The sequence below is a fragment of the Teichococcus coralli genome (assembly GCF_009829925.1).
Lineage (GTDB): Bacteria > Pseudomonadota > Alphaproteobacteria > Acetobacterales > Acetobacteraceae > Pseudoroseomonas > Pseudoroseomonas coralli.
The window spans coordinates 1-43,624 of sequence record NZ_SNVJ01000030.1; the positions used below are offsets into that span (position 1 = coordinate 1).

Below are 43,624 nucleotides of genomic sequence, written 5' to 3' on the forward strand. Positions count from 1 at the left end.
GATGCAGACTGATCGGAAACCGCTCTAGCTTTCGCACAAGCGCAGACGACGCCGTAGCAGGGCACTACCCGGCATAGAGCTCATCGATGTAGGCAGATGCCTGGTCGCCGAGTTGCTGGATGACGGACGCACGAACTTTGGCATACTCGAGGGGAGAGAGGACCAAGTCATCGGAGATCTGAAACATTTCCGTGCCGCTTCTCGAGAAGCTGAATGACAGCGCGCGCGGAACGCTTTCGCCGGTCGTGAAGAAGGTCACGACCAACGTCATTCGAAGGAAAAGCTCCTGCCCGCAGGAAACCGAAACGATCTGAAAGTTACCCCGCTGCGAGCTGTGGCTGCTGCTCTCGAAAATCACCACCCGACGGTCTCGGTCGCCTAAGCCTCTGAGCACATCGAGTGCAGTCTGTGTGGCTACGAGCGCATCCTGGTTCACGCTTCTTCGGAGGGCATCCACGATGGCCGCGCTGGCAGTGAACCGAGGACCCTCAGCAGCAACACGGTTAAGCCGAAGCTCAGGCAAGTTCGGCGCGATATCCGGCGGCTCCGGCAGAACGGGTCGCGCTCGATGAGGCGAGGGAGTAAGGGAGGCGGGCCGGAGGCGCACCATGGGCGCAGCGGCCGCCCGCAGTACTATGGCGGGACCTGCGGCTCCTACCGGCCGGCGGTCAGGCAAGCGCTTCTCCCTCCTCCATCCGAGGCGCTCAAGCACACCGCGGTAGGTTCGGTACCAGTTGAGAGTGTCCTTCTCCCGGTCGCGCTGCCGGTTTGCAGCAAGCTGTGCCAAGAGCGTCGAGTTCAGCAGATCCTCCTTCTGCTGCTTTGGAACACCGTCGACAAAGGTAACGATGCTGGCAGCCACGACATAGGCACTGCGTGGCTGAGGCTGGTCATCGGCGAGGGCTGCCTCATCACTCGGGCGCCATATCCGGCCGCTTCCGAGTACTTCGATCTCGAGACTCTCCACAAACTTCTCCGGCGACGCAGCGAACTGCGTCGCCCTTGATGCCTGTCCAGTGCCAGCCAGTTCGCTGCGTGAAGCCGGCATAGTCGCCTCCCCCTACTCAATCCGCCGCCGGAATCCGATACTCCGGCGGCGGATCATGCTGAACATCAAGCGGGGAGCTGAATCAGTGCGACCGCTCCCGGCATTCGGCCCTCAAGCTTGCTGGCGATGCTGCTGCGCAGGCGGGCATAGACATCCTCGTTGAGGTTCAGAGCGAGGAAGGCGGTCCGGAACTGTGCGGCCTTCGCGAACTGCTCCAGCATCAGCCGGATGACGTGCTGTGGTGTGTTGAAGCTTATCTGAGCAAGACGCAGGCTGAGAGTCCCGCCTTCCTCGGCGGCCAGGGCAACCTGGAAGTTCCCGATGCCGCCGGAGTGGCTGGGACATTCGAAGACGAGTTGCGCGGTACCGTTGGTATCGGACCTGAAGGCATTGAGGATCGTGGCAATAAAGGCGAGTTCTTCGGCCAGTAGCTTGGGGCGGAGGACGTCGTCCACGACGGTGGAAACGGAGAAGGTGGAGACCTGAGGCAGATATCGCGTCGCCGCGGAACTCGCCTCGATGACCCAAGCCGCCTGCTCGAGAACTCCTCGATAGGCCTGGAACCAGGCAACGGGATCCTTCTGCCGCTCCGCCTTGGCATTGGCTGCGAGTTGGGCAAGCAGCAGGGATTGCATGACATCCTGCCGATGCTGCTCGCTGACCCCCGGAGCAAATGCGACGATACTTCCGGCAACCACCGCACCGGAGAGCTGCTCGTCCAGGGCCTCGTCCCTCAGTAGCGAGAGCGAGCTCACGGGCTGCGGGCCAAGATCAAGAGCGTAGATGGCAGGAGCGGTGGTGGCTGACACGATGGCTCTCCTACCCCTCGGCGAGTTCCAGGCCGCCGATGTAATCGACGCCGCGGTTGCCGAGCTTGTTCACAATCGGATCGCGGAGCCTCGCATAGACCTGCTCATTCAGGACGAAAGTGGACTGCGATACCTTCAGGCTCGTGCTGTTTCCGGAGAAGGAGAACCAGAGGATGTTGGTCACCTCGGTATTGGTGTCGAACGCATAGGCATTGAACTTCATCGAGAGGGTTCCACCTGCCGACGCGCCCACCGAGTTGATCTGGAAGTTACCGTCGCTCTGCTTCTTTGCATTGCGTTCGAAAATAACAAAGCGACGGTCGTTAGACTCCAGTGCCTTCATCGCCTCCATGGTGGCGGTGAGCTTTGAAATCTGATCCGGGTTGAGGAAGCCTTGCACCAGCTTTAGGATCACCTGGTCTATGGTGAAGCGCTGTGCCGATGTCCGTAGATTTCGGAAGGAGAAGGTCGGAACCACCCAGGCGAGGTTCATCAGAATGGTGCCATAGGCGTTGCTCCACTCGACCGGCTGCTCGACCCGCTTGAACTTGGCATTCGCTGCGAGTTGGGCAAGAAGGCAGGAGTTCAGCACGTCGATCTTCTGCTGCCCAGTGACTCCATCGACAAAGGATTCGACCATATTGCCATCGACCGCACCGGTCGCGGGCTGCTCCTCCTCCAGCGGAAGATCCGGAAACGGATCATCTTCCAGTCCCCGCAAGCCACTCTCCCGCGCGAGCTGCTCTGTGATAATCCGGTAGCCCGGAATCCAGAGATCGCGCGCATCGGGAAGCCTGAGGTTCTCGACGAACTGCTCGCCGGCGTCCGCACGGAGATTCATGATTCGGTCGCTGGACAGCTCATCCTGGAGCTGCTGTTCGGGCTCCGCGAACCCCTCCATCAGCGACGGCCCCTTGGGCGAGGCGCCGCGGGTCGTCGCATAGGCGGTGGTCTTTGTGAGCGATGGACGCTTCAGGGTTGTGACTTCGTCCATAATACAAATCCTCCCTTATTTTAGACTGATTGGTAAAAGCAGAGGCTTTGATCAGACTTCCTGATACTGGAAACTGTTCAGAGGCGGCCCATACAGCTGCTGGGCGCCGCTGCGGTCGATCTCGGTGATTGTCAGGCTCCGCGATCCCACGCCACCACAGAAGTAATGCATTACGGAGCGCGGGTCGTAGGCTGTGAGGTCGATCGTCCCGGTCGTGTCTTCATGAGGACACACCGGCGGGGCGCCGGAGCGAATATGCTCATGCCGGAAGCCCAAGATATGCCCTAACTCGTGCCGCAACACTCCGACATGGTCAAAGGTGGTCGTGAAGTAAGAGGGATCGATCAAGACCCTCCTTCGGCTAACCGGATCATTCGGGAAGAAGGAAGCTGCAATGAAAGCTCCACCTGCGCTGATGTATCGTACGGGAAACACAACACCTGAGGGCCGCACGGATGCGCTGGAGTCGATGTCAGGGGCATAGCGGAATTGGACTCCGCAAACGGCCTCCCACGCCTCTGTCGCCAGCTGCATGTTGGCAACGACCTCCTCGTACCACTCCAGCCTGGGAAAGGTGTTCTTGAGAACGCAGTAGGAGAGCACCGTACCTGGACTCCAACGCACGAGCTTGCCATCTTGAATGATGCCAACCAGCGCGCTCGATGCGACGCCCCGCTCGCTAATGGCAACTTCCCCAAGCCCGACGGCCTCGGCTCTGAGGCGAGACCTGAACTGCGACTGACGGGCATTTATCGCCTCCTGCCAGAGCCCCTTCTGGTCGATGTCAAGGACCAGATCGCCTTCGACAACGGTAAAGATCTCATCGTCTATCAGGACCATACGGTGACCATCGTCGTCGAGTTCCGGCGTAGCAGCCCTACCGGTACTCCGGTCGAGCTTCTCAGCGGATGGCTGCACTTTTGGTGACACCTCCTCCGCCGAATTGACTGCGGGCTCCGGGGGCTCCCCTTCCGTAATTTCATGAAGGTCCAGTTCTGACGTTCCGCTCATATCCCTAATCTCCGGAACTATTACTCAATAGACTCGGACGGAACTGATTGATCCAAGCCACTATGATCTGATCTTGGTCCTTGAGCTGATCGCCGCCGATAACAAAGAAGGTTTCTTCGTCGATCTCGACGACTGGAAGCTTGCTGCGCCAAGCGGCAAAATCCGGGCGTGAGACGACCCTCTCCCGCAAACCGGGATTTCGGTTGAGAAGCACCGTTTCGGGCGTCAACTCTTCCACTACAGCTCCTTGCCTTGAAAGGGGCCAAGCGTCGTGCCAGGCCACTCAGCACTGTTGTGTTTAGCCGCTGTTCTTGATGAGCCTGCTTCAGCCACCTTACGCTCTTGCGCAAGATTCCATTCGGATTTGCAAAATGCGACTGGTAGTGCGCAACAGGTGCAGTCGGGGGTGAAGCGGCGGCAATCGCCGTTAGATGTAAAGAAGCTCCATGGCGCTTCCTTCCCTGGCAGAATCCGCGTGACCCAGCTGTAGGGGAAAACGTGGCGGCCAATCGGGCTTTCCACTTAGGTGAGAATTACACCTCCCCGCAGTCAGCTTCCACATTACCGAAATGCGCTCATAGGAAAGTGACGGCTTCTACAGGAGACTGCCTAAATCAACCCTGCCGGATTTGTGGCCGCTCGGACTGCAAATCTTTCGTGGCGGATTGGAGATCCGGCCGGCAGTTCCGCGTCGTCGCCTGAGGCAGGCTCGCACTGCCGAGCTGCTTCCTGCCTCTGCTGCATCCTTGTTGATCTTCGGTGCCATAGCCGCCGCGAGATCGGCCAAGTGCTTCGCGCAGATCTCGCTCTCTGCCATAGGCCCCCTTTTCCCGCACCCGCCGCCTTGTGGGCGCGAATAATGGGGCCGTCGAGAAAGGCCATGCCGAGCGCCATGCCACGCTGCTGAACCGGATCCAACAGGCGCTCCCAAACGCCTGCCTTGGCTCAGCGGACGAAGAGTTGGACCGCCAGCCACCAGGGCCCCAGTTCGGCTGGAATGCTGCGCCGCTTGGCGCCGTTCGGGTGCCGCCAGAGAATAGCGGAGATCATCTGGCGCAGAGCCTTCGGCGGTGTTTTGCCGTGAGGCCTGACCTCCTCAATCAATGGCTCCCACACCGCCGAGGTCGCACCCGTGAGAACCTGATCGTTCCCACCCTCTGCCATGCAGAGAACATGGGAACAGCATCCAAGCTCAAACTGGGCCTAAGAGGCTGGCTGGAAACGGGAACGGAATAAGGGTTGGCTGGCCGGGGCAGGCGCGATTCCAACAGGTTGTCGAGACCGAGTTGGAGTGCCTGATGTGGAGCCTGACCAGCCGGGAGCAGCATAGCCGGGCCGGGCTGCGCATCGCCAGCGACCTGACGGATGCGGAATGGGCGGTGCTGGAACCGATGATGCCGCAAGCCCGGCGGAGGGGGCGGCGACGGACTTGGTCGTCTCGGTTGGTGCTGGAGGCGATCTTCTTTGCCCTGCGCAGCGGCTGCCCGTGGCGCATGCTGGCGGAGCGGGACACTTCGAAGAACCTCGCGGCTAACCCGCCATCGCCACCGCCTCCGCTGATCGAGGTCAGTGAATCAGCTCAGCGCGTCAGCCGCGAGGTTTTTCGAAGTGTCCATTCGCTCGAAGGCACCGCTGCGGGCGAGGCGGAGAAACCAGCGCGGGACCGTCTGCCAGGGCGGAAAGTCGCGCGGCAGGAGCCGCCAGGCGCAGCCGGTCCGCAGCACGTAGAGCACGCCGTCGAGCAGGGCGCGCATCGGCCAGCGCCTGGGCCTGCCGCAGGATGCCGGGGCAGGCAGGAACGCCTGCGCGATCCGCCACTCGGCGTCGGTCAGGCACGTTGCATAGGGCTGGGCCGGGCGCGCAAGCTTGGCCCGGGCGGCGGTGGGCCACATCGGCTGCCTCGAATGACGTCAGACACCCCTCGAACGCCGCAGAGCGCCGCCGCTCACCCCGTCACAGATCTACCCGCCTCCGTTCCGAAGCGGGTTCTCAGGCAATCGTCGCCGCATTCTGGGCGGGCACGTAGAAGGCGATGCCCTCGTAGGTCCAGGCCGGCGCATGCGCCAGGATGCCGTCCCGCTCGGCCGGATCGGCCGTGAAGAAATGCGTGCGCGAGCCGGCGTCGAAGAAGCGATGGACCGCCTCCAGACCCGCGCCGCCCGTGATGCTGGCCAGGAAGACGTTGCCCTCGTCCTGCCAGCCCGGAGTGTTGAGGAGGGCGAAGGCCTCCTCGCCGCTGATGGTGTAGTGGTGGTCGCCCGAGATGGGCTCGTAGAAGCGATGCACCAGGGCGACGCCCGGCGCGGACGGGTCCAGGGGGACGGAGAAGCCCACCCCCTCGTAGCGCATGATCGTTGGGGCGCTCATCGCCATGTCCCGCTCGGCCGCGTCCGTGGTGTAGAGGTGCCCACCCGCGCTGAGGTTGTAGAAGCGGTACACGGCCTGGGTGGCGACAGGCTCCGGACGCAGCAGGGTATCGAGCGTCATCACGCCGTCGGCGAAGGCGAAGAGCTCGACCGCCGAGACCCGGTCGGTTCCATCCTCCGCCGGGCGGCGGTCCGCGATGGTGAGGACGCTGCCCTCCGCGGAGACGGCGTAGTCGCCGCGCAGGCCGCTGAACGCGGCCGTGTCGGTGCCGGGGCCGCCGTGGATCCAGTCGGCGCCGGGGCCGCCAGACAGCCAGTCGTCGCCCTCCCCGCCCCACAGCCGGTCGGCATCCGGCCCACCCTCCAGCCTGTCGGCGCCAGCCATGCCGAAAAGCGTGTCCGCGCCCTCCGCCCCCAGGAGCCGGTCGGCGCCCGCTCCGGCGAAAAGGCGGTCATCGCCGGCGCCGCCGTCCAGAAGATCGGCCCCGTCGGCGGGCACTCCTGGAAGGCCACGCGGCGTCAGGCGGAACACCTCGCCGTCGAGGTCCACCACGTAGAGCCGTCCCTCGGCATCCTCTCCAAAGGAGACGGGGCTGCTCAGCGCCCCGGCATCAGGGACCAGCTTGCCCGTCAGTTCGGTGACCACGGGCGGCACGCCGGATGCCGCCGCACCGTGCTCCAGCGCCCAGACCCGGCCCGAGCCGGAATCGGCGAAGAGATAGGCCCCCTGCAACACCTCCTCGGGCCCGCGGTACACATAGCCGCCGGTCACGGCGGAACCGAGATCGTGGCCATAGGCAAAGAGCGGGGCGGTCAGTCCCTCCGGTGTGGCGCCGGGCGTATAGGGGTCCGGCCCCTCGAAGCGATTCCAGCCGAAATTGGCCCCGGCCACGCCCAGGTTGATCTCCTCCCAGCGGTCCTGGCCGACATCACCGATCCAGAGCTCGCCCGTCGCGCGGTCGAAGGAATCGCGCCAGGGATTGCGGAGGCCATAAGCCCAGATCTCGGGCGCCGCGCCCGTGCCGGCCGCCGCGAAGGGATTGTCAGCGGGAATGCCGTAGTTGCGCTCGGGGTCCGCCGGGAAGTCGTCGCGCCCCGGGTCCAGGCGCAGTATCGCGCCCAGCGGGGTGGCGAGGTTCTGGCCGTTGCCGAAGGGGTCGCCGCCGCCACCCCCATCACCCAGTGCCACATGGAGCTGCCCGTCCGGGTCAAAGCCGATCCAGCCGGCCTTGTGGTTGGAGAAGTCTGGCGGCTGGTCCACGCGCAGCACCAGCCGGGCGCTGTCCGGATCGGCCCGGAGGGCGGAATTGCCGGAGAGGGCGAGGTATTCGCGGACCTCGCTGTCGCCCGCCGGGTTCGAGAGATACACGTAGAAGCGGCGGTTGTCGGCGAAGCCCGGGTCGAAGGCGAGCCCCAGCAGCCCCTCCTCCCCCGTCGTCGCCACCTGGCCGGAGAGGTCCAGGAACGGCTCGGGCGCGATGGCGCCGCTGGCGAGGTCCAGCACCACAACGCGACCCGCCCGCTCGACAATGAACAGATGGTCGGGATCGAGAGGCGGCGCCGTAACGAAGACGGGGCTGGAAAGGCCGGAGGCAACGCGGCTGGCTTCGAGGGTGGCAAGCTGGCCGGCCGCGGCCGTGACGTTCTGGTCGAACCCCAAAATGGCATCTGGTCCGGCCGTGCCTCCCAGCAAGGTATCAGCGCCGGACGTGCCCAGGATCAGGTTGGCCATTTCCCTCCCTCCCGCAGCCGGTTACCGAACGGAGATGGGAGCCGCCGGTCCAACGACCAGAGCCATGCCGCAATGGTGACGCCAGGAGCGACCCCGCCCCGGTGCCATGTCGGCTTCCTGTTGCGGTGGCCGGCGCTTCGCCCCCGCCATCCCGCCTTCCCTGTGCTCGGCGGGGTTCCTGGCCTCCCTCCCAACATCAGGCGCCTTCTGTCGGCATGGCGAAATGCGGCAATCCGCGCCGTGCGTCGCCACACCCGCTAAGCCGGGGCTCTTATGTCCGATGAATGGCTGAACACCGGTTGCCACAATGCCGGTATGACCGGGCTTGGCCGGAAGCTGACTGTCAGCTTTGGAGAGGCAGGAAGAGCGAAGCCGGCATTGCGGCGGTCACCGCAGGCGTCCGCAAGCTGGCTTTCAAGCAGGATTGCTATCAGGCGGGCGGCAGAACACCCACAGGTTCGTCGAGCCGCGCAAGAATGCCACCGATGGCTAACAGGCCATTCGAAAGCTCGGCCGAGGGCGTCGCGCCGATGCAGAGCCGCAGGCCTGACGCCGGACGCTATGGTCTCTGGATCGGCTACGGTCGCCGCCGGCGGGGTGACCAGGACGCCCGATGAGCGTGCGGCGAGTTCGCTCCGCCCGGCATCCTGGCAAGACATTGATAGACGCACGCGACGCCCGTCTTGACGGGCAGGCATGGTGGCCGCGCCCAGCATCGACGGCGCCAGAGTGGTTCGCTGCCTGGCCTCATCGTTCACCGCCCGCCCATTGGCTTCTGCCGTTCTATCCAGCAGCCACTGCTCCATCACCGCGCAACTCATCGAGGAGGCCGTCAGCGAGGTGACGCCGAGCACGGCACGCGCCTTCTCCAGCAGCCGGCCAGGGCACACCGCGGCGTCCACCTGGGGCTCACCCGAGGCGATGAAGCGCGGGATCTAGCGTAACCACCCGTTCATGGAGAAGGCGAAGCTCGTTGAGACCCTGCTCAGCCGTGGCGTCCTGGACCTGGGACATCGCGTCTCCAAACTGCCCGGGCGCTGCTGCGCCACTGGCTGCGAGGTCCCGACCGGGTCCAAGATGTCCAAGGCGGTCCCGTCGGGCCTACCGCCCGCCGCCGAGTAACGGCCGCCGTTGTCGCCGCCCCGCGGCGGCAGCCCTCGAAGCCGACAGTGACGCCACAACGGCGCAGGGAGGAGACATGCGCAAGGGCTATCAGGCCACCTATGACCACTGGCGCCGGGACCCTGGCGCCTTCTGGATGGATGCCGCCGCCGCCCTCGACTGGTTCGAGCCGCCGACCGTCGCCTTCGACCCGAAGCCCGGCGTCTACGGCCGCTGGTTCCCGGACGCGGTGTGCAACACCTGCCACAACGCCCTCGATCGTCACGTCACAGAGGGCCGCGCGGCTCAGCCCGCCTTGATCCACGACAGCCCCGTGACCGGGGAGACGAAGACGTTCAGCTACGCCGCGCTGCTCCGCGAGGTGCAGGCTTTCGCGCTGGTGCTGCGGGACCTGGGCGTCAAGGCCGGGGACCGCGTTATCCTCTACATGCCGATGGTGCCTGAGGCGGTGATCGGCATGCTGGCCTGCGCGCGCGTCGGCGCCGTGCACTCGGTCGTCTTCGGCGGCTTCGCCGCCCGCGAGCTCGCCGCACGAATCGACGACGCGGCGCCGAAAGTCGTCCTGGCGGCCTCCTGCGGCATCGAGGTCAACCGGGTGGTCGCGTACAAGCCCCTGCTCGACGACGCGCTCTCGCTCGCGCAGCACCGCCCTCAGGCTTGCGTGATCCTCGGCCGCGAGCGGCTCGCGGCCGGGCTGACGCCGGACCGTGACCAGGACTGGGGCGTCCTACGGGAGAGGGCTCTGTCCGCGCTCGACGGCGGGCGGCCGAGCCCTTGCGCCCGTCTGGCGGCAACCGACCCGCTCTACATCCTCTACACCTCCGGGACGACCGGGAGGCCGAAGGGCATCGTGCGTGACAACGGCGGCCACATGGTCGCCCTGCGCTGGACCATGGAGGCGATCTACGGCGTGGCTCCCGGCGAGACATTTTGGGCGGCCTCTGACGTCGGGTGGGTAGTGGGCCATTCCTACATCGTCTACGGGCCATTGCTCCAGGGCTGCACGACCGTGCTCTACGAGGGCAAGCCCGTCGGAACACCCGATGCCGGGGCATTCTGGCGCGTCGCCGCGGAGCACGGGGTCAGGGTCCTGTTCACCGCGCCGACCGCGATCCGGGCGATCCGCAAGGAGGACCCGGAAGGCCGACTGCTCGCGCACCACGACCTCTCAGGCCTCCGCGCCCTGTTCATTGCCGGTGAGCGAGCCGACCCCGAGACGATCCGGTGGGCGGAGCGCTTGCTGGGCGTGCCCGTCATTGACCATTGGTGGCAGACGGAGACCGGCTGGGCAGTGGCAGCCAACCCCCTCGGCCTTGAACGGCTGCCCGTGAAGTACGGCTCCTCCGCGGTGCCGATGCCGGGCTACGTCGTTCAGATCCTCGGCGGAGACGGGCGGCCGGTTGAGCGAGGCGCAATGGGCAGCATCGCGCTGGAAATGCCCCTGCCGCCTGGTGCGGCGGTCACGCTCTGGAATGCGGACGACCGCTTCCGGGAAAGCTATCTCGCGGCGTATCCCGGCTTCTACAACACCGGCGACGCAGGCTCATTGGACGAGGACGGCTATGTCTGGGTGATGGGCCGAACGGATGACGTGATCAACGTCGCGGGCCATCGCCTCTCGACCGCTCTGATGGAGGAGGCCGTAGCCTCGCATCCGGCGGTTGCCGAATGCGCGGTCGTCGGGTGCCAGGACGCGTTGAAGGGCGAGGTGCCCTGCGGCCTCATCGTCCTCAAGACCGGGGTGAGCGCATCGCCGGGGACCGTTGCCGAGGAGGTCGTCACGCTCGTCCGGGATCGCATCGGGCCGGTTGCCGCCCTGAAGCGCGTGGTCGTGGTCGAGCGGCTCCCAAAGACGCGCTCCGGCAAGATCCTGCGCTCGACCATCAAGCGGATCGCGGATGGCGAGACCTACACTGCGCCCGCCACGATTGAAGACAGTTCCGTCTTGGCCGAGATTGAACGCGTGCTCGGGCCGTTGCCACCACAACCTTGATGTTGCCGCCGAGGAGCAGCACGGCGTTCCGCTCAGCCATCCGCCGCGCTGCTCCGACAATGCCTCGTGGAAACCGATAGGTCTCCTCGAATAGGGAGGGGTCGCTTTCGGGCCATCAATTAGGACAAATGAATGGCCGGGTTGGGAGCGAAGCGGACCCTGATACTGGGCGGCACTTGCGTAGTCCCAGATCAGCCGTCGGGCCAGACCTGAAGCTACCGCCCCAGGATCCAGCCCTCCCAGGCAGCGGTGCCGTCATGTCGCTCCGTCGCTTCCGCTCGGCGCCCCTCGGCGACCTCGATCATCTTCAGCAGACCCAGCAGGGCGTCGAACTGGTCCTCACCACTGGCGGAGGATCCGAATCCCGCAGCCAGAGCGTCCGCTGCGGGCGCTGCGAACACCACGCCATGACCCTCCGCCCAGGCCGAAATGGCCGCGGCCTTCTCTTGCCGGTCCGCTTGGCGCCGCTTGCACTGCCCAGGGAGAAAGCCTGCCCTCAGCAGCGGCAGCAGCTCCCGGAAGCTGCGCAGACCGGTCCGGGCGCCATAGGCCGCTGGCACGCCGATCGGAAAGTCAAAACCAAGCAGCACGCGCTGTCGCGCCGCGGCGGCAAAGGCGCGGTCGAGAAAGGCCTCGGCCGGTCCAACCAGAGCCGGCGCCTTGACCACCCAGTGGCCAGCCTGGCGCACGGCAGTGGCGGCCCAGCGCTTGCGTGGGCTCACGCTCCAATCCGCATGGATCAGCTGGTCGAACACCGGCGTCCCTCCACGGACGGATCATGAGGCACGGTCGAGCCTCGGTCTGCCGTAGACCGAATAAGCTGCGGCGGCAGGCCGATGAACTCGATCACCCCACCCGCGTTGATGCGCCATGGACCTCGCTGATCAGGGAGACTGCCGGAATGCCAGCCGATGACCAAGTTCTGACGGAGGAGGAGTTGCACGCGCTGGAGACGATCCTGACAAAGTTGCGCGGCCAGGGCGGTGATCTGCCCGCGCCGCTGTTTCGCTTCATCACCGAGACGACGCCGACACCGAACGTCGATCTGCTGGTTCGGGACGAGGCGAAGGGCACCTTGCTGGCCTGGCGCGACGACGCCTTCGGGAGCGGCTGGCACGTTCCGGGCAGCATCATCCGTCACCGGGAGGAGGTCGCCCATCGCATCGCGGCCTGCGCCCGTGACGAGTTCGGCTGCGCGGTGGAGGTCGCCGACCGGCCCGTGGCGCTGACCGAGATCTTCGACGACCGCGGCCACACGCTCGGGCTGTGCTACCGAACCACCTTGCGCGGCATCCCTGGCAAGCGCGTCGTTGGGCAGGACGAACGCCCGGAGGTTGGCGATCTTCGCTGGTTTCTGACGCTGCCTGCCGAGCTCTATCCAAGTCACTTCGTTTACCGAGACCTTCTGGATGCGCTCGACAACGGTTGGCGGGGTCAGGGCGTCCGTCTGTTCACACACAAGGCCGGCAGCCGCGACAGCGCACAGCCCTCGCCAGGCGGCAGCATCCGCTCGGACGTACCGCTCACCGGGCCAACTCGGTCCAGTCGCACGTCCACGAGATAGCCGCCGGCAAGTGCTACGCCCCATCCGGCACAATCAATGCGACCGTGGGGAAGTCGCTGCGGTAGCGCGCCGCATCCCGCGTCAGCAGCGGCAGCCTCATCACCGCGGCCTGCGCCCCGATCAGGAAGTTGGGCAGGACCCCGGTGCGGGAGCCCCCTCGCCCGCGGTAGGCCTTGAAGACCTTGCCGGCGAGGAACAAGGCTGGGCGGGTAAGCGGCTCCAACTGGAGGCCAGCCTCCGCCACGAAGGCGTCCACCTGTTCGATCCCGGGAAAGCGGACCGACAGCTCAGCATAGATAACGTCATTGATCAGCAGCGGTCCCTGTGCCGCGGCCGCCTCCAGCTGCCGCAGGGACCAGTCCGCCCAGCGCGGGTCGTCCGTGGCGAGGTCCAGCAGGATGTTGGTATCGACCAGCGTCGCCAAGGGCCGCTCAGTTCTCGCCGCGGGTCAGCGCCATGATCTCGTCCGTGGTCATGCCAGGGCCTGCCGCCCCGCGCAGCCGCACAAAGCGGCTCTGCGGGCGCGCTGCGGCGTCAGCCCGGGTGAGCAGGACCTGACCCTCAGGCGTCAGACGGAACTCGACTGCGCTGCCGGTGGTGATGCCCAGGAGATCACGCACAGGCTTGGGAATGGTGACCTGACCCTTGCTGGTCACGGTGGTGGCCATAGCTGCCTCCGGTAATACTCTTCATCTGGGAGGTATTACTTAGAGATTTCCGAGGCCGCTGCCAAGCGGGCTCGGGCACAGGTGGAGGGCGTCGCGGCGGCCAAGCGCCATAGCGGCGTCGATTTGCCTCCATCTTCCCCATCTTCGATCGGGCGCTGCGCAACCCGGGCTCGCCGAGCATCGTGTCGCTGACTCAACCCGGGCGCCGCACCGGAGGCTGCCCTGCGGGAGGATGTTCAGCCCGCCTCCCTGCGCAACTGCTGCTCGCGCAGGAAAATGAAGAGGCCGGCGCCGATGATGACGGCAGCTCCGGTGAGGGTCAGTGGCCCAAGCACCTCACCGAAGAAAAGGTAGCCGAAGAGCATGCCCCAGAGGATCAGCGTGTACTGATAGGGCACGACCGCGGAAGCCGGTGCGATCCGCAGGGCTTGGTTCACGCAGAGATTGCCACTGAGCGAGCCAATGCCAAGAAAGAGCATGAGCGCAAGGTCTAGGACGCCAGGCGACGTCCAGCCTTGAACCAGCACCAGCGCCCCGCCGAAGGCCAGGGCGGCCAGGAGTTGCGCCGTCATCAGCACCGTTCCAGGCGTGCTTGCCAGCTTGCGAGTTGCAAGCATGAAGCAGGCATAGCTGAAGCTGCCCACCAGGGCACAAACCGCGCCGAACGAAAGCGAGTCCGGCGAGGGGTGCAGAGCCAGCACCACGCCACCGAAGCCAGCGGCCACGGCCGTCCAGCGGCGCCAGCCCACCCGCTCGCCCAGCAGGAAGGGAGAAAGGGCGGTCACATAGATCGGGCCGGCCATGTAGTAAGTGATGACTTCCGCCAGCGGCAGCTCGGTGAGGGCCCAGAAGAAGAGCGAGGTCTCCAGCGTGGAGAAGACCACGCGGAGCAGCTGCAGTGCGGGGCGCGGCGGCCGAAGAAAGGCATAGGGGCCGGTGCGGCGGATAAAGGGCGCCAGGACACAGAGCCCGGCAATGCTGCGCACCAGCACGAGTTGCCCGACCGTGTAGGCACCCACCAACCATTTGCCGAGCGTGTCGTTGACGGCGAAGAGCAGCACACCCAGCAGCATCATGGCGATGCCACCTGCGGTCCCCGCAGGAGTCACGCCCCGGTGCAGGATTGCGGACACAGCGATTCCACCCTTTGCGGCCCTTCTTGCCCGGAATGGGGGAGCCGCCCCGCAGCAGTAGCCAGAAGGCGCCCTGCTGCAAAGCCCGTGGTGAGGTGACGGGTGCCCCGACCCGCTTGTGCCCTGCCGCCGTGACCAGCCAGCACCGCGCCGGCACAGCGGAGGCTCTCCGCCGAACCAGTGTGGGCAGCGGACCACCGGCCAGAGCTGATGCCTCAGTTCGGGTCGCAGCGAGGGGGAGGCTTCGTCCGCTTCCGAGGGGCCGAGCTTCCACCCACTGCGGTCCCAGTGCGGAGCGGGAGGGACAAAGCGCGCCGCGGTTTGAGCTTACCACCCTGCGTGCCAGCCTCATGATCGGCGGCGGTACTGAACCCCTTTGCTCGGCGCGGCCCCTCGTCCTCGGTATCGGTTTCTTATTCGGCTGCAGCCTTGGTGGCAGCTTGGTCCTGCGGCAGGCTGTAGCGGGTAAAGCGCTGGCCCTGCGCGGGCAACGGCGCCACTTCCATGATGCCCGCGGCGGGCTGCATCACAACCGTCGCCACCGTGGCGGAAAGGTTGTCGTCCGTATTCCGCCGGATTGGCCTGCACACGGAGAAGGGCGTCTGGAAGTCGTCGGCAAGCGCGGCCTTGACGTGGTCGACCGTGACGGCGCCCAGGTGCGGCAACAGCAGGTCACGCACCCGGAGGTCGCGGTACAGGGTGTCACCGTTCAGCACCATCCCGGCGTCTTTCAGCTTGGCCAGGGCCACCGGGCTGACGAAATGGTTCGCATGCACCAGCAGGCCGCGATCCGGATGCACCTGGAAGGTCTCGTCGGGCGCACACTCGAAGTCGATGCAGATGCCGCCAGCCTGGCTGATCATCATGTTGTTGGACGCCGACTTGGGAGTCGAGTAGACCGCCTTCATGGCGTTGGCGACGTAGGCTTGCTGCAGGACTTTGCGGCGGATCAGGGCCAACGGCACGCCGACGTCGCGGTAGTCACGGTCCGACTGCAGGTAGTTGGCGGTGATGGCGATTCCGGCCGAGTTCATGCCGGACCGGGCGAGGCCACCGGCCTCGGTAAAGGTCAGGATGTCCGGCCCGTCCTCCCGCCGGATGCGCAGCACCACCGCGGTCTCGGCGCACTCCGCCTTCCAGTCCCAGTTCTGCGCGTGGATAAGTTCTCCGCCCGCCGTGGCGCCCGGCATGGTGGCGACGGCGGTGCAGCCCTCCGTCTCCGCGGCGAGCCGTGCCCGCAGCTGCGGCTTCTCGGCGAGCTTAAGGATCTCGGTGCGGGCATTGAGCAGCACGATATCCTCAAAGGCAACCTCCGCACCCTCGGCGATGCCGCGCATCTCGGGCACGTAGGTGTCCTCGAACCCCTCGATGATGGGCAGGTAGAGCCTGACCAAGTCTCCGATCTGCGTGTTATCCAGCCCCAGGCGCCGCAGCTGGCTGCCGTAGTGGCCGATGCCCCTGTGGATGCGCTCACGTGCCTGCTGCCCATATTGCCGACCACGTTCCGCCGGTGGTCCGGATACCTCGATCAGGGGGAAAGCGTCAGGCATCCGCGGACCTCCGATGGAATAGAAAATTTCGATCCTAGAATGCACTTTCCCTCGGAAGGAGCAACTGGAGGCGTGCGTTGTCAGGGGCCAATGGAAGGCTGGTGGATGAGGGCCGCCGCCTCGCGATCGTCCTGCTCCAGAGCCCCAGGATGACAAGATGATCGGCTGCGGAGGCGAGGACCTGGGCTACGCCACGAGACCAGTCGTCCCTCCAGAACCAACACCGGCGGCTTTTGCTGCTCCTCGGTTTGCCTGAGGAACCGATTGCCGGACACGTCGTCCAGCTCCTGGTGAAAGGCTGCGCGGAGTTCGGAGAAATCAATGGCATCAAACTCCTCTCACCTGCGCGTCAGATAGGATTGATGCTTGGCTTTCATCCATAACACTACGTGGCGTATTGTGAGGCGAAGGGTCAGGTCCGCTTTGCGGAAAGGTGTCGAGCCATCTGATCGTCGAATGTGGACACAAGGCTACGGAGGCGGCGCAGCGATGCACCATCTTTCAGCCTCGCATTGAGAACCGCTCATAGGCGGTGAACCTCCGCATCAGCGGCTCAACTGGGCGCCCATAGATGCTCTCGCACAGGAAGGCGCACTCCGCCTCCTGCGCCTCCTCGGCCACGTCGATGTACCAAGCCTTGGGGTGCCCGTTGGCCTCGCCGTTCCACCGGTAGCCCCGCGCCTTCAGGGTATCCTTGTGGTGGAAGGCTGCCTCCACCGCCCAGATGCGCCAACTCGGGCGCCGGGCGTCCTCCAGCAGCCGCGCCAAGCCGGTGACGCCGGATCGAAGCAGCGGCCGCGCGAGGATCTGCAATGTCGCCTGGCAGTCGTGCACGGCCCGGTGGCCGTCGAAGAACAGGCCGTGCTTCATGGCCAGGTAGCCGGGCTTGCTGCCTTCGAAGCCCTCCGCCGCCCAGTCAACGCCCTGGAGCGAGCAGGCCCAGGGTTTCGCCACGAAGATGTCGCAGAAGGCCTCCGCGAACGGGCGGTCGAAGCTGGCGTTGTGGGCGATCACCAGGGCGGCGGGCGCGACGAAACGCGCCACCTCCGCCGGGTCGATGCGGTGCCCGGCCACCGCCTCGTCGGTCAGGCCGGTCAAGGGCCGTGATGGCGGGCGGAACCGGCCTGGAGGGCTGCCGAAGCTGGCTGAACGCCTCCCCCACTGAGTAGACCGTGCCGTCCAGCCCATAGGTGAAGGGCAGCATGGCGAACTCGATGATCTCGTCCTTCTGCAGGTCGAGTCCGGTGGTCTCAAGGTCCAAGAGGACGCCGATGCGAGTGCGGACCCCCGCGGGGACATCGACGGGCGGATGCGTTCCGATCCGGCGCAGCACGCGATACTGCCCGCTGGCCTCCAGCAGGGCGGCCACCTCTTCAAGCTGTGCGAGACCGGTCCTGGGCATGGCGTTGTCGGGCATGCCGCCTCCCATGCCTCTCGCGGCCTCCGCCTGCCAGTGGACCAGACCGTGAACATGCTGCAGGCCCGCCAGCCAATCACCGGGTCTCGTCGGCAGAATGGCTCCTCCAGCGCCTGTCAGCCGTGAAGTCCTCGGACGATCCCGGACGACGATCGCGAGCCTGCACCAAGGAGCGCGGCTTCGGCGGCCGACAGGCAACAATCCGCCGCGCCGCCGCCACTCTTCAGCCCGACCTCTGCCAAGTTCCTCCCGAGAATAGAAAACCTGAGGAGCACCGCAGGGAGGTTCCTATGCGTCCGACTGGCATGACGATGATCGCCGCTGCCGCACTGGGCTCGGTCATCCTGGCCCCGCTCGCGACTTCCGCAGCCCTGGCCAGCGTTAAGGGGCCTGCCCCGGCCCCCGCCGTGCAAATGGTCCAGTACTGGACCCCGGCCCCGTATGATGGTGGCTGGGAGCGGCGCCCAGCGTGGCGGGAGTGGCGCCGGGAGCGTGACGAGGCCCGCATCGCGGAAGCCGCACGGCGCGAGGCGTGGCGGATTGAGCAGGAGCGCGAGCAGCGCCGGGCGTGGCGCGAGCAGCAGTATGGTTATGGCCGGCGCCACGGCCGCGGCTGGTGAGGGGAGAACGGCGATGCGCCACCTTGCCGCGGCTCTTCTTCTGATCGGGGCGGCCCTTGCCCTTGGCGGCTGCGTCATCGCGCCGCCGCCAGGCTACTACGATCGCCCTTACGGGTACGGGCCGCCCCACCACCACCGTCCTCCCCCCGGCTACTACCGGCCTTACTGGTAGAGGGAGGGCTCGGCGAAGGGGTGGTCGTCGACCGAACGGTCTTGTCGGCGGCCACCTGGCACGCTGACGCGCGGCGGCGCTCTGCTGGCGCTGAGCGGCTCGCCAACCGCGCTAACCTACAAGAACAGCGGCTCCGCCAGGAACCCGCCGAGCTCGGCCTCGTTCCCGGCGTCGCTCGTCGCCCGCCCCAGCGCCATGATCAGCGCCTTCGCCGCGTCGATCTTCTGCTCCGGCCGGGCCTTGCGCGGGTCGATGTTCGCTCCTGCATCGTAGTGCCCGACCACGTTCCCGATGCACCACTCCAGCACCGGGTTGCCGTCGTGCCGCAACCGCCCGGCCAGCATCGCCGCGCCCAGTTCCTTGGTCGGCTCCGACAGGTTGCCGGTGCGCATGGGGAACTCCACCACCGGCAGCCCGTCGGCCGCCAGCGACTGCCGCATCTGCCGCGCCTGCCAGGGGTCGAAGGCCAGGCTCCGCACCCGAAACCGCGCGGCCAAGCTGCGGAGATCCGCCTCGACGGCCTGCATGTCGGTCTCGTTGCCCGAGGTGACGCTGAGCCAGCCTTCCGCCGCCCAGCTCGGATAGGAGGGGTTGCGCGCCTCCAGCACCGCTGCCTCGTTCAGGTAACAGCGGACGAGGACATCGTAGTGCAGCTTGCCGTTCGGCCAGGAAGCGCGCGGCCGCCTGCTGGACATAGCGGCAAGCGGGAATGGTCCCCTCCCTCACCGCCTCAGCATAGGCCATCGCCTCGACCACGCCGGGGCAGGGCTCAGGCGCGGTCTTGCCGGCCATGGATCACCTGTAGGCGGGTCCAGGGGCTCTCGGGAGCCGGCGCCTCGGTCTGTCCCGGTGCCAGGCGCGGCCGCGCGGCCGGCGTGAACCCCACACCGTTTCGCTGTTCGACGGCCCGGTGCCGGTGATCGGGCTGTTCCGGAACGAGGCGGAGGAGGCCGCTGCCGTCGGTGCCTGGATCGCCGAGCGGCTGCGGGAGGGATGCGCCCCGGATGAGGTCGGCATCCTGGTTCGCCCGCAGGGCGAGGTCGCCCGCCCCCGGGCGGCGGTTAAGGCGGCCGGCGCGAAGGGTACGGAGTTCGACGAGAAGGTGGAGGTGGTGCCGGGCGCCGTCTCGATCAGCCAGATGCACTTGGCGAAGGGGCTGGAGTTCCGCGCGGTGGCCGTCATGGCCTGTGACGACGAGGTGCTGCCCCTCCAGGAGCGCGTCGAGAGCGTGACGGACGAGGCGGACCTCGAGGAGGTCTACGAGACGGAACGGCACCTGCTCTACGTCGCCTGTACCCGGGCACGGGATAATTTGTGGGTGTCCGGCGCGGGGGCGGGATCGGAGTTCCTGCGCGACGTCACTGGCTGACTGAGGAGCATTGGGGCGCAGAATGCCGGCAATGGAGATCGAGTTGGGGGCAGTCTCGCACCAACCTCCCAACCGAGATTCGAAACGTCCGGCCCGGTCTGCCCTGGTAAGCCGCTGTTCTGCATAGCTTTTGAAGCTTGGGACTAAATCGGCCAAGTCCCAAGGTCCGGAGAAATTCCGCCGTTCAGAGAGAGAATTCTGCCTCTCTCTGCTCCCGGCACTCCCAAGGTCCTCGCGCAATCCCAGGCGGAACCCGGGCTTCCAGGCGCCCTCGGCCCGACCAGAGAGCGAGTTCTCAAGAAGGAAATGGTGTCCGCGGCGGGATTCGAACCCACGGCCCCAGGATTCATCCCACTTCGGCTTTCGCCGCCGCCTGGAGAAAAATCTCCGGAGCGTTCGTGGTCTGGACTGTCCCTTCACCTTAGACCGAAGTCCTTAGGTGCCGCCCGTCCAGTCTCTACACCTTCCCCGACTTTCGCCGGGGCTTGGCTCGGGATCGGCAAGGCGGCTTATGCCGCCGAAGCGTTCCCCGACTTTGAGCGGATCCGTTGCGCCGTTTCCGGGCGCAACGCCCAATTCAATAGGAATCCTGTGCTCTATCCAGCTGAGCTACGCGGACATCGCAAGTCGCGGGCCCTTATAACCCAGGCCACGGCATTCGGGAACCTCTCTCCACACGATCTGGGGGAAGGGAGAGCGCCCTTGTCACCCCTTTCGGCGGAACCGCTCCACCGCCGCCACCAGGGCCGTGCGCACGCCAGGCTCGAGTGCTGAATGCCCGGCATCCGGCACCAGCGTCAGGCGGGCGCGTGGCCAGGCAGCGGTCAGGTCGAAGGCGCTCTCCGCCGGGCAAACCATATCATAGCGCCCCTGCACGATTTCCGCGGGCAGGTGGGCGATGCGCTCCATCCGGCCGAGCAGCCCTTCCGGCGGCAAGAAAAGGTTGTGGGCGAAGTAGTGCGCCTCGATACGCGCCAGCCCCAGCGCCGTCCGGTCCTGCGCGAAGCTCGCCACCGTTTCCGGGCTGGGCATCAGCGTGCTGCACAGCCCCTCATACTGGCTCCAGGCCCGGGCCGCCGCGAAATGGACCTGTGGGTCGGGGTCGGTCAGGCGCTTGAGATAGCCGGCCAGGAGGTCGTCGCGCTCCGCCTCGGGCAGGTGCTCGGCGAACTGCGCCCAGGCATCGGGAAAGACGCGGCGCATGCCGTAGAGGAACCAGTCCACTTCGCGTGGCCGGCCGAGGAACACACCGCGCAACACGCAGCCCATGACCCGTCCCGGATGTGCCTGGGCATAGGCGAGGGCCAGCGTGGACCCCCAGGATCCGCCGAACAGCAGCCATTGCTCGATGCCGAGGAAACGGCGCAGCGTCTCGATGTCGGCCACCAGATCCGGCGTGGTGTTCCCCGCCAGTTCACCGAGCGGGCGGGAGCGGCCGGCACCCCGCTGGTCGAAGATGACGATGCGCCAGAACTGCGGATCAAAGAAGCGGCGGTGCACCGCCCCTGCCCCGGCCCCTGGGCCGCCATGCAGGAACAGCACCGGCTGCCCCCGCGGGTTGCCGACCTGTTCCCAATACATCACATGCCCTCCCGATAGCGGCAGCAGGCCGGTCTCGTAGGGTGCGATATCAGGGAAGAGGTCGCCGCGGGGCATGGCCGATGTTTGGCGCGACAGCGGCGCCGGCGCAACATCGGCGCAGCACTTCCATCATCTTCCGGCAAGCTGCCCCTTCGCGCGAGGCCGCTTCATGCCTAGTTTGGAGAACGATGGCGACTTCCTCACCCTCTGCCGGCTCCCCTTCCGCCGGCTCCCGGATTGCCGGCGCGGCAGGCGCCCTGCGTTGCGCGGTGTGCGGCAGCGAAAGCCGGCAGACCCAATTCCGCCCCGCACCGCCGGAACAGGCACCGGACCTCGATCTGCGCCCGGGCGAGCCCCTGCGCGGCACCATGGCGCGCTGGCTGCAGCAATGCCCGCATTGCGGCTATGCCGCGCCGGATATCGGCCGCGCCCACCCGGCTGCGGCGGAAACCGTGGCCGCCGCGCCGTTCCGCGCGCTGATCGCCGATACCAGCCACCCGCCCCTGGCCCGGCGTTTCCTGGCCTGGGCCTATGTGCTGGAGGAGACGGGCGCGCTGCACGCCGCGGCTGAGGCCACGCTGCATGCCGCCTGGGTGGCCGATGACATGAACCGCCAGGACCTAGCCACCGCCTGGCGCCGCGATGCGGTGGCGCTGTGGCGCGCCGGTCCGGCGTTGGATGCCGAGCAGACGGTGCGTGTGATTGACGCCTTGCGCCGTACCGAGGACTGGCCGGATGCCGCCGCCACCGCCGAGGCACTGGCCGCCAGCGCGCCGGAAGAGGCGGTGGCGCAGGTGGTCGCCCTGGAGCGGCGGCTGATCGGCGAGCGGGATGCGGGACGCCACACCCTGGCCAGCGCCCTGCCGCCGCCGGCGCGCCGGCCCCATGTCGCGCACCAGAAGATCCGCCGCAGCCGGAGCGAAGGCCTGTGGTCGCGGCTACGCCGGATGTTTCGGAAGGATTGAAGACCGGCAGGCCGCTTGCGGAGAAGTCCGTCAGGCAGCAATGATACATTATAACGTATCTGGAGCTGCCGATGCACCGCCGCACCCTGCTCGCCCTGGCGCTCGCGACGCCCGCCCTGGCCAATGCCCAGGCCGCGCCTCCCGTGTCTGTTGTCGCCTCCTTCTCGATCCTGGGCGACATGGTCCGGCAGATCGGCGGCGATCAAATCGCCGTTCATGTCATCGCCGGGCCGGATGTGGACGCGCATGCCTTCCAGCCGCGTCCGTCCGATGCCCAGGCGCTTCGCGGCGCGGCGCTCGCGGTGCGCAACGGCCTGGGCTTCGACGCCTGGATGGACCGCCTGCTGCAGGCCGCAGGCGCCACCACCACCGTGACGGCGACCGAAGGCATTTCGCCGCGCCGCCCCTCCGGAGGCGAGGGGCATGACCATGGGCATGGCCGCGCGCACGGGGCGGATGCAGCGGACCCGCATGCCTGGCAGGATCTGCGGCGCGGCGCGGCCTATGTGCGCAACATCGCCGCCGCGTTGCAGGCCGCCGATCCCGCTCGCGCCGAAGACTACCGGCGCCGGGCGGAGGCGTATCTGCGCCGCCTGGACGAGCTCGACGCCTGGGTGCGGAGGCAGGTCGGCACCGTCCCTGAGGCACGACGCAAGGTGGTCACCAGCCATGACGCCTTCGGCTACTTCGGCGAGGCCTATGGCGTGCGCTTCCTCGCGCCCCAGGGGGTGAGCACCGACAGCGAGCCCTCCGCGGCCGAGGTGGCCCGGTTGATCCGCACGCTGAAGCGGGAGGGAATCACCGCCGTCTTTCTGGAGAACATGGCCAGCCCGGCAACGCTGCGGCGGCTGGCCGCGGAAGCGGACGTCAAGGTGCGCGGCCGGCTCTACGCCGATGCGCTTTCGCCTGCGGATGGCCCGGCACCGACCTATGAGGCCATGTTCCGGCACAATGTCGGCCTGCTGGTCCCCGCGATGCGCGCGGAGGGCTGAGGCAACCGCCGCCCGGTTCTCAGGCGGTCCGCGGGGTTGCCGCGCGCCAGGGGAGTTCCCTCCCCCGGCGTTCCGGACATGGCCGCCTCAGTATTTCGGGCCGCCATAGTTGGCGCCGCCGTAAGCCGCGCCATAAGCCGGCGCGGCGGCGGCGGGCGGCGCATAGGCGCCGGGCGGCGGGCCGCCGGCGGCGCGGCTGATGCGGGTGCGGTCACCCCGCGAGATAACCACGCGGTCGCCAGCCTGCAGGCCTTCCTCGTTGGTCTGCACCACCGAAATGTCGCCGCCCTGGTCCTCGCGGATGAAGAACTCGACAGCCTGCCCTCCGCTCGCGCCGCGCCCGATGGCGTTGCCGGCGAGGCCGCCGAGCACCGCGCCGCCCAGGCCGGCCAGCGCGTTGGAGCGCCAGTCGCCGCCGATGAAGCTGCCGGCAACGCCGCCGGCCACGGCGCCGGCGGCGGTGCCCACGCCCGAGCCGCCACCCTGAAGCTGCACCGGACGAGTGCCGACGATGGTGCCGTAAGAGACGGAGGCGGCGCGGCCCAATGTGGCGGAGCTATAGGTGGTGCCGGTCTGTTGCGGGGCGCAGGCGGCCACCGTTCCGCTCAGCAGCAGCACGCTGAGAGCGACGCGGCCCAGCCTGCCGGCGGTCCTATGCGAAGCCATGATGTACTCCTGATCCTTCTTCCGGCCGCGGCTTCCAGGCAGATCTTGCCCTGCGGCCGTGAGGCTAGAGGTGGCGGCCATGGGCATTCCTGTCCAGCCCCGAGACCCCGCCGCGAGGGCCGGAAGCACTTCGCCCGGCGCGGCAAAGCCCGTCACAAGCGCGGGAGAAAGCCGTCCAGGGGCGTTCTCCCCTGAGTGGGCGCCTTCGGCAGGACGCACAGACGAGGCTTGCGCTAATCCTCTGTCTCCTTTAGCGATTTGCGGGCAGATGTTCTGCTGAAACCTTAGCCCGGAACTGCTTCCGGATTCGCAGGCGTGGGGGCGCCGGCGGTCCACCCAAAGGAAGCAGCCCGCCGGGCCCTGACGGAGAACCGGGGATGACTCCGTTCCTGAACGCTCGGATGGCGCCGGGGGGGCGCGTCCGAATGCTGGCCACGCTTTCCTTGGTCGGCCTTCTCGCCGCCTGCGGCAGCAGCCAGCAGGCGCGCCTGAGCACGGGCGCCGCCGCCGAGGCCGCCGCCTGGCCACAGCCGACAAGCTATGAGCCTCCCGGGCCGTCCAGCGACCCGTGGGGACCCTATGTCAAGGAGGCTTCCCGCCGCTTCGACGTTCCGGAGCGCTGGATCCGCGAGGTGATGCGGCAGGAGAGCGCCGGGCGCGTCTCCGCCACCAGCCCCGTCGGTGCCATGGGCCTGATGCAGGTCATGCCGGGCACCTATGCGGAACTGCGCGCGCGCTACGGCCTCGGGGATGATCCCTATCATCCCTGGAACAGCCTGATGGCGGGCACCGCCTACCTGCGCGAGATGTACGACCTCTACGCCACGCCGGGCTTCCTGGCCGCCTACAATGCCGGCCCGCGCCGCCTGGAGGACTACCTCTGGAACGGCAGGGGCCTGCCGGCCGAGACGCGCAACTACGTGGCGCGCATCGGGCCGCGCATCGCCGGCGTGCACCCGAAGCACCGCGCGGCGCCGGAGGTCTATGCCGCCGCCGAACTGCCGCTGAGCATCCCGGCCGGCCCACGCCGCGGCGACGCCGCGACGATGCTGGCCCTGCGTGACCAGCGCAACGCCACCGACCCCGGCATCAAGGTGGCCAGCCTGCCGCCCGGCCCGGTGGTGCGGATGGAGCCGATCCCGGACGGCTCGACCTATGCCGCCGAGCCGGTCCAGGTGGCGAGCCTCGATCCCGCTTCCGGCAGCAACGTCGTGCGGATGGAGCCGATCCCGGACGGCTCGACCTATGCCGCCGAGCCGGTCCAGGTGGCGAGCCTCGATCCCGCTTCCGGCAGCAACGTCGTGCGGATGGAGCCGATCCCGGACGGCTCGACCTATGCCAGCCGCCCGGCGCCGCTGCCCGAGCCGCCGGCGCCCGCGCCGGTGGCCGTCGCGGTGAACACCCTGCCGCCGCCGGCGCCACCGGCCGCGCCGGTCCGCGCGCCGAGCCTGCTGGCCGCCGCGAGCTTCGCGCCCCGGGCCNAGCCGCCCGGCGCCGCTGCCCGAGCCGCCGGCGCCCGCGCCGGTGGCCGTCGCGGTGAACACCCTGCCGCCGCCGGCGCCACCGGCCGCGCCGGTCCGCGCGCCGAGCCTGCTGGCCGCCGCGAGCTTCGCGCCCCGGGCCGCCGCGGCTGCCCCGGCGCCGGTCGTGGCGCCCACCACCGCGCGAATCGCCACCGCCTTCGCCGAGCCGCCCCGCCCCGCCCCGGCGCCCCGCAGCAGCGGCTTCAGCCTGATCAGCAGCGCCAACGCGGCAACCCTGGCGCCGCCGGCCCATGTGCTGCGGCTGCCCGGCAAGAGCGCCGCGCCCGCCGCCGCCCCGGCCACCGGAAACTGGGGCGTGCAGGTTGGCGCCTTCGCCAGCGCCAACCTTGCGCGCGCCGCCGCCGGGGAGGCCCGCGGCCGCCTCGGCATCGGCAGCGCGCGGCCCCATGTGGAGCCGGTCGCGCAGTCGCACGGAACGCTCTACCGCGCCCGCGTGCTCGGCCTGTCGCGCGAGAGCGCCCAGGCCGCCTGCGAGAAGCTGCGCAGCGCCGGCGCCTGCATCATCGTCTCGCCGGAAGCGCAGGGCTGAACGGACGGAGACAGGGGGCAGGCCTCCCTGCCCTCCCGGGCGGGAACCTGAGGTTCCCGCACCTCCCATCAGAAAAGGCCGGGGAAGCTTTCCCCGGCCTTTTCCGCTTCAGGCGATGGTGGTGCCGTCCGCCTTCAGCACCTCGCCTGCAAGGTAGAGGCTGCCGCAGATCAGCACCCGCCCCGGCGGTCCGCTCCCCGCCGCGATGGCGCGCAGCGCATCGGCCACTTCGGGGCCGGGGCGCGCCACTCCGCCACTGGCGGCGACGATCTCCTCCACCGGCATGGCCAGATGCTGGCCCGGCTCGGCCACCGCCCAGAGCGAGTCGGCCAGCGGCACCAGCGGCGCCAGGAAGTCGGCCGAGGCCTTGCCCCTCTTCATGCCCACAACCAGGTGGCGCGGCCGGTCGGCCCAGAGCGGCAGGTGCTCCGCCAGCGCCTGCCCGGCGCCGGCATTGTGGCCGCCATCCAGCCACAGCTCCCATCCCGCCGGCAGCAGGGTCGCGAGCGCCCCATGCAGTCGCTGCAGGCGAGCCGGCCAGGTCGCAGTGGTCAGGCCGGCGGCGATCGCCGCCTCGCTCAGCCAGGGCGGGTTCCAGCCACGCAGCGCGGCGATGGCGATGCCCGCGTTGTCCAGCTGGTGCGGCCCCGGCAAAGCGGGGCGCGGCAGTTCCATGATGCCGCCCGGATCGGCGTAGCGCAGGCCTGTCTCGGTCCAGCTGGCCGTCCAGTCCTGGTTGCGCACGGCCAGCGTCACGCCAAGCCGTGCTGCCTCATCCTCCAGCACCATCAGCGCCTCGGGCGCCTGCTGGCCGGTGGCGGCGGGCACGCCCCGCTTCAGGATGCCGGCCTTCTCGGCGGCGATGGCGGCCAGCGAGTCCCCCAGGAAGTCCATGTGATCCATGGAAATGCTGGCGATGGCGCAGGCCACCGGGCGCTCCACCACGTTGGTCGCGTCGTAGCGGCCCCCAAGCCCGACTTCCAGCACCAGCAGATCGGCCGGCACCCGGCTGAACAGCAGCAGCGCCACCGCCGTCGTCACCTCGAAGACGGTGATCGGCGCGCCGGCATTGACCGCCTCCACCTCTTCCAGCGCCGCCGTCAGCGCCTCTTCCGACACCAGCATGCCGGCGAGGCGGATGCGCTCGTGGAAGCGCACGAGGTGCGGCGAGGAATAGACATGCACCCGCTGCCCCGCGGCCTCGGCGATGGCGCGCAGAAAGGCGCAGGTCGATCCCTTGCCGTTGGTGCCGGCGACATGGATCACCGGCGGCAGCTTGCGCTCCGGGTGGTCCAGCGCCGCCAGCAGCCGCTGCAGCCGCTCGAGGCTGAGGTCGATCAGCGTCGGGTGCAGCGCGTGCAGGCGGTCGATGATGGCTTCGGAGCGGCTCACGCCTCAGGCACCGCCTTCGGCACGGGGCTGGCCACCGGCTTGACGGCGGGCGCGGAGGGCGGCGCCGGCACGGCGGCAGCGGACTCCGCCGGGGCCGGTTTCTCGGCCGCGGCAGCCTCGGGCTTCTCCTCCGGCGCGGCCAGGGCCAGCAGCGGCTCGCGCAGCAGGCTGATCACGCGCGCCAGCGTGTCCCGCATCGCGCCGCGCTTCACCACCATGTCCAGGATACCGTGCTCCAGCAGGTACTCGGCGCGCTGGAAGCCTTCCGGCAGCTTCTCGCGCACGGTCTGCTCGATCACCCGGGCGCCGGCGAAGCCGATCAGCGCGTTGGGCTCGGCGATCTGGATGTCGCCCAGCATGGCGAAGCTGGCGGTGACGCCACCCGTGGTCGGGTCGCAGAGCACGACGATGAAGGGCAGCTTGGCCTCCTTCACCATCTGCGTGGCGATCACGGTGCGTGGCATCTGCATCAGGCTGACCGCGCCCTCCTGCATCCGCGCCCCGCCCGAGGCGGTGAAGACGATCAGCGGCGCGTCCTGCAGCACGGCGAGCTTGGCGGCGGTGACGATGGCCTCGCCCACCCCGGCCCCCATGGAGCCGCCCATGAAGCCGAACTCGAAGGCGGCGACCACGGCGCGGCGGCCCTCGACGGTGCCATGCGCCACCACCACGGCGTCATCCATGCCGGACTTGGCCTGCGCTTCCTTCAGCCGGTCGGCATATTTGCGCTGGTCGCGGAAGCGCAGCGGGTCAGCCGGGGCCTTGGGCAGCTCGATGCGCTGGAAGCCCGGGTCGAGCGTGTATTCCACCCGCTTGAGCGCCGGGATGCGCATGTGGTGGCCGCAATGCGTGCAGACATGCAGCGACCGCTCAAGGTCGCGGTGAAAGATCATCTGCTCGCAGGCCGGGCATTTGTGCCAGAGATTGTCCGGCACCTCGCGCCGGCCCAGCCATGTCTGGATCTTCGGCAGCGCCCATTCGCTGATCCAGTTCATGCGGATCCTCTTTCCATTGTCTCAAGCTCTGGCGGTGGAGCGTCCTAGGCCCGGTGGCGGGCGAAAGGCAAGACCCGGCCGCCAGCCCGGCCAAACCGGCAAAAGAAAGACGGGACTTCGGGGGCGTTCCTTCCCCCGAGCTTACCCGCCCTGTGCCCCTGCCCTGCCGCCCTCAGCCTTGCGCGCATGGGCCAGCATGCCGCGGGCGATCTCCCGCTCGCCCATGACCGTGAGCGTGGCGCCGAGTTGCATCAGGTACTCCGCCTCCGGCTCGCCATGGACGCGGGCCAGGATCTCGATGTCCGGATTGGCGGCGTGCGCCTGCTCCACCACCTGCCCCGCGTGGAAGCTTTCGGCAATGGCGACGAAGAGGCGCACGGCCGCGGCAAGGTTGGCGGCCCCGAGCACCTCGGGATCGGCGGCGTTGCCGAGCAGCGCCTCCAGCCCGTCGGCACGGGCGGCTTCCACGGCCTCGCGCCGCTCCTCGATCACCAGCACCGGCTGGCCCGCCTCGCGCAGCCCCTGGCCCACCAGGCTGCCCACGCGGCCATAGCCGACCAGCACCGCGTGGCCGGTGAGCCGGGTCGGGCGCAGGTCGGTGGCTTCCTCGTCCTCCGGCGCCTCGGCCGGCGGCGTGGGAGCAGGCGGCGGCGCGGGCGCCGGACTGGTCTCCGGAGGGGGCGCCGGCACCTGGGCTGGCGCGGCCCGGCCCACCACGCGCTCAAACAGGATGAAGGCGAAGGGATTGCAGAAGATGGACAGGATGGCGCCGGCCAGGATCAGGTCCCGGCCCTCTTCCGGCAGCATGCCGAGCGCCACGCCCAGTCCGGCCAGGATAAAGGAGAACTCGCCGATCTGCGCCAGGCTGGCCGAGATGGTCAGCGCCACGGAGCGCGAACGGCCGAAGGCGCGCACGATGGCATAGGCGGCGATCGACTTTCCCACCAGGATGATGGCCACCGTGCCGAGCAGCGCGAGCGGCGCCGTGACGACCACCTCGGGGTTGAACAGCATCCCCACGGAGACGAAGAACAGCACCGCGAAGGCGTCGCGCAACGGCAGCGTCTCCTCCGCCGCGCGGTGGCTGAGCGGGCTCTCGGCCAGCACCATCCCCGCGAAAAAGGCGCCAAGGGCGAAGGACACGTCGAACAGCAGGGCCGCGCCATAGGCCACGCCCAGCGCCACCGCCAGCACGGAAAGGCGGAACAGCTCGCGCGAGCCGGTGTGCACCACCCAGTGCAGCACCGCCGGAATGACCCGTCGCCCGACCAGCAGCATCACCGCCATGAAGGCGGCGACCTTGCCCAGGGTCAGCAGCAGGATGCCGGCCAGGCCGAACTGGCTGGCGGCAACGGCGGCAGCGCCGTGCGCCCCAGGCGCGGCATGGCTGCCCATCGCGTCGGCGAGAGCGGGCAGCAGCACCAGGGCCAGCACCATCGCCAGGTCCTCGACGATCAGCCAGCCGACGGCGATCCGGCCGCGCTCCGTCTCAACAAGGCGCCGTTCCTGCAAAGCGCGCAGCAGCACCACGGTGGAGGCGACGGAAAGCGCCAGGCCGAACACGAAGCCGGCGCCCCACGACCAGCCCAGCAGACTGGCCAGCCCCATGCCCATCAGCGTCGCCACCCCGATCTGCACCACCGCGCCAGGCAGTGCGATGCGGCGCACCGCCAGCAGGTCCCGCAGGGAGAAGTGCAGCCCGACGCCGAACATCAGCAGGATGACGCCGACTTCCGCCAGCTCGTTCGCCAGTCCCTGGTCCGCCACGAAGCCCGGCGTGAAGGGGCCGATCACCACCCCCGCCAGCAGATAGCCGACCAGCGGCGAGACGCGCAGCCGCTGGGCAATGGCGCCCAGAATGAAGGCGAGCGTGAGGCCGGCGCAGATGGTGGCGAGCAGCGGTCCCTGGTGCATGCGACTCCTGGCGAAGGTTGTGCAAGAGGGGAAAGAGCAAAACAGCGGTTGCGGTTCTTCCTAACTGCACAAAGCATCGCGTATCTTCAACTGCCATGGCCTTCGAACCGGAGTTTTTCCGGCAAGCGGCCGCCAATGGCGCCGCTTGCCGGGGGCGAAAAGGCGTTCGCCGCACCATCCGGCCGCACCTCAAGGGACCACCATGAACAGCACCCTCCTGTGGCCGCCTCTGCTGCTGCTCGGCTCCAACATGGTGATGACCTACGCGTGGTACGGGCACCTCAAGCACCCGTCCTGGCCCCTCTGGTTCGCCGTGGTGGCAAGCTGGGCCATGGCCTTTTTCGAGTACTGCCTGGCCGTGCCGGCCAACCGCATCGGCTATGGCGCCTTCACCGGGCAGCAGCTCAAGGTCATGCAGGAGGTGATCACGCTGATCGTCTTCGGCGGCTTCTCGGTGCTGGTGCTGGGCGAGCCGCTGCGCTGGACCTATTTCGCGGCCATGCTCTGCCTGGTTGCGGCGGTGGTGTTCATCTTCCTGCCGACGGGCTGACCGCAGGCGCACGCCTGGGGAGCGGGAGCGCGGCCTGCCCGGCACTCCACCGGACAGGCCATGCCCCAGACCCGTGTTCCGCCTGCACGCAAGGCAAGCCCGGGGCCGGGCCTCCGGGCCAGATCAGCTCCGGGAGGAAGGGCTCAGTCGGCCACCGGCTTGCCGCGCAGGCGCTTCACCGCGCCACGCTGCGTCTTGCCTTCCAGGCGGCGCTTCTTGGAGCCGAGCGTCGGCCGTGTCGGGCGGCGCTTCGGCGGCGGCGGCGCGGCGGCGGCCCGCAGCAGTTCCAGCAGCCGCGCGCGCGCCTCCTCGCGGTTGCGCGCCTGCGAGCGGTGCTCCTGCGCGGTGATGACCACCTCGCCCGCCGCGGTGGCGCGGTGCCCGGCCAGCCGCAGCAGCCGCTCGCGCACCGCCTCCGGGAGGCTTGGCGAGTTGCGGGCGTCGAACCGCAGCTGCACCATCGTCTCCACCTTCTGGATGTTCTGCCCACCGGCCCCGGAGGCCCGCGCGAAGCTCTCGACGAGTTCACCCTCGTCGATCGACAGGCGCGCGGTGACGGCGATCCGGGGCATGGCGGTCAGAGCGCCGGCGCGGGCTCGGCGACCGCCCGGTCGAGCGCCATCTTGCCGAGCGCGCTCCAGGCCCGGTCATACTGCGGCGGGATGCGCAGCGCCTCGGTGCGGCCCAGCCTGGCGGCGGCGTGCAGCGGCCAGTAGGGGTCGCGCAGCAGGGCGCGGGCCAGCAGGACCATGTCCGCCTTGCCCTCGGCGAGGATCTGCTGCGCCTGCTCCGGCTCGGTGATCATGCCGACCGCCGCCACCGGGATCTCCGCACCCGCGCGCACCGCCGCGGCGCCCGGCACCTGGTAGCCCGGTCCGACAGGGATCTGCGCCGGCACCAGCGCGCCGGAGGAGACGTCCACCAGGTCGATGCCCATCGCCTTCACCTGCCGCGCCAGCTCCACCGTCTCCTCGGTCGTCCAACCGCCCTCGGTCCAGTCGGTGTGGGAGAAGCGGATGGCCAGCGGCACCTCCTCCGGGATTGCGGCGCGCACGGCGGCGACCACCTCGCGCGTCAGCCGGGTGCGGCCGGCGAAGTCGCCACCCCAGCCGTCGTTGCGCTGGTTGGAAAGCGGCGAAAGGAACTGGTGCAGCAGGTAGCCATGCGCCGCGTGGATCTCGATGAAGCGGTAGCCGGCGGCGATGGCGCGCCTCGCGCAGGCGGCGAAGTCGGCGATCACCTTGCGGATGCCCGCCTCGTCGAGGGCGCGCGGCATGGCCAGGCCCGGGAAGGCGACGGCGCTCGGCGCCACCGGCTCCCAGCCATGCTCCTTCGCCAGCCCGCCGACCCAGGGCGCCGCCGCGCTGGCCTTGCGCCCGGCATGGGCGATCTGGATGCCCGGCACCGACCCGGCGCGAGCGATGGCGGCGGCCAGCTCGTGGTGCGCCGGGATCTGCGCGTCCTCCCACAGGCCCACGTCCTGCGGGGTGATGCGCGCCTCCGGGCTGACGCCGGTGGCCTCGACGATCACCAGCCCGGCGCCGCCGACGGCGCGCGAATGCAGGTGGGCAAGGTGCCACTCGGTCGGAAGGCCATCCGGCGCGCAGCTGTACTGGCACATGGGAGAGACGCCGATGCGGTTGCGAAGCGTCACGCCGCGCAGCGTCAGCGGCTCGAACAGGTCAGTCACGAAGCGGTTCTCCAGTTCCAGGGGGGCAGGCGCCCCAGTCGATTCTCGAGGACGGCGAACCAAGTGGGGCCATTCGCCGGCCGTGCCAACAGCCGGCCCGCCATGTCGGCCGGGAAACGCGACAGCGTGACCGCGTCCGCGACGTTGCCGCCGACCGCCTCCACCACGCCCGGCGCCACCGTCACGACGATGTCGCAATGCATGGGTCGGAACTGTCCGGCCTCCGCCAGCCGCGCCTGCCAGTGGCGCAGCGGCTGGGCGGAGCGGTCGGCGCAGATCAGGTCGCCCACCTCCGGCGCCCGGTCCGCCGGGTCATGCGGGATGAAGGGGGCGGTGGCGGGGAAGCGCTGGGCATCGGCCAGCAGGGCGTCGAGATAGAAGGCATGCGCCGCCGAGGGCGGGAACTCGCGCCGGTCCACCCCCGCCGTGCGCATCACGAAGCTGATGAAGGCGGCCGACCAGGCCGGCTCCTGCCACAGGCCGACCTGGAGCCCGGGCCGCGCCAGCGCTGCGGCATAGAGGACGCGATTGCGGGCGATGGGCCCGGCCCCTTCCGCCACCGCGCGCCAATAGGCCAGCACGCGGGGAAAGTTGGACAGCGCGCTCTCCGGTCCGGGCAGGCCAGGCTGGCCCTCGCGCGGCGCGTCGGAGGCGACCACGATGCGCCCCCAGTCCGACCACTCGGCCCAGGCAATGTGCAGCATCCGCTCGCGCACGCTCGGCGGATAGGGCAAGGGAGGCGGCATGGCCGGAGCCGGCGGCGCGGCGCAGGCCGCCGGCAGCAGCGCCAGCAACAGCGCGCAGGCGGCCGACCGGCGCCGCCATCGGGTCAGGAGCCGCATGGGCCACCGCTCAGGAAACGGCGGACGCGGCGCTGTCCAGGCCGGCGATGGCCGCATCCGCCTCCATCAGCCCCAACAGGACGGCGGGCTGCGTGGCGGCGTTGCCTTCCCCGGCCAGAGGGCTGGTCAGCGCCTCCAGCGTCTCGCCGAAGGGACGCAGCCGGGCCCGGAGTTGCCGCAGGCTGATGTCCTGCAGCGTCTGCAGCCGCATCAGCTCGCCGCCCTCCAGCGGCACCGCGCCGGCCTGATGGGCCACGCGCAGCGCCGCCAGCGCGCGCATCAGCAGGCCGAGCTTGAAGGACCAGAAGCCGCCGTCGTCCTCCCAGCGCCCGTCTGCCCGGCGGCTGCGCACGAAGGGCGTATCAAGGCTGTGCACGCCGCTCTCCAGCGGCACCTTGATGGTGCCGACCCGGATGGCGCCCATCGCCTGCCGCAGCGCCGGCGCCAGCCGCGGATCCTGCCGCCGCAACGCGAGCCGGGCCAATGCCAGCATCGCCGCGGCATGGCAGTCGAGATAGGCGGACTGGCCGAGATCGGCGAAGGCACCCCCGGTCTCGTCCGGGCGCCGCAAAGAGAGCAGCAGGTCGAGGCCATGCGCCAGCGCCGCCTCGTAGCGCGGCTCGCCGGTGGCCCGGTGCATGGCCTCCAGCGAGAGCAGCGTGAAGGCAAGCGAACGGAGATAGGTGCGCCCCGGGAGCAGCGTGTCGCCCTCCGCCATCGCGGTGAACAGCCCGTCCAGATGGCGGTCGTACCAGTCGCGCAGCATGTTGAGCCGCTCGGGAGGCAGCGCATAGGCACCGGTGCTGGCGAGCAGGACCTGGGTCGCCACCGCGTTCAGCGCGGTGCCATGGTCGGCGGTCAGGCCGGCATCCCGGCCCGAGAGCGCGGAGGGATCGTGCAGCACGCCGGCGTAGCTCGGCAAGGCGGCGATCAGCGAGCCGGCGGTCAGCAGCCGCGCCTCGTGCACCCGGAACTCCGCGCCGCCGGCCAGGCTGGGGCAGGCATAGCGGCTGAGCAGCCAGTGCAGCCGGCCGGAGCGGGTCTGCGCCTTCACGCTCAGCAGGGCCTCGGGCGAGAGCGGGCGCAGGTGCAGCCCGTTGGCGGCGCCGGGCGGCGCCTCCTCGATCAGGCTGACCAGTTCGACCGGCCCCTCGTGCAGCGTCGTCACCGCGCTGCCGGAGAACGGCACGAATCTGGGGCGGCGCTCGCGCACCAGGCCGGCCCGCAGCACGGGGCGGTTCTCCTCGCCGGAGAATTCGTCCACGGCCGTGGTCAGCCGCACATCCTCCAGCGTGAGGCCAGGCTCGGCGCGCAGCACCACGCTCATCAGCAGGCGCGGGTCCTGCAGGTCGATCCAGTACTCGTAGCGGAGGCGGCCGACCACCTGCTCCGTCTTGCGCAGCAGGCCGGAGGAAACCTTCAGCAGGCTCTCATGGAACAGCAGCACGCCCTCGGGGTGCTGCTCCAGCCCGCAGTCCACGATGCTGTCCTCGACGTCCAGGCAATGGCGGCGGCGACCGAGGCGGAACTCCACCAGATGCCCGGTATGGTGCACCTCGCGCCGGGCCGGCCCGCCCCGCACGGCCTGCCGCAGCACGCCGCGCGACAGGTCGCCGCGATATTCGTGGGTGGCGGTGGTGATCGCGAAGGCGCGCGGGTCGTCGTTCTCGACCACGCAGGCCGGGCCGGTGACACGGCGCAGCAGCAGCGGGCCGGTGCCCATGGCCAGCAGAAAGTCGGTCAGGCCGTCGGCGAGCCCGCCCCAGCGGGCCCGCAGCACCGGCAGGGACAGCATTTCCACCGCCGCCGCCACATCGGCCGTCCAGCACCACTCGGCGGTGGGAAAGGGCGCGTGGGTTTCGCAGAGGGCAGCGATCGCCAGGCCGTCCATCGGCACGGAGCGCAGAAGGTAGCGCTCCAGATAGGCGACCATACGATCGCGATCATCCTCGCGCAGCAGTTCCACCATCGGTGTTTCCCGGCTCCGTCGTAGTCTTGTCCCGCATGATAGGGTGAGGCTGCGCTTCGCGCACGCCGCCATGCCACCGAATGTTGCGATTATCGCCCAGGGCCGGCCAACAAAGGGTGTTTCCGGGCCGCTCGGGCTTCGCGGCCGCCTCAAAGCCCGTTTGAAGATGGTGCGGCGGAGGGCTGGCGAGGGATTTCTCGTGCCGGGCAGGAAGATCCGCCGCCATTCTCGACCGGGCTCTAAACCGCGCGGCTGTGACGCCCGGCGCCGGCGCCCAGATAGGCGTCGAAGGCTGCCGCGGCATGGCGCAGGAAGCGCCGTTCCGCCACCTCCAGCCGGCCGCCCCGCTCGGCCAGGATGCCATCGGCCAGCAGCGGCGCCAGCCGCGGGCGTGCGGCGGCGAGGATCGCCTCCGGCACCGAGGAAAGGTCGAGCGCCAGGTCGCACATCAGCCGCTCGATCAGGCCGCCGCGCAGCCGGTCCTCCTCGGAAAGCGCCCGGCCGCGCGCCACCGGCAGGCGCCCCGCCCCGACGGCGGCAAGCCAGGCGCGCTCATCCGGCAGGTTCTGCGCGAACCCCGCCGGCAGGCGGCCGATGGCCGAGGCGCCGAGGCCGAGCAGCACCGGGGCGGTATCCGTCGTGTAGCCTTGGAAGTTGCGCCGCAGGGTGCCTCCGGCGGCGGCGCGGGCCATCGCGTCCCCGGGGCGGGCGAAGTGGTCGAGGCCGACGCGGACATAGCCGGCGCCCTCCAGCGTCTCGGCGGCCGCCTCCGCCTGCGCCAGGCGCGCCGTGGCATCCGGCAGCAGCGCTCCGTCGATGGCCTGCTGCGCCGGCTTCATCCAGGGCACATGCGCATAGCCGAAGACCGCCACCCGGTCCGCGCCCATCGCGGCGGCGAAGGCCGCGCTGGCCCGGGCATGCGCCTCGGTCTGGCCGGGCAGGCCGTACATCAGGTCGAAATTGATGGCGGCGATGCCGACGGCGCGCAGCATGGCCACCGCCGCCCGCACCTGCGCGGCCGGCTGCGGCCGGCCAATGCGGGCCTGAACACCGGGGTCGATGTCCTGCACGCCCAGGCTGGCGCGGGTGGCGCCGCCGCGCGCCAGGCTTTCCACGATGGCCGGCGTCAGCACGCGCGGGTCCAGCTCCACCGCCACCTCGGCATCGTCGCGGAAGGAGAAGCGGCGGCGGAGCGCGGTGAACAGGTCGTCCAGCCCCTCGGCTCCGATCGCCGAGGGCGTGCCGCCACCGAGATGCAGCGCCGCCACGCCGCCATGGGCCGGCAGCGCCGCCGCCAGCAGCGCCGCCTCGGCCGTCAGCCCGTCCGCGTAGCGGGCCAGCCGGGCCTGCTGCCGCGTCACGCTGGTATGGCAGCCGCAGTACCAGCAGAGGCTCTGGCAGAAAGGGATGTGGACATAGAGCGAAAGCGCGTCCCCGGCGCCGATGGCGGCGAGCCAGCCGCGGTAGGCCGCCTCGTCCAGGGCGGTGAAGTGCGGCGCGGTCGGGTAGGAGGTGTAGCGCGGCAGGGCGGCGGCGGCGTAGCGGGCCAGGGCATCGGGCGACATGGGGCCATGGCTAGCGCCACACGGCATCCGCCGCCTTGCTCTGGATCAAGCCGGCAAAAGGTCAGGGGAAGGAATTCCTCCGGACCCCCATCCTTTCTCTGGCGGCTTCCGTGCTGCGCCTCGCCGACCCGGCAAGCTCGAAGGAGGGCGATCGGGGCTGGGGGGTTCATTCCCCCAGCCTTTGCTTGGCGCCCCGGCGCGGAATTTGCTTCGATGCGGTTCATGACCGGATGCATCACCTTCCTGCTCAACGGCGCGCCGCGGCAGCTTCCGGCGGAAACCCCGCCCGGCATGACGCTGCTCGACTGGCTGCGCGGCCCCGGCGGCCTGACCGGCACCAAGGAAGGCTGTGCCGAGGGCGATTGCGGCGCCTGCACCGTGGTGCTGGAGGAGGCCGACGGACACCGGGTGCCCATCAACGCCTGCCTGGCACTGGTCGGGCAGATGCATGGCCGCGCCGTGCGCACCGTGGAAGGGCTCGCCGGTCCCGCAGGCCCGCACCCGATCCAGCGCGCCATGGCCGAGGGCGACGCGACGCAATGCGGCTTCTGCACGCCGGGCATCGTCATGTCCGCCTGGGCGCATGCGCGCGAGGGCGGCAGCGCGCATGAGGCGCTGGCCGGGAACCTCTGCCGCTGCACCGGCTACCGGCCGATCCTCGACGTCTTCGCCGGGCTGGCGGATGACGGCGCGCCCAGCCCGACCCCGCCCGAGCTCGCCGATGCCACCTTCACCACCGAAGGGCAGGTCTTCCACCGGCCCGCGACGCTGGCCGGGGCGCTGATGCTGCGGGCGGCGCACCCCGCGGCGCTGCTCTGGGCCGGCGGCACCGATCTTGGCCTGCTGGCCTCGGAACACCGGCAGACGCCGCCCGCCATCCTCGGCCTCTCGGGCGTGGCGGAGTTGCAGGCGCTCGCCGTCGAGCCGGACCGCCTGGTGGTCGGCGCCGGCGTGACCTATGGCCGGCTGCAGCGGGCGCTGGCGGCAGCGCCGGAGCTGGCCTCCTTGATGGGACTGCTGACGCGGCTCGGCTCCCGGCAGATCCGCGGCATGGGGACGCTCGGCGGCAATCTCGGCACCGCCTCGCCAATCGGCGACATGCTGCCGCCGCTGATGGCGCTCGGCGCCGAGGTGGTGCTGGCCTCGGCGCGCGCCGGGGAACGCCGCCTGCCGGTGGCGGCGTTCCTGACGGGCTACCGGCAAACCGCCCTGGCGCCGGACGAGATCATCCTGCGCGTCCTCATCCCGCGCCCGCCGGCGGATGCGGTCCTTGTCTGCGAGAAGCTTTCCAAGCGGCACGACCAGGACATCTCAACCCTCTCGGCCGCCTTCCTGCTGCGGGTCGCGGAGGGCATGGTCACCGAGGCGCGGCTGGCCTTCGGCGGCATGGCGGCCACGGCTGCCCGCGCGCCGCAGGCCGAAGCGGCCCTGGCCGGCGCCCCCTTCAACGAAGCCAGCTTCGCCCTGGCGGCCGAGGCCTTGCGGCAGGACTTCGCCCCCCTCGCCGACTGGCGCGGCGGCGCGGGATATCGCCAGCAAGGGGCGGCGGGGCTGCTGCGGCGGCTCTACTGGCGGCTGGCCCGGCCTGACCTGGCGCTGGAGGTGCAGGCATGATGGACGGCACCCTCCCCTCCCCCAGCCGGACCGGCATGGGCGCGGCGCTGCGGCAGGACAGCGCGCTGAAGCACTGCACCGGCGAGGCGCGCTTTCTCGACGACCTGCCGGAGCCGCCCGGCATGCTGCACGCGGCGCTGGCGCTTTCGCCGGCGGCGCATGGCGTGCTGGCGCCGCTCGACCTGGCCCCGGCGCGCGCGGTGCCGGGCGTGGTGGCGGCGCTCGGCCCGAGCGACATCCCCGGCCGCAACGACATTTCCCCGAGTGGCCTGGCGGCGGAGGTGCTGTTCGCCGAGGGCAAGGTGGAGCACTGGAGCCAACCGCTGGCCGTCGTCGTCGCGACCACGCGCGACGCCGCCATCGCCGGCGCTGCCGCGCTGCGGCCGGGCATCGAGCCGCTGCCGCCGGTGCTCTCGGTGGAGGAGGCACTGGCGGCGAAGGCGCTGCTGATGCCGCCGCAGGTGATCGAACGCGGCAAATGGCAGGCGGCGCTGGAGGCCGCGCCCGTGAAGCTGCGAGGCGAATTCCGCTGCGGCGGGCAGGAGCACTTCTACCTGGAAGGGCAGATCGCGCTCGCCGTTCCCGGGGAGGATGGCGACATCGCCCTGCATTCCTCCACCCAGCACCCGACCGAAGTGCAGCACATCGCCGCCCGCGTGCTGGGCTATGACTACAACCGCATCACCGTGCAGTGCCGGCGGATGGGCGGCGGCTTCGGCGGCAAGGAAAGCAATGCCTCCTGGGTGGCGGCCGTCGCCGCGCTGGCGGCGCGCGCCACGGGGCGGCCGGTGAAGCTGCGCCTCGCCCGCAAGGCCGACATGGCGGTGACCGGCAAGCGCCACCCCTTCCTCTATCGCTGGCGCGCGGGCTGCGATGCGGAAGGCCGCCTTCTGGCGCTGGATGCCACCATGGCCGCCGATGGCGGGCACAGCCTGGACCTTTCCGGCGGCGTCATCTTCCGCGCGGTGACGCATGCGCTGAACGCCTATGACGTGCCGGCGCTGCGCGTCACCGGGCTGGCCTGCAAGACCAACACGGTCAGCAACACCGCCTTCCGCGGCTTCGGCGGCCCGCAGGGCGCGCTGCTGATGGAGGATGTTCTGTTCGCCGCCGCCCGCGCGACCGGCCTCCCGGTCGATGCGCTGCGCGAGCGGAACTTCGCCGGCGGCCCCAATGGCGGCGAGACACCCTATGGCCAGCCACTCGAAGGCGACCTGATCCGCCGCGTCTGGGCCGAGGCGAAGCAGGGCGCGGACTGGGAGCGCCGCCGCGCCGAGGTGGACGCCTTCAACGCCCATCACCCGACGCTGCGCAAGGGGCTCGGTGGCTTCGCCCTGGCCTTCGGGATCTCCTTCGGCATCACCGCCATGAACCAGGCGGGGGCGCTGGTGCACGTCTATACCGACGGCTCGATCCGCCTGAACCATGGCGGCACCGAGATGGGCCAGGGGCTGTTCATCAAGGTGGCGCAGGTGGTGGCGGAGGTGTTCGGGGTGGAGGTGGAGCGCATCCGCATCACCGGCACCTCCACCGCCGAGGTGCCGAACACCGCGCCCACCGCCGCGAGCACCGGCAGCGACCTCAACGGCTGGGCCGCGCATGCCGCCGCCAGCGCCATCCGCGGCCGCATGGCGGAGGCCGCTGCCGCCCTGTGGGGCGTGCGGGAGGCGGAGGTCGCCTTTGCGGAGGGGCACGTGCGCGCCGGCAACCACGCCATGGAATTCGGCGAGCTGGCACAGCATTGCTGGACGCGGCGGATCAGCCTTTCGGCCACCGGCTTCTACAAGACGCCCGACATCCACTGGGATGCTAAGGCCATGCGCGGGCAGCCCTTCTTCTACTTCTCCTATGGTGCCGCTTTCGCCGAGGTGCTGGTGGACCGGCTGACAGGCGAGTACCGCGTCACCCGGGCCGATCTGGTGCAGGATTGCGGCCGCAGCCTGAACCCGGCGGTCGACCGCGGGCAGATCGAGGGCGCCTTCATCCAGGGCCTGGGCTGGCTGACCTGCGAGGAGCTGTGGTGGGACGCCGCGGGCCGGCTGCGCACGCTCGGCCCCTCGACCTACAAGATTCCCGGCTCGCGCGAGATGCCGCCGGTCTTCAACCTGCGCCTGCTGGCGGACGCCCCGGCGCGGGCCAACACCATCTTTCGCAGCAAGGCCGTGGGCGAGCCGCCCCTGCTGCTGGCGACCTGCGTCTGGAACGCGCTGCGCGACGCCACGGGCGCCGCCCGGCTGGACCTGCCGGCCACGCCCGAGCGCGTGCTGGCCGCCTTCCGCCGCTGATCACGGCGTCGGGGCGCGTCCGGCAGGTCCTTCCGGCCTCCGCGGCGAGGACTTCAGGCGGCGGCGCCCTCCCCTTTCAGGCGCTACCCGAAGGCGCCGCATTCCAGTGAGATGATGGCGCTGACCTCGCGCACCATGCCGAACATCTCCCGCAACGGCCGGATGAATTCCCCCTCCTCCTGCCCATAGCCGCCATGGCGCGGCGCCGGCGGTTCGGCGAAGTCGAGCGAGGCGCCGGGCGGCTCGGCGGCGGGGAAGATTTCCTCCAGCAAGCTGACAGCCGCCTCCACGTCCAGGCGCAGCAGACGCTGGATCAGCGCCTCCCGCGTCACGGCGTGGCGCGGGGAGAAGTCGGGGATCGCCACGGCGAGCAGCCAGATGCGGTGGATCAGGCAGAGCCGGAGCGCATGCAGGGCGAACAGCCGGTCGCTCATGCGCGGCGCGCCGCCCGGCCAGGCCGCGCGCAGGGCCAGGTCATCCGCCTGCAGGCGGCGGAACACGGCACGCGCGGCGTCGCCGAGACGAGCTTCCTCCAGCGCGCGGGCGACGGCGAGGAAGGCCTCGACGCGGCCGTGGCTGCGGCTCTGGGCCGCGCGGGCGAGCCAGGTGCCGGGATCGAGGCTGGCGACGTAGCCGTGCAGCACGTCGGCGCTGGAAAGTGCGAGGCCGGCGCGGGTAAAGGCCATGGCATTGGCGAAGCGGGGGCTGCGGCGGATGAGGTCGGCGAAGGCCTCGGGTTCGTGCAGCGCCCCCTGCCCCAGCCCATGCATCAGGTTGGCCAGGAAGCCGAGCTGCTGCAGCACCGCGTTGTTGGGGATGGCGCGCAACTCGCGGGGGTGGCGGATGACGGCGGGACCGCCGGCGTCGCTCTGCCGATTGGCCGGCCGCGAGCCGGTGCGGTCGAGCAGGGCGGTCCCGAAAGCGCCGAGCAGGGCGGCATAGCCGGGATCCTCCACCAGCGCCGCGAAGGCGACGCGGGCCCCGGCGAACAGGTCGCTGGCGAAGCCGCCTTCAGCATAGACGGGGTCAGGCTCCCCCTGCGGAAGGGGCGCGAAAGCATGCTCGGCGATGCGGGCTACGGCGGCGCGCGCGAGGGTGGGGGTGCCGAAGAGCAGGTAGCCGTCGCCGCCCTGGAAGGAGGTTTCCAGCCGTGCCGGAATGTGCTGCGCAGCGAAGGCGGCACGCACGGCGGGAGGGTCGAGGTAGTCGAGGCGCGCGGCGAGGCCGTCGGGATGGCCGCCGCGGCCAAGCCCCTCGCCGTGGGTGTCGAACAGCACCACCTCCAGCCCCGCCAGCCCGTGCCGGCCGAGCAGGTCGAGGATGCGCAGCTTAAGCCGCTCGATGAGTTGCGTGGCGGCCGCCTGCCCGACATAGCGCCCGGAGTCGGAATAGCCGAACTGCAGGCAGAGGCGGCCGACGCGGCGCAAATAGGAACGCCAGTGCGAGCTGCGCAGCGCCTCCTCCACCACGCGCTCGCCGCGCCGTTCCAGCGCCTCGGCGGTCTCGAAGAGGGGGGAGATCTCGACATGGTCCTCGACGCCGGCCAGGCGTGCCAGCAGCAGCGCGGCCAGCAGGGTGTAGCCGCTCTCCGTCTCGGCGATGAGGAAGCGGAGGGGCTGGCTGGCGTCCACGTGCTTGGTGATCTGGGCAACCGTCATCATCAGGCGGGCGGCGGAGGCCTGCTCCGCCATCAGGCCGCCGAAATCCACCGCTTCCGGCCGGGCGTCCTCCAGCACGGTGTTGATGGCAGCGAAGAGGCCGCGGCGCCGTGCCGGGTCCTCCGGTCCGCTATCGAGATGGGTGAAGCGGAGGCGGGCGGCATTGTGCAACTGACTGGCGTTGAGCCTCACATGGGTCTGGGCCAGCGAAAGGCCGTGTGCCTTCAGGCCGGCGCGCGCGACGCAGAGAGCCAGGCGTGTCTGCTCATCCGGCGCGGCGGCGAGCGCGTCAGGAAACAGGGCCAGAAGGGGGGTGGGCGTCGTCAGGGCGGCCTCGCGCTGGGCGATCAGCGCAGCGGCGAAGGCCTGCACGGCAACAGGGGTGGCCGGACCGGCAGGCGGGCAGGCTTCGAGTTGCACCTGCAGCGCCTCCAGGGCGTCGGCGGTGCGCTGGCGCAGCGCGGCGGTGCAGGTCTCCGGCAGGGCGGCCAGTTGGGCCGCCAGGCGCACCAGCTGGAGGCGCTTCATGCGTAGCCGCAGGCGCAGCGTGTCGTGCCAGCCGATATCCGTCCGGCCGTCCGTATCGTAGCCAACCCAGGAAGCCAGAATGACCGGCCGGGGATCAAGCTGGGTCCAGCGGTCCGGCCAGATGGCGCGGGCGGTGGCGAGAAAGGCGGCGGCCAGCCGGTCCAGCGCATCCCGCCCGTTGGCGATGGCGAGGGCGGCCTGCTCGAATTCGTCCGCAAGCGTGGGTGGCTCGGGGCGCAAGGGGAAGGCGCCCGCGGGCGGCGAGCCGCCAGCCGCTAGCTCCGCCAGGAGAGCGTTGGTGGCAGGAGGCAGGCTGAAGGTGGGATGCGCGGTGAAAACGGCGGCCGCCCGCGGCCGCTCGCACGCGGCACGGAAGGCGGCGAAAGGAACTGGGCTGTCGGCCGGATCAGGCCGCGCGATGCGGGTGGCGAGCGCCGCGAGGGCAGCATCGGTGTCCGGGAACTCGTCGCCAAGGGCAAGGCTGATCCGGCGCGCCTTGTCGAAAAAGGCGGTCTGGCCGAGTTGCCGCAGGATCTGCGCGAGCTGATCCAGCGAGACACTCTTCTCCTCGACCATGCGGTTGAGGGCAAGCGCCAGCGCCAGGGCAGGTTGCGCCAGCGGCTCATTCTGCGCGCTGCTGCGGATGCTGCTGGCGAGTGCGACGAGGTCGAGCTGGCTGAATGGCGGCATGATGGATTCATGCTGCCTGTGGTGTTGTGTGGGTGTCTTGTTTTTTTGTGGGGTGCGGGGGATGCGGGGGCAGGATTTGAACCTGCG

The 43,624-nt window shown here is 69.7% G+C and carries 35 protein-coding genes and 5 pseudogenes; 13 read left to right on the forward strand and 27 right to left on the reverse strand.

Features of this window, described 5'->3' with window-relative positions; translation table 11 throughout:
* Window positions 1-64: 64 nt before the first annotated feature.
* The 6 genes and pseudogenes from E0493_RS21260 to E0493_RS21285 all read right to left on the reverse strand — a co-directional run.
* Window positions 65-1,048, reverse strand: coding sequence for a hypothetical protein (locus tag E0493_RS21260; protein WP_160939279.1), 984 nt, complete (start codon window positions 1,046-1,048; stop codon window positions 65-67).
* Between the two features lie 65 nt (window positions 1,049-1,113).
* The gene (locus E0493_RS21265) at window positions 1,114-1,857 is read right to left on the reverse strand and encodes a hypothetical protein (protein ID WP_160939280.1); all 744 of its coding nucleotides are present in this window, start codon (window positions 1,855-1,857) and stop codon (window positions 1,114-1,116) included.
* 10 nt (window positions 1,858-1,867) lie between these two features.
* Complete coding sequence (locus tag E0493_RS21270; protein ID WP_160939281.1) at window positions 1,868-2,851, reverse strand: hypothetical protein; 984 nt, start codon at window positions 2,849-2,851, stop codon at window positions 1,868-1,870.
* A gap of 51 nt (window positions 2,852-2,902) precedes the next feature.
* Window positions 2,903-3,862, reverse strand: a complete 960-nt coding sequence (locus tag E0493_RS21275; RefSeq protein WP_160939282.1) for a zinc metalloprotease — start codon at window positions 3,860-3,862, stop codon at window positions 2,903-2,905.
* 4 nt (window positions 3,863-3,866) lie between these two features.
* Entirely contained in the window at window positions 3,867-4,100 is a 234-nt protein-coding gene (locus E0493_RS21280) for a hypothetical protein (RefSeq protein WP_160939283.1), read from the reverse strand.
* A gap of 517 nt (window positions 4,101-4,617) precedes the next feature.
* Window positions 4,618-5,026 (reverse strand): annotated as a pseudogene (locus E0493_RS21285) (transposase); the annotation flags it as partial.
* Window positions 5,027-5,160: 134 nt separating this feature from the next.
* On the opposite strand from E0493_RS21285, the pseudogene E0493_RS21290 reads away from it, so the two are divergent.
* Window positions 5,161-5,370, forward strand: a pseudogene (locus E0493_RS21290) (transposase); the annotation flags it as partial.
* A gap of 84 nt (window positions 5,371-5,454) precedes the next feature.
* Here E0493_RS21290 and E0493_RS21295 read toward each other — a convergent pair.
* Both E0493_RS21295 and E0493_RS21300 read right to left on the reverse strand, forming a co-directional pair.
* Window positions 5,455-5,754: pseudogene (locus tag E0493_RS21295) on the reverse strand (transposase); the annotation flags it as partial.
* 97 nt (window positions 5,755-5,851) lie between these two features.
* Window positions 5,852-7,960, reverse strand: a complete 2,109-nt coding sequence (locus tag E0493_RS21300; RefSeq protein ID WP_160939285.1) for a PQQ-dependent sugar dehydrogenase — start codon at window positions 7,958-7,960, stop codon at window positions 5,852-5,854.
* A gap of 1,198 nt (window positions 7,961-9,158) precedes the next feature.
* Here E0493_RS21300 and E0493_RS21310 point away from each other — a divergent pair.
* Entirely contained in the window at window positions 9,159-11,075 is a 1,917-nt protein-coding gene (locus tag E0493_RS21310; RefSeq protein WP_160939286.1) for an AMP-binding protein, read from the forward strand.
* 215 nt (window positions 11,076-11,290) lie between these two features.
* On the opposite strand, the gene E0493_RS21315 is transcribed toward E0493_RS21310, so the two are convergent.
* Window positions 11,291-11,830, reverse strand: a complete 540-nt coding sequence (locus E0493_RS21315) for a DUF429 domain-containing protein (protein ID WP_160939287.1) — start codon at window positions 11,828-11,830, stop codon at window positions 11,291-11,293.
* A gap of 146 nt (window positions 11,831-11,976) precedes the next feature.
* On the opposite strand from E0493_RS21315, the gene E0493_RS21320 reads away from it, so the two are divergent.
* Window positions 11,977-12,639, forward strand: a complete 663-nt coding sequence (locus E0493_RS21320) for an NUDIX hydrolase (RefSeq protein ID WP_160939288.1) — start codon at window positions 11,977-11,979, stop codon at window positions 12,637-12,639.
* 13 nt (window positions 12,640-12,652) lie between these two features.
* On the opposite strand, the gene E0493_RS21325 is transcribed toward E0493_RS21320, so the two are convergent.
* The 6 genes and pseudogenes from E0493_RS21325 to E0493_RS24055 form a co-directional block, all read right to left on the reverse strand.
* On the reverse strand, window positions 12,653-13,063 hold the full coding sequence (locus tag E0493_RS21325; protein ID WP_160939289.1) for a type II toxin-antitoxin system VapC family toxin: 411 nt from the start codon (window positions 13,061-13,063) through the stop codon (window positions 12,653-12,655).
* A 7-nt stretch (window positions 13,064-13,070) separates the two neighbouring features.
* Window positions 13,071-13,307 (reverse strand): AbrB/MazE/SpoVT family DNA-binding domain-containing protein, encoded by a 237-nt coding sequence (locus E0493_RS21330; protein ID WP_160939290.1) that lies wholly within the window; start codon window positions 13,305-13,307, stop codon window positions 13,071-13,073.
* A gap of 236 nt (window positions 13,308-13,543) precedes the next feature.
* Window positions 13,544-14,383 carry a DMT family transporter gene (locus tag E0493_RS21335; protein WP_160939291.1) on the reverse strand — a complete coding sequence of 280 codons (840 nt, stop codon included), beginning with the start codon at window positions 14,381-14,383 and terminating at the stop codon, window positions 13,544-13,546.
* A 470-nt stretch (window positions 14,384-14,853) separates the two neighbouring features.
* A complete protein-coding gene (locus E0493_RS21340; RefSeq protein ID WP_160939292.1) occupies window positions 14,854-15,990 on the reverse strand; it encodes a C45 family autoproteolytic acyltransferase/hydolase in 1,137 nt (378 codons plus the stop codon).
* Window positions 15,991-16,491: 501 nt separating this feature from the next.
* Window positions 16,492-17,088 carry a 3'-5' exonuclease gene (locus tag E0493_RS21345; protein WP_408889321.1) on the reverse strand — a complete coding sequence of 199 codons (597 nt, stop codon included), beginning with the start codon at window positions 17,086-17,088 and terminating at the stop codon, window positions 16,492-16,494.
* A 58-nt stretch (window positions 17,089-17,146) separates the two neighbouring features.
* Window positions 17,147-17,419 (reverse strand): annotated as a pseudogene (locus E0493_RS24055) (exonuclease domain-containing protein); the annotation flags it as partial.
* 293 nt (window positions 17,420-17,712) lie between these two features.
* Here E0493_RS24055 and E0493_RS21350 point away from each other — a divergent pair.
* A complete protein-coding gene (locus E0493_RS21350; protein ID WP_160939293.1) occupies window positions 17,713-18,027 on the forward strand; it encodes a hypothetical protein in 315 nt (104 codons plus the stop codon).
* 13 nt (window positions 18,028-18,040) lie between these two features.
* Entirely contained in the window at window positions 18,041-18,199 is a 159-nt protein-coding gene (locus E0493_RS23190; RefSeq protein WP_202397267.1) for a hypothetical protein, read from the forward strand.
* Between the two features lie 116 nt (window positions 18,200-18,315).
* Here the strand turns inward: E0493_RS23190 and E0493_RS21355 are convergent, their stop codons facing one another.
* Entirely contained in the window at window positions 18,316-18,894 is a 579-nt protein-coding gene (locus E0493_RS21355; protein ID WP_160939294.1) for a terminase TerL endonuclease subunit, read from the reverse strand.
* 221 nt (window positions 18,895-19,115) lie between these two features.
* Between E0493_RS21355 and E0493_RS21360 the strand changes: the two genes are divergently transcribed.
* Window positions 19,116-19,568, forward strand: coding sequence for a 3'-5' exonuclease (locus tag E0493_RS21360; protein WP_367614565.1), 453 nt, complete (start codon window positions 19,116-19,118; stop codon window positions 19,566-19,568).
* 705 nt (window positions 19,569-20,273) lie between these two features.
* Here the strand turns inward: E0493_RS21360 and pip are convergent.
* Complete coding sequence (pip, locus tag E0493_RS21365) at window positions 20,274-21,224, reverse strand: prolyl aminopeptidase (RefSeq protein ID WP_160939295.1); 951 nt, start codon at window positions 21,222-21,224, stop codon at window positions 20,274-20,276.
* Window positions 21,225-21,517: 293 nt separating this feature from the next.
* Between pip and E0493_RS21370 the strand changes: the two genes are divergently transcribed.
* Both E0493_RS21370 and E0493_RS21375 read left to right on the forward strand, forming a co-directional pair.
* Window positions 21,518-22,114, forward strand: a complete 597-nt coding sequence (locus tag E0493_RS21370; RefSeq protein WP_235913937.1) for a hypothetical protein — start codon at window positions 21,518-21,520, stop codon at window positions 22,112-22,114.
* A 71-nt stretch (window positions 22,115-22,185) separates the two neighbouring features.
* Complete coding sequence (locus tag E0493_RS21375; protein ID WP_160939297.1) at window positions 22,186-23,106, forward strand: metal ABC transporter solute-binding protein, Zn/Mn family; 921 nt, start codon at window positions 22,186-22,188, stop codon at window positions 23,104-23,106.
* Window positions 23,107-23,193: 87 nt separating this feature from the next.
* Here E0493_RS21375 and E0493_RS21380 read toward each other — a convergent pair whose 3' ends face one another.
* Window positions 23,194-23,772: an outer membrane lipoprotein gene (locus E0493_RS21380; protein ID WP_235913938.1), complete on the reverse strand. Its 579-nt coding sequence runs from the start codon at window positions 23,770-23,772 to the stop codon at window positions 23,194-23,196.
* Window positions 23,773-24,197: 425 nt separating this feature from the next.
* Between E0493_RS21380 and E0493_RS23805 the strand changes: the two are divergent.
* Window positions 24,198-24,641, forward strand: a pseudogene (locus E0493_RS23805) (lytic transglycosylase domain-containing protein); the annotation flags it as partial.
* 655 nt (window positions 24,642-25,296) lie between these two features.
* Window positions 25,297-25,845, forward strand: a complete 549-nt coding sequence (locus E0493_RS23995) for an SPOR domain-containing protein (RefSeq protein ID WP_160939298.1) — start codon at window positions 25,297-25,299, stop codon at window positions 25,843-25,845.
* A 108-nt stretch (window positions 25,846-25,953) separates the two neighbouring features.
* Here E0493_RS23995 and E0493_RS21395 read toward each other — a convergent pair whose 3' ends face one another.
* The 3 genes from E0493_RS21395 to E0493_RS21405 form a co-directional block, all read right to left on the reverse strand.
* Window positions 25,954-27,237, reverse strand: coding sequence for a bifunctional folylpolyglutamate synthase/dihydrofolate synthase (locus tag E0493_RS21395; protein ID WP_160939299.1), 1,284 nt, complete (start codon window positions 27,235-27,237; stop codon window positions 25,954-25,956).
* Window positions 27,234-28,232, reverse strand: coding sequence for an acetyl-CoA carboxylase, carboxyltransferase subunit beta (accD, locus tag E0493_RS21400; RefSeq protein WP_160939300.1), 999 nt, complete (start codon window positions 28,230-28,232; stop codon window positions 27,234-27,236). Before accD ends, E0493_RS21395 begins: the two co-directional genes overlap by 4 nt.
* A gap of 141 nt (window positions 28,233-28,373) precedes the next feature.
* The gene (locus tag E0493_RS21405) at window positions 28,374-30,146 is read right to left on the reverse strand and encodes a cation:proton antiporter domain-containing protein (protein WP_160939301.1); all 1,773 of its coding nucleotides are present in this window, start codon (window positions 30,144-30,146) and stop codon (window positions 28,374-28,376) included.
* A 202-nt stretch (window positions 30,147-30,348) separates the two neighbouring features.
* Between E0493_RS21405 and E0493_RS21410 the strand changes: the two genes are divergently transcribed.
* A complete protein-coding gene (locus E0493_RS21410; protein WP_160939302.1) occupies window positions 30,349-30,696 on the forward strand; it encodes a DMT family protein in 348 nt (115 codons plus the stop codon).
* Between the two features lie 143 nt (window positions 30,697-30,839).
* On the opposite strand, the gene arfB is transcribed toward E0493_RS21410, so the two are convergent.
* The 5 genes from arfB to hemN all read right to left on the reverse strand — a co-directional run bounded on the left by arfB (window position 30,840) and on the right by hemN (window position 36,762).
* Entirely contained in the window at window positions 30,840-31,268 is a 429-nt protein-coding gene (arfB, locus tag E0493_RS21415) for an alternative ribosome rescue aminoacyl-tRNA hydrolase ArfB (RefSeq protein ID WP_160939303.1), read from the reverse strand.
* Window positions 31,269-31,273: 5 nt separating this feature from the next.
* Window positions 31,274-32,386 carry an NADH:flavin oxidoreductase/NADH oxidase gene (locus E0493_RS21420; RefSeq protein WP_160939304.1) on the reverse strand — a complete coding sequence of 371 codons (1,113 nt, stop codon included), beginning with the start codon at window positions 32,384-32,386 and terminating at the stop codon, window positions 31,274-31,276.
* Entirely contained in the window at window positions 32,383-33,228 is an 846-nt protein-coding gene (locus tag E0493_RS21425; RefSeq protein ID WP_160939305.1) for a DUF2272 domain-containing protein, read from the reverse strand. The genes E0493_RS21420 and E0493_RS21425 overlap by 4 nt, the downstream gene beginning before the upstream one ends.
* Before the next feature lie 10 nt (window positions 33,229-33,238).
* Window positions 33,239-35,197 (reverse strand): hypothetical protein, encoded by a 1,959-nt coding sequence (locus tag E0493_RS21430; protein ID WP_160939306.1) that lies wholly within the window; start codon window positions 35,195-35,197, stop codon window positions 33,239-33,241.
* A 239-nt stretch (window positions 35,198-35,436) separates the two neighbouring features.
* Window positions 35,437-36,762 (reverse strand): oxygen-independent coproporphyrinogen III oxidase, encoded by a 1,326-nt coding sequence (gene hemN / locus E0493_RS21435; RefSeq protein ID WP_160939307.1) that lies wholly within the window; start codon window positions 36,760-36,762, stop codon window positions 35,437-35,439.
* A 213-nt stretch (window positions 36,763-36,975) separates the two neighbouring features.
* Here hemN and E0493_RS21440 point away from each other — a divergent pair, with 213 nt between their 5' ends.
* Both E0493_RS21440 and xdhB read left to right on the forward strand, forming a co-directional pair.
* Window positions 36,976-38,376 carry a xanthine dehydrogenase small subunit gene (locus tag E0493_RS21440; protein ID WP_235913939.1) on the forward strand — a complete coding sequence of 467 codons (1,401 nt, stop codon included), beginning with the start codon at window positions 36,976-36,978 and terminating at the stop codon, window positions 38,374-38,376.
* Window positions 38,373-40,661, forward strand: coding sequence for a xanthine dehydrogenase molybdopterin binding subunit (gene xdhB / locus E0493_RS21445; RefSeq protein WP_235913940.1), 2,289 nt, complete (start codon window positions 38,373-38,375; stop codon window positions 40,659-40,661). The genes E0493_RS21440 and xdhB overlap by 4 nt, the downstream gene beginning before the upstream one ends.
* Before the next feature lie 83 nt (window positions 40,662-40,744).
* Here xdhB and E0493_RS21450 read toward each other — a convergent pair whose 3' ends face one another.
* On the reverse strand, window positions 40,745-43,537 hold the full coding sequence (locus E0493_RS21450) for a phosphoenolpyruvate carboxylase (RefSeq protein ID WP_160939308.1): 2,793 nt from the start codon (window positions 43,535-43,537) through the stop codon (window positions 40,745-40,747).
* Window positions 43,538-43,624: the final 87 nt, after the last annotated feature.

Bases quoted from the DNA above. Each gene is read 5' to 3' on its own strand.
- E0493_RS21440 (WP_235913939.1), top strand. From the start codon at position 36,976: ATGCGGTTCATGACCGGATGCATCACCTTCCTGCTCAACGGCGCGCCG.
- E0493_RS21340 (WP_160939292.1), bottom strand. From the start codon at position 15,990: ATGCCTGACGCTTTCCCCCTGATCGAGGTATCCGGACCACCGGCGGAA.
- accD (WP_160939300.1), bottom strand. From the start codon at position 28,232: ATGAACTGGATCAGCGAATGGGCGCTGCCGAAGATCCAGACATGGCTG.
- E0493_RS23190 (WP_202397267.1), top strand. From the start codon at position 18,041: ATGCGCCACCTTGCCGCGGCTCTTCTTCTGATCGGGGCGGCCCTTGCC.
- E0493_RS21380 (WP_235913938.1), bottom strand. From the start codon at position 23,772: ATGGCTTCGCATAGGACCGCCGGCAGGCTGGGCCGCGTCGCTCTCAGC.
- E0493_RS21370 (WP_235913937.1), top strand. From the start codon at position 21,518: ATGGCGCGCTGGCTGCAGCAATGCCCGCATTGCGGCTATGCCGCGCCG.
- E0493_RS21405 (WP_160939301.1), bottom strand. From the start codon at position 30,146: ATGCACCAGGGACCGCTGCTCGCCACCATCTGCGCCGGCCTCACGCTC.
- E0493_RS21430 (WP_160939306.1), bottom strand. From the start codon at position 35,197: ATGGTGGAACTGCTGCGCGAGGATGATCGCGATCGTATGGTCGCCTAT.
- E0493_RS21425 (WP_160939305.1), bottom strand. From the start codon at position 33,228: ATGCGGCTCCTGACCCGATGGCGGCGCCGGTCGGCCGCCTGCGCGCTG.
- E0493_RS21330 (WP_160939290.1), bottom strand. From the start codon at position 13,307: ATGGCCACCACCGTGACCAGCAAGGGTCAGGTCACCATTCCCAAGCCT.
- E0493_RS21355 (WP_160939294.1), bottom strand. From the start codon at position 18,894: ATGTCCAGCAGGCGGCCGCGCGCTTCCTGGCCGAACGGCAAGCTGCAC.
- E0493_RS21310 (WP_160939286.1), top strand. From the start codon at position 9,159: ATGCGCAAGGGCTATCAGGCCACCTATGACCACTGGCGCCGGGACCCT.
- hemN (WP_160939307.1), bottom strand. From the start codon at position 36,762: ATGTCGCCCGATGCCCTGGCCCGCTACGCCGCCGCCGCCCTGCCGCGC.
- E0493_RS21320 (WP_160939288.1), top strand. From the start codon at position 11,977: ATGCCAGCCGATGACCAAGTTCTGACGGAGGAGGAGTTGCACGCGCTG.
- E0493_RS21410 (WP_160939302.1), top strand. From the start codon at position 30,349: ATGAACAGCACCCTCCTGTGGCCGCCTCTGCTGCTGCTCGGCTCCAAC.
- arfB (WP_160939303.1), bottom strand. From the start codon at position 31,268: ATGCCCCGGATCGCCGTCACCGCGCGCCTGTCGATCGACGAGGGTGAA.
- E0493_RS21335 (WP_160939291.1), bottom strand. From the start codon at position 14,383: ATGATGCTGCTGGGTGTGCTGCTCTTCGCCGTCAACGACACGCTCGGC.
- E0493_RS21270 (WP_160939281.1), bottom strand. From the start codon at position 2,851: ATGGACGAAGTCACAACCCTGAAGCGTCCATCGCTCACAAAGACCACC.
- pip (WP_160939295.1), bottom strand. From the start codon at position 21,224: ATGCCCCGCGGCGACCTCTTCCCTGATATCGCACCCTACGAGACCGGC.
- E0493_RS21350 (WP_160939293.1), top strand. From the start codon at position 17,713: ATGACGATGATCGCCGCTGCCGCACTGGGCTCGGTCATCCTGGCCCCG.
- E0493_RS21450 (WP_160939308.1), bottom strand. From the start codon at position 43,537: ATGCCGCCATTCAGCCAGCTCGACCTCGTCGCACTCGCCAGCAGCATC.
- E0493_RS21375 (WP_160939297.1), top strand. From the start codon at position 22,186: ATGCACCGCCGCACCCTGCTCGCCCTGGCGCTCGCGACGCCCGCCCTG.
- E0493_RS21275 (WP_160939282.1), bottom strand. From the start codon at position 3,862: ATGAGCGGAACGTCAGAACTGGACCTTCATGAAATTACGGAAGGGGAG.
- xdhB (WP_235913940.1), top strand. From the start codon at position 38,373: ATGATGGACGGCACCCTCCCCTCCCCCAGCCGGACCGGCATGGGCGCG.
- E0493_RS21260 (WP_160939279.1), bottom strand. From the start codon at position 1,048: ATGCCGGCTTCACGCAGCGAACTGGCTGGCACTGGACAGGCATCAAGG.
- E0493_RS21300 (WP_160939285.1), bottom strand. From the start codon at position 7,960: ATGGCCAACCTGATCCTGGGCACGTCCGGCGCTGATACCTTGCTGGGA.